Source organism: Candidatus Lokiarchaeota archaeon (assembly GCA_014730275.1).
Classification (GTDB): Archaea; Asgardarchaeota; Thorarchaeia; order Thorarchaeales; family Thorarchaeaceae; genus WJIL01.
Map to the genome: position 1 here is coordinate 1 of WJIL01000071.1, position 57,671 is coordinate 57,671.

At 45.5% G+C, this 57,671-nt stretch carries 53 protein-coding genes (1 of these 53 running past the window's edge); 34 read left to right on the plus strand and 19 right to left on the minus strand.

Going from position 1 to position 57,671, the window contains the following annotated elements; translation table 11 throughout:
- The first annotated feature begins 541 nt into the window (after window positions 1-541).
- Window positions 542-1,243 carry a hypothetical protein gene (locus tag GF309_08320; GenBank protein ID MBD3158775.1) on the plus strand — a complete coding sequence of 234 codons (702 nt, stop codon included), beginning with the start codon at window positions 542-544 and terminating at the stop codon, window positions 1,241-1,243.
- On the opposite strand, the gene GF309_08325 is transcribed toward GF309_08320, so the two are convergent.
- Together GF309_08325 and GF309_08330 are read right to left on the minus strand one after the other, a co-directional pair.
- Window positions 1,240-2,409 carry a D-TA family PLP-dependent enzyme gene (locus GF309_08325; protein MBD3158776.1) on the minus strand — a complete coding sequence of 390 codons (1,170 nt, stop codon included), beginning with the start codon at window positions 2,407-2,409 and terminating at the stop codon, window positions 1,240-1,242. The two genes, GF309_08320 and GF309_08325, sit on opposite strands and share 4 nt — an antisense overlap.
- A 32-nt stretch (window positions 2,410-2,441) precedes the next feature.
- The gene (locus tag GF309_08330) at window positions 2,442-3,884 is read right to left on the minus strand and encodes a radical SAM protein (protein MBD3158777.1); all 1,443 of its coding nucleotides are present in this window, start codon (window positions 3,882-3,884) and stop codon (window positions 2,442-2,444) included.
- Between the two features lie 94 nt (window positions 3,885-3,978).
- On the opposite strand from GF309_08330, the gene GF309_08335 reads away from it, so the two are divergent.
- The 6 genes from GF309_08335 (at window position 3,979) to GF309_08360 (ending at window position 9,249) form a co-directional block, all read left to right on the plus strand.
- A complete protein-coding gene (locus tag GF309_08335) occupies window positions 3,979-4,371 on the plus strand; it encodes a hypothetical protein (GenBank protein ID MBD3158778.1) in 393 nt (130 codons plus the stop codon).
- Window positions 4,372-4,386: 15 nt separating this feature from the next.
- A complete protein-coding gene (locus tag GF309_08340; GenBank protein ID MBD3158779.1) occupies window positions 4,387-4,713 on the plus strand; it encodes a hypothetical protein in 327 nt (108 codons plus the stop codon).
- Window positions 4,697-6,904, plus strand: a complete 2,208-nt coding sequence (locus tag GF309_08345; GenBank protein MBD3158780.1) for a hypothetical protein — start codon at window positions 4,697-4,699, stop codon at window positions 6,902-6,904. Before GF309_08340 ends, GF309_08345 begins: the two co-directional genes overlap by 17 nt.
- 357 nt (window positions 6,905-7,261) lie before the next feature.
- Window positions 7,262-8,071, plus strand: coding sequence for an AAA family ATPase (locus GF309_08350; GenBank protein MBD3158781.1), 810 nt, complete (start codon window positions 7,262-7,264; stop codon window positions 8,069-8,071).
- A 95-nt stretch (window positions 8,072-8,166) separates the two neighbouring features.
- Entirely contained in the window at window positions 8,167-8,679 is a 513-nt protein-coding gene (locus GF309_08355) for a hypothetical protein (GenBank protein ID MBD3158782.1), read from the plus strand.
- 66 nt (window positions 8,680-8,745) lie between these two features.
- The gene (locus GF309_08360; protein ID MBD3158783.1) at window positions 8,746-9,249 is read left to right on the plus strand and encodes a peptide deformylase; all 504 of its coding nucleotides are present in this window, start codon (window positions 8,746-8,748) and stop codon (window positions 9,247-9,249) included.
- A 50-nt stretch (window positions 9,250-9,299) separates the two neighbouring features.
- Here GF309_08360 and GF309_08365 read toward each other — a convergent pair whose 3' ends face one another.
- Window positions 9,300-9,767, minus strand: coding sequence for a hypothetical protein (locus GF309_08365; GenBank protein ID MBD3158784.1), 468 nt, complete (start codon window positions 9,765-9,767; stop codon window positions 9,300-9,302).
- Between the two features lie 175 nt (window positions 9,768-9,942).
- Here GF309_08365 and GF309_08370 point away from each other — a divergent pair, with 175 nt between their 5' ends.
- The 3 genes from GF309_08370 to GF309_08380 all read left to right on the plus strand — a co-directional run bounded on the left by GF309_08370 (window position 9,943) and on the right by GF309_08380 (window position 13,053).
- Entirely contained in the window at window positions 9,943-10,731 is a 789-nt protein-coding gene (locus GF309_08370; protein MBD3158785.1) for a metallophosphoesterase, read from the plus strand.
- Between the two features lie 112 nt (window positions 10,732-10,843).
- On the plus strand, window positions 10,844-11,776 hold the full coding sequence (locus GF309_08375; protein ID MBD3158786.1) for a hypothetical protein: 933 nt from the start codon (window positions 10,844-10,846) through the stop codon (window positions 11,774-11,776).
- A 62-nt stretch (window positions 11,777-11,838) separates the two neighbouring features.
- Window positions 11,839-13,053, plus strand: a complete 1,215-nt coding sequence (locus GF309_08380) for a hypothetical protein (protein MBD3158787.1) — start codon at window positions 11,839-11,841, stop codon at window positions 13,051-13,053.
- Here GF309_08380 and GF309_08385 read toward each other — a convergent pair.
- A complete protein-coding gene (locus GF309_08385; protein ID MBD3158788.1) occupies window positions 13,050-14,066 on the minus strand; it encodes a hypothetical protein in 1,017 nt (338 codons plus the stop codon). The two genes, GF309_08380 and GF309_08385, sit on opposite strands and share 4 nt — an antisense overlap.
- Window positions 14,067-14,167: 101 nt before the next feature.
- Between GF309_08385 and GF309_08390 the strand changes: the two genes are divergently transcribed.
- Window positions 14,168-14,662 (plus strand): hypothetical protein, encoded by a 495-nt coding sequence (locus tag GF309_08390; GenBank protein MBD3158789.1) that lies wholly within the window; start codon window positions 14,168-14,170, stop codon window positions 14,660-14,662.
- Window positions 14,663-14,673: 11 nt separating this feature from the next.
- On the opposite strand, the gene GF309_08395 is transcribed toward GF309_08390, so the two are convergent.
- From GF309_08395 to GF309_08405, 3 genes are all read right to left on the minus strand, one after another.
- Window positions 14,674-14,916, minus strand: a complete 243-nt coding sequence (locus GF309_08395; GenBank protein MBD3158790.1) for a hypothetical protein — start codon at window positions 14,914-14,916, stop codon at window positions 14,674-14,676.
- Between the two features lie 8 nt (window positions 14,917-14,924).
- Complete coding sequence (locus GF309_08400) at window positions 14,925-15,230, minus strand: hypothetical protein (GenBank protein MBD3158791.1); 306 nt, start codon at window positions 15,228-15,230, stop codon at window positions 14,925-14,927.
- A gap of 93 nt (window positions 15,231-15,323) precedes the next feature.
- Window positions 15,324-15,815 carry a hypothetical protein gene (locus tag GF309_08405; GenBank protein MBD3158792.1) on the minus strand — a complete coding sequence of 164 codons (492 nt, stop codon included), beginning with the start codon at window positions 15,813-15,815 and terminating at the stop codon, window positions 15,324-15,326.
- Window positions 15,816-16,113: 298 nt separating this feature from the next.
- Between GF309_08405 and GF309_08410 the strand changes: the two genes are divergently transcribed.
- On the plus strand, window positions 16,114-19,287 hold the full coding sequence (locus GF309_08410) for a S8 family serine peptidase (GenBank protein ID MBD3158793.1): 3,174 nt from the start codon (window positions 16,114-16,116) through the stop codon (window positions 19,285-19,287).
- A 126-nt stretch (window positions 19,288-19,413) separates the two neighbouring features.
- On the plus strand, window positions 19,414-19,779 hold the full coding sequence (locus GF309_08415; protein MBD3158794.1) for a hypothetical protein: 366 nt from the start codon (window positions 19,414-19,416) through the stop codon (window positions 19,777-19,779).
- 129 nt (window positions 19,780-19,908) lie between these two features.
- On the opposite strand, the gene serC is transcribed toward GF309_08415, so the two are convergent.
- Window positions 19,909-20,994, minus strand: a complete 1,086-nt coding sequence (gene serC / locus GF309_08420) for a 3-phosphoserine/phosphohydroxythreonine transaminase (GenBank protein MBD3158795.1) — start codon at window positions 20,992-20,994, stop codon at window positions 19,909-19,911.
- A gap of 269 nt (window positions 20,995-21,263) precedes the next feature.
- Between serC and GF309_08425 the strand changes: the two genes are divergently transcribed.
- The gene (locus GF309_08425; GenBank protein ID MBD3158796.1) at window positions 21,264-21,947 is read left to right on the plus strand and encodes a hypothetical protein; all 684 of its coding nucleotides are present in this window, start codon (window positions 21,264-21,266) and stop codon (window positions 21,945-21,947) included.
- Between the two features lie 181 nt (window positions 21,948-22,128).
- On the plus strand, window positions 22,129-22,560 hold the full coding sequence (locus tag GF309_08430) for a hypothetical protein (protein ID MBD3158797.1): 432 nt from the start codon (window positions 22,129-22,131) through the stop codon (window positions 22,558-22,560).
- 750 nt (window positions 22,561-23,310) lie between these two features.
- On the opposite strand, the gene GF309_08435 is transcribed toward GF309_08430, so the two are convergent.
- The gene (locus GF309_08435; protein MBD3158798.1) at window positions 23,311-24,942 is read right to left on the minus strand and encodes a hypothetical protein; all 1,632 of its coding nucleotides are present in this window, start codon (window positions 24,940-24,942) and stop codon (window positions 23,311-23,313) included.
- Between the two features lie 449 nt (window positions 24,943-25,391).
- Window positions 25,392-27,149: a hypothetical protein gene (locus tag GF309_08440; protein ID MBD3158799.1), complete on the minus strand. Its 1,758-nt coding sequence runs from the start codon at window positions 27,147-27,149 to the stop codon at window positions 25,392-25,394.
- 225 nt (window positions 27,150-27,374) lie between these two features.
- Here GF309_08440 and GF309_08445 point away from each other — a divergent pair, with 225 nt between their 5' ends.
- The 4 genes from GF309_08445 to GF309_08460 all read left to right on the plus strand — a co-directional run bounded on the left by GF309_08445 (window position 27,375) and on the right by GF309_08460 (window position 28,633).
- Window positions 27,375-27,527 carry a hypothetical protein gene (locus GF309_08445; GenBank protein ID MBD3158800.1) on the plus strand — a complete coding sequence of 51 codons (153 nt, stop codon included), beginning with the start codon at window positions 27,375-27,377 and terminating at the stop codon, window positions 27,525-27,527.
- A complete protein-coding gene (locus GF309_08450) occupies window positions 27,520-27,729 on the plus strand; it encodes a hypothetical protein (protein MBD3158801.1) in 210 nt (69 codons plus the stop codon). Before GF309_08445 ends, GF309_08450 begins: the two co-directional genes overlap by 8 nt.
- A gap of 22 nt (window positions 27,730-27,751) precedes the next feature.
- Window positions 27,752-28,165 (plus strand): hypothetical protein, encoded by a 414-nt coding sequence (locus GF309_08455; GenBank protein ID MBD3158802.1) that lies wholly within the window; start codon window positions 27,752-27,754, stop codon window positions 28,163-28,165.
- A gap of 108 nt (window positions 28,166-28,273) precedes the next feature.
- A complete protein-coding gene (locus GF309_08460) occupies window positions 28,274-28,633 on the plus strand; it encodes a hypothetical protein (GenBank protein ID MBD3158803.1) in 360 nt (119 codons plus the stop codon).
- A 155-nt stretch (window positions 28,634-28,788) separates the two neighbouring features.
- On the opposite strand, the gene GF309_08465 is transcribed toward GF309_08460, so the two are convergent.
- Both GF309_08465 and GF309_08470 read right to left on the minus strand, forming a co-directional pair.
- Entirely contained in the window at window positions 28,789-28,983 is a 195-nt protein-coding gene (locus tag GF309_08465) for a hypothetical protein (GenBank protein ID MBD3158804.1), read from the minus strand.
- A 151-nt stretch (window positions 28,984-29,134) separates the two neighbouring features.
- Entirely contained in the window at window positions 29,135-30,475 is a 1,341-nt protein-coding gene (locus GF309_08470) for a DUF1015 family protein (GenBank protein MBD3158805.1), read from the minus strand.
- Between the two features lie 235 nt (window positions 30,476-30,710).
- Here GF309_08470 and GF309_08475 point away from each other — a divergent pair, with 235 nt between their 5' ends.
- From GF309_08475 to GF309_08485, 3 genes are all read left to right on the plus strand, one after another.
- A complete protein-coding gene (locus GF309_08475) occupies window positions 30,711-30,980 on the plus strand; it encodes a hypothetical protein (protein ID MBD3158806.1) in 270 nt (89 codons plus the stop codon).
- 49 nt (window positions 30,981-31,029) lie between these two features.
- Window positions 31,030-31,995, plus strand: a complete 966-nt coding sequence (locus tag GF309_08480; GenBank protein ID MBD3158807.1) for a hypothetical protein — start codon at window positions 31,030-31,032, stop codon at window positions 31,993-31,995.
- Between the two features lie 151 nt (window positions 31,996-32,146).
- On the plus strand, window positions 32,147-32,629 hold the full coding sequence (locus tag GF309_08485; GenBank protein MBD3158808.1) for a hypothetical protein: 483 nt from the start codon (window positions 32,147-32,149) through the stop codon (window positions 32,627-32,629).
- 4 nt (window positions 32,630-32,633) lie between these two features.
- On the opposite strand, the gene GF309_08490 is transcribed toward GF309_08485, so the two are convergent.
- Window positions 32,634-32,792 carry a hypothetical protein gene (locus GF309_08490; GenBank protein MBD3158809.1) on the minus strand — a complete coding sequence of 53 codons (159 nt, stop codon included), beginning with the start codon at window positions 32,790-32,792 and terminating at the stop codon, window positions 32,634-32,636.
- 110 nt (window positions 32,793-32,902) lie between these two features.
- Here GF309_08490 and GF309_08495 point away from each other — a divergent pair, with 110 nt between their 5' ends.
- The 3 genes from GF309_08495 (at window position 32,903) to GF309_08505 (ending at window position 39,206) form a co-directional block, all read left to right on the plus strand.
- Window positions 32,903-34,606, plus strand: a complete 1,704-nt coding sequence (locus GF309_08495) for a hypothetical protein (GenBank protein ID MBD3158810.1) — start codon at window positions 32,903-32,905, stop codon at window positions 34,604-34,606.
- Window positions 34,607-34,733: 127 nt separating this feature from the next.
- Window positions 34,734-37,919, plus strand: coding sequence for a S8 family serine peptidase (locus tag GF309_08500; protein ID MBD3158811.1), 3,186 nt, complete (start codon window positions 34,734-34,736; stop codon window positions 37,917-37,919).
- Between the two features lie 3 nt (window positions 37,920-37,922).
- Window positions 37,923-39,206 (plus strand): SidA/IucD/PvdA family monooxygenase, encoded by a 1,284-nt coding sequence (locus GF309_08505; protein MBD3158812.1) that lies wholly within the window; start codon window positions 37,923-37,925, stop codon window positions 39,204-39,206.
- On the opposite strand, the gene GF309_08510 is transcribed toward GF309_08505, so the two are convergent.
- Entirely contained in the window at window positions 39,196-42,024 is a 2,829-nt protein-coding gene (locus tag GF309_08510; protein MBD3158813.1) for a S8 family serine peptidase, read from the minus strand. The genes GF309_08505 and GF309_08510 overlap by 11 nt on opposite strands.
- A gap of 220 nt (window positions 42,025-42,244) precedes the next feature.
- Here GF309_08510 and GF309_08515 point away from each other — a divergent pair, with 220 nt between their 5' ends.
- The 3 genes from GF309_08515 to GF309_08525 all read left to right on the plus strand — a co-directional run bounded on the left by GF309_08515 (window position 42,245) and on the right by GF309_08525 (window position 48,946).
- The gene (locus GF309_08515; protein ID MBD3158814.1) at window positions 42,245-42,535 is read left to right on the plus strand and encodes a hypothetical protein; all 291 of its coding nucleotides are present in this window, start codon (window positions 42,245-42,247) and stop codon (window positions 42,533-42,535) included.
- Window positions 42,536-42,664: 129 nt separating this feature from the next.
- Entirely contained in the window at window positions 42,665-43,795 is a 1,131-nt protein-coding gene (locus GF309_08520) for a hypothetical protein (protein MBD3158815.1), read from the plus strand.
- A gap of 378 nt (window positions 43,796-44,173) precedes the next feature.
- Window positions 44,174-48,946 carry a S8 family serine peptidase gene (locus tag GF309_08525; protein MBD3158816.1) on the plus strand — a complete coding sequence of 1,591 codons (4,773 nt, stop codon included), beginning with the start codon at window positions 44,174-44,176 and terminating at the stop codon, window positions 48,944-48,946.
- 230 nt (window positions 48,947-49,176) lie between these two features.
- On the opposite strand, the gene GF309_08530 is transcribed toward GF309_08525, so the two are convergent.
- Both GF309_08530 and GF309_08535 read right to left on the minus strand, forming a co-directional pair.
- Complete coding sequence (locus tag GF309_08530; GenBank protein MBD3158817.1) at window positions 49,177-49,701, minus strand: nitroreductase family protein; 525 nt, start codon at window positions 49,699-49,701, stop codon at window positions 49,177-49,179.
- A gap of 1 nt (window position 49,702) precedes the next feature.
- Window positions 49,703-50,677 (minus strand): D-glycerate dehydrogenase, encoded by a 975-nt coding sequence (locus GF309_08535; protein ID MBD3158818.1) that lies wholly within the window; start codon window positions 50,675-50,677, stop codon window positions 49,703-49,705.
- Between the two features lie 269 nt (window positions 50,678-50,946).
- Here GF309_08535 and GF309_08540 point away from each other — a divergent pair, with 269 nt between their 5' ends.
- Together GF309_08540 and GF309_08545 are read left to right on the plus strand one after the other, a co-directional pair.
- Entirely contained in the window at window positions 50,947-51,150 is a 204-nt protein-coding gene (locus GF309_08540; GenBank protein ID MBD3158819.1) for a hypothetical protein, read from the plus strand.
- Between the two features lie 96 nt (window positions 51,151-51,246).
- A complete protein-coding gene (locus GF309_08545; GenBank protein ID MBD3158820.1) occupies window positions 51,247-51,432 on the plus strand; it encodes a hypothetical protein in 186 nt (61 codons plus the stop codon).
- Here the strand turns inward: GF309_08545 and GF309_08550 are convergent.
- Entirely contained in the window at window positions 51,429-52,391 is a 963-nt protein-coding gene (locus GF309_08550) for a hypothetical protein (GenBank protein MBD3158821.1), read from the minus strand. The genes GF309_08545 and GF309_08550 overlap by 4 nt on opposite strands.
- A 76-nt stretch (window positions 52,392-52,467) precedes the next feature.
- Here GF309_08550 and GF309_08555 point away from each other — a divergent pair, with 76 nt between their 5' ends.
- A complete protein-coding gene (locus GF309_08555) occupies window positions 52,468-52,806 on the plus strand; it encodes a hypothetical protein (GenBank protein ID MBD3158822.1) in 339 nt (112 codons plus the stop codon).
- Here GF309_08555 and GF309_08560 read toward each other — a convergent pair.
- The gene (locus tag GF309_08560; protein ID MBD3158823.1) at window positions 52,803-53,726 is read right to left on the minus strand and encodes an NAD-dependent protein deacylase; all 924 of its coding nucleotides are present in this window, start codon (window positions 53,724-53,726) and stop codon (window positions 52,803-52,805) included. The genes GF309_08555 and GF309_08560 overlap by 4 nt on opposite strands.
- Before the next feature lie 45 nt (window positions 53,727-53,771).
- On the opposite strand from GF309_08560, the gene grpE reads away from it, so the two are divergent.
- From grpE to dnaJ, 3 genes are read left to right on the plus strand one after another with little or no spacing between them, the layout of a single operon-like run.
- Window positions 53,772-54,380, plus strand: coding sequence for a nucleotide exchange factor GrpE (grpE, locus tag GF309_08565; GenBank protein MBD3158824.1), 609 nt, complete (start codon window positions 53,772-53,774; stop codon window positions 54,378-54,380).
- 5 nt (window positions 54,381-54,385) lie between these two features.
- Window positions 54,386-56,275, plus strand: a complete 1,890-nt coding sequence (dnaK, locus tag GF309_08570) for a molecular chaperone DnaK (protein MBD3158825.1) — start codon at window positions 54,386-54,388, stop codon at window positions 56,273-56,275.
- Between the two features lie 18 nt (window positions 56,276-56,293).
- Window positions 56,294-57,328 (plus strand): molecular chaperone DnaJ, encoded by a 1,035-nt coding sequence (dnaJ, locus tag GF309_08575; GenBank protein MBD3158826.1) that lies wholly within the window; start codon window positions 56,294-56,296, stop codon window positions 57,326-57,328.
- Here dnaJ and GF309_08580 read toward each other — a convergent pair.
- Window positions 57,325-57,671, minus strand: the 3' portion of a protein-coding gene (locus GF309_08580; GenBank protein ID MBD3158827.1) for a hypothetical protein. Its footprint extends 316 nt past the window's final position; the window shows 347 of its 663 coding nt (coding positions 317-663); the start codon falls outside the window, past its right edge; it ends in the stop codon at window positions 57,325-57,327. The genes dnaJ and GF309_08580 overlap by 4 nt on opposite strands.

Below are 57,671 nucleotides of genomic sequence, written 5' to 3' on the forward strand. Positions count from 1 at the left end.
AAGTAGCACTCATAGTAACATTTTTCGCCTCGAAGGCATACCCCAGTTGTGAATATAATATCACTGAGCTTGGCATCGTTAAAAGCAAAGTTCAACTGCTTCAGGAAATTCCGAGACAAATCGCTAATTTCGACCCTAAGCAAATAGATGTCTTCACTCGCCACTGGAAATACTTTCAGTACCCGATCTTTGTGATGCAGCACTGATAATGCGGCCTTCTCCCCTATGTCTGCGATAAACTTGGCTGGAAACTGTACCGGCTTGTCCTTATCAAAACGTAAGATTGCTGCTGAAGTTGCTCCCTCGCGGTCTATACCCAAAGTTATCTTCACTTCCTTTTTGCTGTATGTTCGGTGTACGTGCGGCTCCACTTAAATGATTCTATGATTTCGTAGTGGAATAGGGCATTTAAGTTGATATTTAGTACTGATACTTCATCAATAATACTTTTCGCTGACTCATTTTTCAGCTCTTCCAAGCTCCCATAATGTATAATTGTGGTTTCTGACATGGTTGATTTCGGTTAATGATGAATCCACGCGTGACTCAACTTATTGGTATGGTGCTCGTAATCTTGTCTGCTGCTATGACCATAGTGGTTTGGAACGCAACTCTAGCCATAGAGGGTGTTTTTACTACAGTACTAGCTTCTGGATTGATTGTCTGGGGTATCCTGGCATTCCCGGAACTGGCAATTGGTCTGTGGCTTATTGCAAAAGGGTCACGAAGTGCAAAGGTTGGGAAGATTCAGGATAGATTGGCTAGTCTTGTTCGGACCGAGGGAAGAATCAGCGTGGATGAAGCTGCTCGCAGTCTTGAGTCCAATCGTCTGACTGTGGTTGAAGCTGCTGAAGAAATGGCAAAGAAGAAACTTCCATTAGTCTATCTGGACGTCAGTTCAAACGAGATTGTTGACCCTCGTTCAGTAGAACTCGAAGAAAGCATTCTCCACCTTCTTCACGCAAGGCGGAGAATGTCATTTGCTGAAATTTCTGAAGTCACAGAAGCAAATAGGGAACAGGTAGTTCAAGCATTGAACGAATTATCAAAATCTGGAAACTTCAGGGGTACCGTGGACACGGGTTCCAATGTTGTCTACACCCAAGAAGCTGTTACGGAACTACCTCGAGCACTTACATTCTGTACACACTGTGGGGGTAAACTGCCAGAACCAGTCCTTCCTGGAGAAGAGGAGGAATGTCCTTACTGTGGGCGAATGAATGTCAATCGGCTTGATGTTTAACATTCATGTGCTTCAGAATGAAATGGGCTATCACTCAGACGTTCACGGTGAATCTTCCATTTCTGGGTGATTTCGCCTTTTTCCGACACATGATAGTGATTGAACAAGTTTGCTACAAGACAGGAGTGATTTGGAACGATTCTGATTTTGGAACCCGGTTCTAGACTCTGCAGTGCTGAGCCTTTCTGAAGGCGAATTTTGCCATGCTCTTGGGATAAGCTTTGTATTGATGCTTTGTCATCTAACTCACTCTTTTCATAGCTTTCAATGACTTTCCCATATCCACATTCAGGAGCTACATGAACAGGACCCTGGTCCTTTGAGAGGGCCGTGGCCCCCGCGTCAACAACCACTCTTCCCTCGTAGACCCCGATTATGGTGGACATTACGCTAAGGGCGATATCGTTAATGTCGCAAGAGCCCAATATGGCTTGGGTGTAATCGAAGAAAACGTAATTTCCCGGACGTATTTCTGTAATGCCGTCTTTGATTTCCCGCGTCTGAGTCATTGTTGGCGTTGAACCAATGCTCACAGTTTTTGGTTTAAGATAATGTCTAGCTTTTCCAAGATCGCGCGCAAATCGAATCATGACATCCTGTTCTTTCTTCGCGATTCTCTGAATCTCTGAAGCGGACATGGCGCCATATGAGTGACCTCCATGGGTCAGAATTCCTTCGAATACTAGATTATCTGCATTGTCGATGCTTTCTGCAACTCTAATACTCTCTGGACGCGATGGATCAACACCACAGCGGTGATATCCACAATCGACCTTCAAAAGCACCTTCAGAGTTATCTTTTCTTCTCTGGCCGCTTTTTGTAACCTTTTTACAGTTTGAGGATGATCAACAAGAAGATTCAGCGAAACTTTCTTCGCGAGTTTGATTGATTCTTTCTCTTTTCCTAGAACAAATGGTTTGGCGAGTGTCAAATCATCAAAGCCAGCTTCAGCAAATGCTAGTGCCTCACCCAGCGTTGCTACTGTGATTCCGTTACATCCGTACTTCTTCTGTATCCTCGCAATCTCGGAACATTTGTGAGTTTTCACATGTGGGCGCAAATTGACCCCATTCTTAGTAGCGAATTCTGCCATACTCGCGATATTCCGTTCTACTCGCTCCAAATCAACTACTGCTGCTGGTGTTAGAACATCATGAATATGCATGGATTTTGTTCTCCATTCGACTTGTTCATAGTTCAAGTGATTCCGTGCTGATCCCCTTTGATTCGTCGTCTCAGTTTCAATCTCATCTCGTCAATCTTCTTTGAAACTCTGTTCTTCTCGGGCCAGAAAGGCTTGATTTCATCAAACCCCATAACATCGAAATATAGTGGACATGCCCCATAACAATACTGGAAATACTCACAAGACTTGCAGCCCTCTGGGGCAAATTCTTTTTCCCTCCAGAATTTTGCGGCTCTACTGTACCAGACTTCTTCAAAGCCATCATGAAGCAAATCACCCACCGGTTCACTGAAGCTCGAACAAGGCAGGAGATTGCCTTCTGCATCAACCGAGAGCAACCCCTCACAACATGCACAATGCTTGGCGCCCAGACCATGAGCGATGGGGTTGAAAAGGCATACGGGGGTTGGGGCATACCAGACAAACTCAATACCCTTCTTCTTGGCTCTCTTCTGTACCTTCTCTACTATTTCCCCGATTTCCGAGAAAGTTATTTGCAGTTCATCACGGAGCTTGGCAGCTGAGCCAGTATAAATGACCATGTTCATCGAAAAATAGGTGAGGCCCAATTCTTCAGCATGGAAATCCACCAGATTTTCTAAATCATGGACATTGAGCTTACAAATGGTTGTGTTGCAATGCGTATAGATGTCCGTCTCTCTTAGATTCCTAATTCCCTGCACTGTTTCCTCAAATGCTCCTGGAACCCCAACGATAGAGTCGTGAACTTCCGCATTCGACCCTTCTATGGATACCTGTGCGCTATGAAGTCCCGCTTCAACCAACTGTTCAACATACTGGCTGTCGCCGCATTTCCGCCCGTTCGTGATTAGATTCACTCTAAGTCCTTTCTTACGAGCATGTTGAATCAGTTCGAAAAGATCTGGTCTGAGTGTTGGTTCTCCCCCTGTAAATGAAAGACTTGGAACCTTTGCATCATCTACAATGATATCGATGACACGTTTGATTTCTTCAGTACTCATTTCGCCTGATTCCCGATAAGGAGAATATGCATAACAGAACTTGCACTTGTTGTTACAGCGGTATGTGACGGCTATTTCACTAAGCACGGGGAATTTGGTCTCACCGTGCCCAAAGGGGACAATTTTCGCTGTACTGTATGTGTAAATGTTCTGGTTACCGCTTACCATTTCTCGAAGGTCGGTCACAAAATCTGCTAAATCGTTCAATACTTGCTGCCTTTCTGCACTCACATTCTTGATGAAGTAGTCTACAACGAATTTTGGGTCTTTTCCATCTAGGAGCATTTTCAGCATCTTCACGCCTGTCTGATTCAAATTCATTACCTTGTTGGGGCGTAGAATGAGAAGTTGGTCTTCTTCACGGACGTAGAAGTATTCACTAACCTCACTCATGAATTTCGGAACCCATTGTAGATCCTCAAGCGTGTAAGCATATCCTTGACTGGTCATCAATGAGATACCCTGGAGCATCGACTTAAGAGTATTGGAGAAGACAAAGGCGATACGGCCGAAAACGCTATCTAGCTATTTTCCACCAGAGTGGTGAGGAAGATAGGTGTTTGATATGAGCAAAAAGACGACCTTGCCCTATGGCGAAGTGAAGGATAACAAGTTGATTATGGAATTCTCAGCATTTGATATGGATTTGCCTGTTATTGCGGCTGGAATCAGGGAGAGATCGGATGTGCTGCGAGAAATCGGCGTTATTTTTTCAGGCTTTGGAACCGAAGTCCCAGAGGAGCTTTCTAGACAGTCTCCAGCCAAAATCAGAGCCTTCTTTGAATACGTAGGTCAGGGTAATGACGTACAGACTATTCTGAAGCGAGCATATCACCTTGTCTGGGGAGGGATGATTCAGGAGTTTCCTGATTTGGTGGATTGGGCTGAAGCAAAAGCAGACTTGTCGAGTCTGACATTTGCACAAGCGGAAATCCTGCGAGCTAGAAGAAGGGAATGAGAGAGGCACAAAAGGATGCCTTCTGTCGAGATATCGTCAGTCATTTACGATCTGCTTGCAAACAGTATTGAACGGTCAGATGTATTTGAAGATGTGGACTCAACTGTGGAACAGGTGCTAAAGGGTTTTCTAGCAAAGCGAGACCTGTTCGGGCGTATGCATGCTCCATTTTCAACAATACTGATGAATTGTGTGGATGATTTGGTGGCTCTTCGGAAGCTGCTTGAGGGAGTGGATTGGCAAAGTAGAAGCAAACCAATCGAGGAAGCCACTGCCCGCCTGAAAGAAGCGGAAGACACCCTGCGTGAACAAGCCATAGAGTTGAATGAGGAGTACAAGTAAGGAGGATAGACACGCTTTGAGAATGAGTTCCAAGTGCCTAGTTTTTGTTGTTCTTTTGACAGTCATCTTGTCACCGGCAGTTAGTACAGCTGGAAAACCAGCACAGGATACTGAAGTCAACATTGATGAAATATTGGTTGACGTTTTCGTGCTTCCAAATGGCCGAATCAACGTCACCTATTTTATGACCTTTTCTGTGATAAGCGGTTCCATTGGTGGTTTCGATTTTTATGGCATTGAGGAATCCAATTATTATGACCAAGGGCGGGCGTATATCGAATATCAAGGGGAAACATACCCACTCGTTGTTACCCCGGTCTCAGAAGGATACAAGCTTGATTGGACACCACGAACACAAGAAGGTGAGTCTGTTACCGTTGTGTTCGGTTACGTGAGTACTGAACGGGTGATCGAACAAACCACCGCTACCCTTGAACTCGAGGGATCAGGGGAAGAAGTAACGTCTGACTTTGGAGTATTTAATTGGGCACCTGTTCAATGGAGCCTTCCAGTTGATTATGAGAATGTACGGGTAATCTATCCGATTACCATGAATTCTTCGTGGATTGAAACTGGGGGTGGCATTACACCGGACGGAGCAGATTATGCTGGTTATGTGGAAGATTACAGGCAACAGATTGAAGCTTCTGGTGGTGCCGCAAGGGATTTCGACGAGGTAAATCTCCTCGCTTATCCATCTGATTCCTCCCCCCCGCACCGAAATTTCAGTGTCAGTCTGGAGTCTTCTGGTTTATTAGCTCAGGATCATTTTCGAGTATTCCACTATACAAACTGGAGCTTCTATGCACCATACTTGATGCCTGGTCAACTTGGAATTAATGTGGAACAGAATATCAATGTGGAAGGCGGACAGAATTTCGAGCTCCCAATAGATATATACAATATTGGCGATCAAGCATTGCAAGGTGTAACAGTTACCATATCTCTGTCAGAGAACCTCACTTTGGTTGATGGCGCGGGTTCAGAGTATATTGGCAGCTTGGTAGGTGGAGAGAGCGTACATCTGGTTTATACAATCAATGCGGAGAATGTACCTGCTATTCTAACAGTAACATTCCAAATTACCGCAACGAATCTCAATGAGACGGATTGGGTAACCAGTACCGCCAATATCTATGTACAAGAGTCTGTGCCCCCTCTAATCGACCCTGATATAGCAGCAGTAATTGGAATATTTGGCGGTGGCTCGCTAGTTCTATTTGGTTTGGCTTTTTACGGATACAAGACAGCTACCGCTAGCTATGGTGCGAAATGGGATGCTGACGAAACAACAACGGTCGCCTATGAATCACCTGAGATTACCATTGAGACTTTTGGTGAACCCGGAACTGTAGCTGAACTGGATCCTATCGAGTCGGCTTTCTTCGTGAACAGACGACGTCAAGAACTCGTCACTATGATTATGATGTCATGCGTACGGAAAGGTGTCATCAGGATTATCTCAGATGAGCCGTTGAGACTCAGCAGAACTGGCATCAAGTTCGAAGACCTGACCTACTATGAGAAAATGTTCGTCGAGGCTATCGAGGACAATGAGCTGGACCCCGAAAAAGTAGATGCTATGATAGACGAGTTAGCTGACAGGGTGCAGAAGAAATCGTGGGATGCGGATTTTGAAGCAACAAAAGAAGCCCATGAAGAGCGAGTGAACGGTGCATGGGAGGAATTGGAATCACAGCCTACTGTGTCTGGACGGACGGATTATTATTTCGATGGCACCTATAGAGATCATGGTTGGTCATGGTACTGGATATATATGAACAAGCGCCATGATGATCTTCCTGATGCTGTCTCTCCAACTCCAGGTGATACTACTACACCTCAAATACCTGCATGGTTCCGTGATGTTTCTGATGCAACAGGACACACCATAACTCAGATTGCCGAGGGTGCAGCAGCAATCGCTGAGACGACCGGAGAGATTATGACCAATGTCACTGAGACAATTGGAGATATCATGAAGAATGTTGGTTCTATCATTACAGAGCCTCTGAGACCGATTGTGGAAGGTACCAGTCGCTGTGTGTCACACGATGCTTGCCACTCTGCGTGCGTATCCCATGATGCGTGTCATTCAGCTTGCCATTCAGCATGTCATAGTGCATGTGTCTGCCACTCCGCCTGTCATAGTGCTTGTCACTCAGCTTGTGTATCCGGTGGGTTCAGATAGGGGTAGCACGGAACGCGAAACACCTTTGGGGGAATCCACTGAATAGCGAAAATCTTTCGGCAAAGATTGATGAGATGCTCGGCATCCTTAGAAAACCAATAAACCGTTGCATTCCCTATTCGTTGATACATGGCCATTCGGGGCTGCGTATTCGTCCTTCAGATTGTAAGAGAGGAATCTAATTGGATTGTTAACTCGCAGTCTATCCGACTAAAGGATTTTTCATGTTCCTGCTTATCGTGTGTTCAGCACTGATTCGCTCGTGCTATCAACTAATGACTCGATTGCTTGAAAGGATATTACACTGAAACACTGATATGCCGGGTTCTACATCGTGCCAATGTCCAGTGAATCGACATGAAATCACTAGCATTGCATAGCTACAAGGGTGGAACCGGAAGGACGACAATTAGCGCCAATATAGCTGCTCTTCTTGCGAAGGATGGCAATAATGTAGCTATTCTTGACATGGATTTCTGGTCACCAACGATTCATACAATATTCCGAACAAAATCCAAGTCAGCATTTGTCCACGAGTATCTGTCTGGAGAAATTGACTACCACGAGCTGTTTACAGATTTAACATCAGCTTTTGACCTACCTGGAAGACTATTAGTAGGAGTTGGGGACTCACGAATAGATGTGATTCGACAGAATCTAGAGCATGATCGAGAGTGGTATCAGAATGCCTTGGCACGTCTTCTGTATCTTAAAGAGAAACTAAGCGATGAAGGAATTGATTACTTCATCATGGATTGCTCTCCAGGCATTCATTCATGCACCGTAAACGCCATTGTGGCCTGTGATTTGACATTGGTCTTATGTAGAGTAAACAACTTCGACATCGATGGAACTATTCAGCTCCGAGAAGGACTCTATAACCGTCTTGATAAAGAAACCACATTGCTCTTCAATATGGTTCCTTCACAGATGATGCAAAAATCACGCCTGTCTCAAGTGGAGGAAACAATTGAGGAGTCTTGTGGTCAAGATTCTGTGATTTCGGGATATCTGCAGTACTATCCTGAAATTCCTCTTGGAATGGGAGTTGAGATTCATGCTCTGACCCAGCCTAGTCTTGGATTTGTAACAGATTTGAAAATGGTGGTGAGTAGACTCTCCATAGTGGCCAACTATGCTACAAGTGCAATTGGTGAACAGATTTGATTCGAGCGGTCTTCATTTTGACCGAGGGCGGTATATTGCTTTACTCCAAAACTTTCGATTCAAGCGAAACTGACCCTTTTATGGTGAGTAGCTTCATGTCTGCAATATCAAGTTTCAGCAGAGAAGCAGTTGGTAATCAGCTTCAAGGAATCGAGGCTGATGACCGCTATATATTTCATTTCACTCAGAATCCTGTTACCGTCGTAGTACTGGCTGATCACAGAAGAGAAATTCCTGGCAGAACTCTTGAACAGATTGCACTGAGTTTCATCAGCAAATTCGCTGGAGATATTAGAAATGGAGATTACAACTCTGATCAATTCAGTGAGTTTGATGAAGCGCTTGAAGATATGCTTCCTAGAAAACTAACGATACATGATTCGCCTTCGAAAATTGACCCACTTGACGGTTTGAGCATTGTCGAATCACCAACTGAATTGCAAAACGTGGCAAAACTTGTTTTGCGAGAAAACGAGATATCTCCAGAACAGGTGGCAAAGACACTTCGTGTCGACTTAGTTACCGCCACAGAACAACTAGATAAGTTGGTTGAATTAGGAAAAATCCAGGTTCGAAATTCGGCTGATGGAACAGTCTATCATATTTAATCGGCCTACACGAATAACTAGATTTGTATATGATTACTATTTCGTTTTGACTGGGATTCTACAACCATGCCAGCAAGAAGGATTCTACTACTGGGCAATCCAAAACTGTATGCACAGTCCGACCCCGTATCTAGGGAAGAACTCGGCGAAGTGAACGCGATTGTAGAAGACCTTCATGATACACTAATGGAGTTTAGAAATGAATGGGGGGCAGGTAGGGCAATTGCAGCACCACAAATTGGTGAATTCAAACGTACTGTCTACGTTAACATAGATGAACCTGTTGTATTGTTTAACCCGAAGATTGTGGATCGAAGCAAGGAAATGATTGAGCTATGGGATGACTGCATGTCATTTCCACATCTGCTGGTGAAAGTCAAGCGACATCGCAGAATCACGGTTGAGTATCGTGATACAGATTGGAAGCGAATCAGAGCGGAATACACAGATGATGAATCTGAGCTGCTCCAACATGAAATCGATCATCTAAACGGACTTCTTGCAACCCAGAGAGCATTAGATTCCAAGTCTTTCGCTTTACGATCTCAACGGGACCTCTTACAACAATGATTTACATGTCGTTGCTTTCGTCAGATACTCCAAGGCAGTCTCTCATACTGCTACAAAGCATTATCATCAAAGATGCTTCTCAGAATTAGCTGTGCTTCTTCATGTCTTTCTCTGTCGATAGGGATTTTAAGCGGATTCTTGATATCGAAGCTATTAGTTATGATTTCAACTCTCGCGTTGAAGAAACCCAAATGCGCTTCTACGCTATCAATTTCACCATACTTTATTGAAAGCGACAATGGATGCATGGCCAAAATTTCCTCTGGGCTTTTGCCTTCAAATTGAGAACGACGCTCCCGTTTCTTCCGAATATACTCCTGGAGAGCAGGCGTCTCATAACCTATTGTCCCTTGGGGCATGTCGGTTTCTCCACACCAAACCACCCCACATATGAGGCGAAGATCAGTTATGAAAAGATCGTATTCAGGAATCTGTTTCTCTATCCGTTTCATTCTTGCTACTTGGGTATATTCGTTTGAATTGCTCTCACTATTCTCATTGCTCTCTCTTCGATACAAATTGGGAAACTTCCGCGAGTTTCGAAATATCGCAATGATGGTTTCCAATAGCCTTTAGCCTCAATATATTGCTTAATTATTATTAATATATAAGGAGGATGTGGATGTAATACAGTTTTTCGCAATATGAGATTGCGCACATTGCTTTCCAAAATCTATTTGTCATTACCTTTCGATGTATAATGCGAGTGATGGCAAAGAGGAGATGGACAAGATGAGCAAGACTTCCATATTTCATTTGAGCGATATTCACATCGGAGAACAGGGTGTCAACGTTGGCGAGTTTCAGCGTGCAGTTGATGAGGTAAGAGAACTTGCTTCTGAGACAGAATCACCTTTGGTGCTTATCACAGGTGATTTGACTTCCGGTGGCCTACGGGAAGAGTATGAAAGCTTCGCTGCTGTAGTCGATAGTGTAGATGTACCAATGGTTATAGTTCCTGGTAACCACGATGAACGAAACTACGGGGCCGCTCAGTTTGAGAAAATCTTCGGAGAGCGTTTCAAAACCTACCAGGACGAGAATATTGCCCTTTACGCCGCAGATAGTGCAGAACCGGACAATGATGCAGGTCATGTAGGGCGCGCGAAGTATAGAGAAATCCGGGAATTCTTTAGTGAGAGCGAGGGAAAAGTCAGAATATTTGCTCTACATCACCATCTTGTTCCAGTGCCTCACACCGGTCGAGAGCACAATGTTGTTGAAGACGCCGGTGATTTGTTGGGATTGCTTGACGAATCCAAATGCAACCTTGTCCTGAATGGTCACCGACATGTTCCCTGGATGTGGAGGCTCAATGATGTTGTTCATTATACTACGGGAACACTGCTTTCACGCAGAATTCGAGGGGCTAACACACAGGTCTATACCGTGGTTGAAGTGAGCCCTGAAGAAGCAAGATTCACCCTCCGCGAACGGGAAGGTGCATCCAAGAGTTTCGCCAGCTGCGAGCTTCGTAAATGATGCGCAACTGATTCAGTTAGACCATCTAAATCGCAATAAAGCCTATAGGCGGGGTATATCAACTTGACCTATAACGTGTTTGAACCAGTAAACCCTCGTTGGCGGAATATGTATGATACTCGAGGCAATCTTGCTATCTCCACATAACACAGAACAGCTTCGACTCCGCCATTCCACTTTCTCTGTTGATTCCGATATGATTCTTGATTTGGTTGATCGAGCGGCCTCCGAAGAAAGCTACTCTGTAGATCCTGAACTGGGACCTCTCAGGGTGCCAACTTTCACCGAAACGTGTCAAGATGACATAACGCGGACTTTTGCAATTGCACTTGATGAAAACACAGCAATTGCTCTTGCCGGAGATGAAGGAGAATCGGAAGGGAAATTGAGAGTTCGTGCCGGTCTTATTCTAAAGGAGATTCAATCGCGATATGATGAATTCCGATATGATTCCCTTTCTGGAATTGAAAAGAGAGATCTTATCTCCGCGGTTAACGAATACATATTCGAACATACGAGAATAGTTCTATTTGGAGCAAGCGAGACCGGTAAGACATCAATCTTCCAGTTTGCTAGCACCGGTTCAGTTGTAACCAATTACTCCAAGACCACTAAGACCAACGTTGTCCCTAAACTCAATGAATACCGCCAGATTCTTGAGAAGCGCGTAACCGGTCCTCAGGATGAGTGGTTTCAAATCGCAAACCACTTGCTAATGCTGTATGATTTGCCGGGGGGTAAGCAATACAGGAACAGTTGGAAATCTTATCTTTCCCGCGCAGATGTTGCAGCCCTTGTTGTGAAAAGCACGGAGGACGGAATAGTCGAAGGAAAGAAACTCCTTACAGAATTCGAAAATATATTACCAGACCATGTGATTGCAATAGCAAATTTTCAAGATCTCGAAGATGCTATTCCTCCTCCCATTGTTGCAAGATTCTTGGGCGTCGAAACCCATGGTATGGTTGCAATTGATGTGGATCGTCACGATATTTTGCGTGATATGCTGAAAACAAGCGCTGTAACCGATTATCAGAGATATTAGTTTGCCATTATCCCAAGCGATGGAACTATATTCTGCCCCTGTTCTCCAAAAACCGAAAGAAAATGGGCATTGGTGAAAGTTTCCTAGAACTATGCGGCAGAGTAGGCAATCTTACAAAACAGAAAACAGGAATCAGTATAGTCGATGCTTATTTCGGTCCTGAGGAATTAAGACCTGAGCTGCAGGATACTCAACCTGTCGATGAACTGATTGCTGAATTGAATAAACTGAATGACGTCATAAATGACGAAATCACCGATAATATACGGCGAGATTTTCTTGTGGGGGAGATTGCTTCACTACGTACTGTGGTCGATTGGCTTACGGGTGGGGATATTCCCTATTCCAAACTTGTTAGTGAACTGTTTCATATTGATATCCAACATTTCTCGGAGCGGGACATAGATGAAGCTCAGGCCAATCTAGATCGTTTACTTCCGGGGGATGAGAGCCAGACACTAAAGGAACGGGTCTATCTCTATGAAGAAAAGGGAAAAGTGAGTGGAGCTGAATTACGGCAACTCATAGAGGGGGAACTCCAAGAAAAGGCTACTGAGGTTGGCAACCTATTCAAGGAAAGGGTATTCTCTCTAATGGGTGATGATGTAACTGACAATGGCGTCACCTACAAACCTGTCAAGGATGAGCCTTGGAGCGGCTACAATTACTATCAGGGTGATTTCAAGTCGATAAATGCCTTCAATACTGATAGATCCTTCAATAGACACAATCTCCTAGGCGTTATTTACCATGAATATGAACACCATGTGTCGGGCCTTTGGAGAGAGAAAGCATTCCATGAGAAGGGCTGGACGGAGCTGAGTATTGTACCTCTCCATACCGGTCGTTGCGTTATTTCTGAAGGTACTGCAGATACTGCCCGAGAGTTCCTTGAAATCAAGGAATCCGAAACGGAAGAGTTGGTTCGTGCCCTCTACAAGCTACGAAGGATGACTAGCATCAATGCAGCAGTTATGCTCAACGAAAAAGGAACTCCGAAAGATGAAGTAATCGAGTATTTGATTGAAAGAGGTCTACGCAAACCAAAGTCGGCGAAGGGCTCGATTCAGTTCATTCATCCTGAGAAAGAAGATGGCACGCCAAACATATGGGCGCCCTATGTTTTCACCTATTACTTCGGCAGAAATAATTTCGTTTTCCCGACTTTCCAACGGGCAAAAGAGGAAGACGAGATGAAGCGCTTCTTCAGGACCCTTTATCTCAATCCCTTCTCTGGATCTAGTGTTACGTGGAAAGAAGCTTACAATTGGCTCTAAACCTGAAGTTTCCCGTCTTTCATTACGGTCAATTCAGTTCCATCGATCAGCGTAATAACCACCGTGGGCTCATCGACAAGGAAATCCTGATGTGTGCCGGAGTTGTTTGCTGTCTCCCCAGGGTAGTCCATGTTGTTACCAAAGGCTACATGGATGGCGTTTCCTAGTTTCTCGGATTCAAGAAATTCCTCAACAAGTCTGGCCTTTGGATTCAATCCAAATGCGAATTCGCCGACATGCTTAGCCATTTCATCAGTATCTTGGGTTTCCCGTACAATCTGGAGAGCTTCTTCATCGTCACAGTCGAGATTCTGTACTTCTCCGTTTTCAAACTCAATGGTGAAAGTACTGTCAATCGGCCCAATGCCCCCGATAGCAAGATCCGATACAAGCTTGCCTTCTCCTTGTGTTTCGACAGGCCCGACTAACACCTCGCCTGTCGGCAGGTTCATCCACTTCATATCGAGCCAGTTTAGCTTGGTATCGGTAAACCACTTACGACCCTTAACACTCAGGGTGAAATCTGAGCCGGAAGGTGAGGTGACATGAACAGAAACCGAATCCTGTATCTTGGCCAGCAGTGATTCCGCTTCGCTCTGCATCTTTGCATGCTCTTTAGTTGTAAGGGCAAGTGCACCTTTGGTTAACATGTCCATAGTGATACCTGGACAATGACCGAGTCTGGATCTACGCTTTCTCGTCTCAAGCTTGATGATTTGAATCCTGAATGGTGTTTCCTGCGCTGGTCCCCGAAGCGTATTGATGTAGATGTCTGGAGGATTGGGGGAGTTGGCGATTTCCACTAGGTGAGGTGGAACTGATTTGCGGTAGACACCTTCTTCGGTTTCCAAAACCAGTAACCTTGTCCATAGGCCGAGCTCAAGACCCCCTTGCGCGAAAGTCTCTCCTACCTCACTTCTTACATCATCTGTTACTACAAGCAAGGACTCGCCAGGTTTTCCTTCTAACACGGCTTGTATGGCATTGGCAGCAGCTTGTTTCGCATCCATCATGTTACACTCTTCTAAAACATCACATGCATGGCTTAAAACATTGAAGTATCATGGCAATTACGATGCCAAGCTATTTACGAGGAGAATGTATATTCTGAAGTATGGTTGAAGGAAGAAAATTGATTGATGTCCTGCATTGCGAAGAAGGTCGCATATTCTGTAGAGCAAAGAAGGTCATGCTTGCAGTGGACGGAAGTGACGCTTCTGCGCGAGCGGCTACTGTGGCTTTCGAGGTCTGCGAACTAACAGGTTCCAAGCTCTTAGTTATTCACGTTGTGCCAACTCCTTCCGTTGACCAGGTTGCCATTATGTCCGAATTGAGTCGGGAAGAAATCATGAGAAAATATCGCAATAACGGAATGAGTCTCATTGAGGGATATGAGAAAGAGGCTGAGGAATACGATCTTGAAGTAGAGGGTATCCTCGATGAAGGACTTCCTTCTTCTCGAATTATTCGGCAGGCAAAAGACAGAGATGTCGATCTCATTGTCATGGGTTCACTGGGTAGAGGCGGAGGTCAGAAGAAAACCGGCATAGGTAGCTCTACCGAACGAGTTATCGAAGGTTCCGACTGTCCGGTTCTTGTTACTAAGTGAGTGCTTGAGAATCACTCCATCTTTCGAGCCATACTCATCATATTCCGTACTGAGAGTGCTTCTTCGGCAGACTTAACGTAGGCTTCAGCTACTTCTGTTGCTGCCTCGGACGGCACACCAAATTCCTCAAGCTTCCTCCGAAGTACGTCTTTGCCTTTCTTTACTCTTCTCTTTGCTCTCCAGATAGCAAGACTGGTTTTGGCGAGTAGCTTTCCACTCCCCAAGATGGCCCGCAGGGCTGTCCGAGCGGACATTTTTCTGCTTACTCCTCGATTTCCGCTGAGATATCGATTTCTTCCCCTTGTTGAGCCATATCCATTATTTTGCCAAAGTCAAGAGCTGAAGCGTATTGCTTGGTCATCTTGAGCGCAACTTCGTCTGGCAGACCTTGTTCTTTCAATTTCGCGTAGAAGCCACCTATGGCTTCAGCCATCTTCGCTGCTGCTTCAGGACTGTAAACACTATTCACTAGGCCCGATATCAGTTTGGGTATCGATTCATTCAGTGCTGAAAAAATCTCTCGGATTTCTTCTGCTTCTTCTTTTGGAGTTTGCTTATCTTCCTTCATTGTATTTCACATGCCCTAATAGTGTGGTCACTTCATAATAGCATTCTGAGTAAAAGTGAACAGATTTTATGCACATACTACCCAAATATAGCCTTACTTATTCGTGCCGGCCAAATCATAGTATGTTGCCCGATCATCATCAGTATCAACAGTAATCAGTATCCCTCTGTCAAGTAGGTTCTTCACCCGCTGCCGAACTATTCGTCTTGAAGCAGTTCCTCTCTGTCTGCGGACTCCGGCAGTGATCTGACTGATATTCAAAGGCCCTCGTTCATCAAGTGTTTTTATCATTGCCCAAGCTATATCGTCTTTCTTCAAATCGCCATATCTGGATTCTAACCGTTCAGCTCGTGTGAATTTGCTCATCAGGCTTACCATACTGTCGTAAAATTCGAAACCTTCTCTGATGACCTGTGCTGATTCTGAAACCTCTTCTATTCGAGGGTCTATGCTTTCAATCAACGATTCGACGCGTTCAAGCCGTCGGGATATCTGGTCAAGCCGGTCTTGTATCTCTTCGATGCCAGGCTTCTGTTCTGATACATCGGTATCATTTTCGGACTTGCCGGTGCTATCCTTTTTCAATAAGAACCACGATTCTCTTGAGGTTGACTACGGTGATAAATATTGGTGATGAATACTTCAAGACGAGAGTTACGAAAAATCGTTCTTTGACTGCCCAGTGAATGCTTTAATATGATAAACTCCCAGTATCCTATGTTCAGTTTGTTCTATTTATTGTCAGGGCAAATCACTGAATCATATCACGCTAAAAGAGGTCAACAGCTTGAAAAAATTCGTCATTTGCACGCTTCTGATATTTGTGTTAGCACTATCGACTGCTAGTTCTGATGTGCGTTCACCTAATGCTCTTAAGAATTCGATGCCGCGCGATCAAGCTCGACAGAAACTCGATTTGGATTACCTAACGGATGAGTATGGAGCGAAGATACCTATTGTTGCTCGGATTGAAAGAGAAATCGATAGTGACACGATTGCGTTTATGGACCAAGCTGGAGTAGTATTCGGTTTGGTTTCACCTGAGAAAAGCAGCATAGGGAATCACTTTCTTCTCGAAGGTCCCGCGGGAGGCTTTGAAAAGTGCTTGGAGCATGGCATCATTTCAGACTGGAGTCTCCAAACCTCACCTGAACAGCTTCATGCTACAAGGGATGTTTCCATGTCGGAAATAAACGCAACCAATGCCTGGAATCAGCTAGATCGTCTTGACAGGAATGTGACCGGCGAGGATATTCTCATAGCAGATTTGGATTCGGGTGTTGATTGGACGCATCCTGATTTATGGTTTGCAGATGGTGGTACTTTTGATTGGAAAGAGAGTGGTCCTGCTAACGCTGTATTTGACAATGGTACGGATTATGTCGATTTGGATGGGGACGATAACCCTGACACAGGAGAGGAACTCTATGCAATCGACCTTGATCGGGATGGCAGCTACAATTGCTCTACTGACTGGCTATGGGCTGATAATGTTACTCAGGATGGTATTCCTCAGATAGGGGAACCCTACTTCGTTGTCAATGATACAAACGGTGATGACCAGCTTCAGCTGGGCGAGCCACTTACTATGCTGGCTACTCCGAAAACCAAGTACATTGTTGAGGAAGATGGATTTGATAATCTCCAAGTATGGATGAGAGGAAAGAATCTCACACAGAGTACTCACGAGGATACAGATGGCCATGGCACAGCTGTTTCGGGTATTCTACTAGGGGGTCAAATTGGTTTTAGAAAATACGTGGGCGCCGCACCTAGCGCAGAACTGATGATGATTAAAGTACTCGGTTCTGGTGGCACAAGCCTTACAGTTGAGAAGGCGCTCATGTATGCTCGCAATCAAGGCGCTGATGTCATTCTCACTGAGTTTGGATCATGGACCTATCATTACCTGGATGGTTCTTCTCCGGCTGCAGGCTTGATAGATGATCTTGTCGACGACGGTGTACCTGTGATTTCACCAAGTGGAAATCTGGGTGACAAAGAGAAGCATGCAAATGCTACAGTTGCACCCGATACGCCCTATGATATAGACTTCCATATTCCTACGCCAGCAGCTGATCCTTATCTAGAGGGTGATATCGAGGATGTCTACATCACTGTTCTTAGCGTAAATGATACCGATTTCAGTACCTGTAACTTCAGTCTGGTCATCGATTTCACGAGCTGGTCCGGTCCTGCCAGCCATACCATCTATCTCCATCCTGGAGCTGGGAAGGACAATTGGAATGGCGAAGCGCCTGTAGCCTTTGGTGGATCGACTCTAATCGTTGAGTCTTACATATCTGTTTCAAGCCGTTCTACAAAGATGCTCGCAATTCACATTTTCACTTCAGGTGGTGGTTCACTTCCAACCACCGCGGTAGGCGGACCATATCATCAGCTCAATATCACGGCTCCTACAATTACTACTTTTCATGCCTATATTTCCGACGACAAAACCTCGTGGACTGGTGGGGCTATTTGGACAAGTGATGTGTTTGATTACTATCACATAACTTGGCCATCAACTGCTGATTCGGCTGTAAGTGTTGCTAGCTATCATTCCCGAGATCTCTTGGGTGGAACAATTGGCGACATAGCAGATTTCTCATCGAGAGGTCCCCGAATCGATGAGGTTCAAAAACAGGCTGTGGCAGCACCGGGAGGATATGACATAATTAGTGATTACTCAAATGCTTCCACATGGTATGGATGGTACAACGATTATGGGAGCCTTCCGTTCGATAACAGATTCGCCAGCTATCAGCTCTTCAGTGGTACAAGTGCTTCAGGCCCGCACGTAGCTGGGTGCGCCGCTTTGATGTTACAGATTTCACCCTCTCTTGGTTCTGAGGTTGGTGACTACATCAAATCGACGGCAAGAAACGATTCATTTACTGGCGCGGTACCCAATCCGACGTGGGGATATGGGAAGCTCGATGTGCTTGCGGCCGTACTGAGCATAGACGTTGAAGCGCCAGTGATTCACTCATTTGAGAGGAATCCGCTTTCTGTTGAGTACTATCAAAGTGTGACAGTAGAAGCAAATGTGAGTGATAATTCGGATTTTGTGAATGTGTACTTGAAATACAATGCCACAGGCTGGGTTGAAAACAAGACCGTATTGATGACTGAACAGCCCAGCGGCAATTACACTGTGGAAATCGGTCCTTTCAATTATTCCCAGTCGATTTACTACAGCGTTTTCGCTAATGACACGGGAGGTAATGGAAATGAAACCAGCTGGGTGATGTTTTCAGTCGGTGACACTGTAAAACCAGATATGGTGAATCCTTGGAGAAATGCGACTTCACCTGGGGCCAATCGAGATGTAGCTATTTCCATTGACGTTCTAGAGCCTGCAGGTGCTGCTGGAGTAGACACTGTTCTGCTCAACTATACTACGAATGATTGGTCTAACTTCACTGTGTTGACTATGCAGGGGACTCAGGATACATATTCTGTGGTGATACCTGGACAGTCGCTAGATACTTCTGTAGAGTACTTCTTCTGGGCAAATGATACTGAAGGTAATACTAACTACACCTCTATCTACAACTATACAACGATTTCTCCTGAAAGCAACCCACCGACTATTGGTACTCCAAATCGAACGCCAGAAAGTCCCAACAGTCAAGAAAATGTCACCATTACCGTATTTGTTTCTGATGATACTGAAGTAGACACCGTTATCCTCTCCTATAATGATGGCACGGATTGGCACAACACCACTATGACCAAAGAGGATTCAACATACACTGGCGTGATTCCTGGATTACCAGGAGGAACAGAAGTATCATACAGAATCTTCGCGAGCGATGTACTTGGTAACTGGGAGATTTCTAGTATTTACACCTACACGGTTGAGAGCGAGACAACTACCACAACGACGACTACCACAACTACAACCTCGCCTACGAGTACACCCACCACGACTACAACGACTCCTACAACACCAGGACTGACACCCGATTATCTGCGACTGGCCATAATGATTTCTCTCATTGTTGTTATGGTCATAGTATGGATTGCATACCAAAGGTACAGGTCCAAATAGGAGATTTGAAAAACGACAGGTTGTTGTCATATCATGATACAAGATGTTTTGTGCCTAGAGCCTTCACTTAATAACGGGGCGCAATCTTTATCGACAATAGAGACAATCAGCGAGTGAATGATTCCTATGACCGAGCAGCTCGGAAGCTTCGATGTACCCTTGCCCGATAGCCTAGCGGGCATTAACAAATCAGCAGACTCTATGCCAATTGAAGTATTGTTAGAAGATGGCAACACTGTAGTGTCTATTGATTGCAGTTGCTGTTCAGAGCTGCTATCTAGCCGTCTACCCGGCGGAGTGTTGATTCCTATTGCCTCTGCTCTCAAAACCTTCTTCGAACGTAGCGGTATGCGTAATCTCGACGTAGAAGTTAGGGGCAATATCATGAGACGGATTTATGAAGGTGAAATGGAGGCTTCTATGGTTGAAACTATGGCTTCGAGAGTGAAGCATTCAGTTAAGGAATTTGCAAGGAAACGGAATAATACTTGACTGCACTCATCCAATGTAGGTTTGCTCATTCTTCATAATCAGAATCACAATAGATGTGTTAATCTCTATCAGATTGAGATAGCAAAAAATGAAAAACAAGCGGGGAATGAATCCCCGCTCCGCTTTATACTACTGGTTTTCTTCTTGAAATTCCTTGAGGAAGTCACAGAGAGTCTCTACTCCTTCAATGCTCATCGCATTGTAAATCGAAGCTCTCATTCCGCCTATTGATCTGTGACCGCTGAGTCCTATCAGACCGCGTTCCTCGCCTTCTTTGATGCACTTCTTCTCGAGCTCTTCAGTTGGCAAGTTGAACGTGACGTTCATGATGCTTCTGTCTTCTTTCACAATGTGTCCTTTGTAGAAACCATTGGACTCATCAATCACATCATAGAGCATACCGGCCTTCTTTCGGTTCCTCTTCTCAAGTGCTTCAACACCCCCGAGTTCGTCGTAGTATTCAAGCACAAGCTTGCACATGTATATGGGGAATACAGGCGGTGTGTTGAACAACGAGTCTCGGTTGACGTGGGTTTTCCACTTCTGCAAAGTGGGTGTATCTTCCGGAACTCGATCAAGTAGATGCTCCCTGACCGCAACCATGGTGACACCGGCTGGTCCAAGATTCTTCTGAGCTCCAGCAAAGATGACGCCGAAATAGTCTGGGTCAATCTCTCTTGCCATAATGTCCGATGACATATCGCAGACAACGGGAACACCTTCAGGTACTTCGGGCCAGTTGAAAATTTGGCTACCGTTCACTGTGTTGTTGCTGGTCATATACGCAAAGGCCGCATCATCATCGAAGTCTATGTCTTTCGGGATGTATTCGTAGTCGTCCTCTTCAGACGAAGCAACCACATTCACATCGCCATACAATTTGGCTTCTTTGATGAACTTCGCTGACCATCTTCCGGCGTGAAGAACGTCTATGGGTTTGCCTGGTATCTGCAGGTTCAGTGGGGCCATCCAGAATTGTGTCGATGCCCCGCCCTGAAGCCAGAGAACTTTGAAGTCATCAGGCAGGTCCATTAGATCGCTAACTAGTTCCATTGCTCGGTAATGAATCTCTTCGTATTGATCGGACCTATGAGATATCTCCATAACGGACATACCATTTCCATCATAGTTCAGCAATTTTTCCTTTGCTTTCTTGAGTACTGGCAGAGGAAGCGTTGCCGGTCCGGGATAGAAGTTGTATACTCGCTCAACCATGTTTTACCACAACCATTTGTTCTGTTGCAACTCTCCGGAGCTTCAGCTATGAAACCACCTACACTTCGAAGGTTGACATGATGCCGCTGTTCGCCCCCGGTAATAAGCTGTTCGATATGCTTAGGATTTGACGAAAAAGTCGAGAATCTGTATGGCTGCATCAAAACCGTGGACCTACTCCTCACCCTAACAACAGAATAGCCCGACCAGAAACCAACGGCCTGAGATTTATAATAACCCCCCTCCTAGTCCGAATAGTGGTAATCTCAGTGAAGACACGTATTCGTATCTTGGCGATTATTAGCTTGGCCATGTTTATCAGCATGGGCGTCATATCGGTTCTGTTTCCCGTCTCAGAACTGCAATTTGGAAGCTCTATGGACACAATTGCCTATGAGACGGTGGCGATTCGAGATTCAAGCGGGAACCTCTCAACAACCAATGATGATATCTATACTCTAGGGATGGGGGATTTCAATCTATCAATCGCAAGTATCAATATTTCAATTGACGACGATGTTGAGTCTATTCGTGTAAAGTCCGTCTTGCACAGGGAAGTGATGTATGAATCTGACCAGCTTTTGAATATTTCATTTTCAGAAGAATTGAGCATATACTATGAGAATGATAGCATCACGAAGCAGTTGCCTGAAGGCTCCATGCTTTTGGAGAGCGAAGTCACAACATCATCAACTAAGCCCCTAGAACTTACTCTTGACAAATCCACTATTGACAACTTTACTATATCGAACATAAGCATTCAGAATGAGTTTGCATTTCGCGTTGCAGCTTCTGCGGACTATACCATCAATTACGTAGTTTACATGGAAGTTATCCAGGTTCTAAAGGAGTCTCCGCCGATGTACGTATCTTTTCTGCAAATCCTGTTACCGGTGGTCGGCATATTCTCAGCCGCGATGCTTCTCATTGATCTGGAGCGATCAGAAACATAAATGGTAGAGTGGGCTGGTTGCCTCAACTCGTCTACCTTTTCACTCTATTTCTCTGAGGACTTGAGTATGTTTATCGTAAAGCCGATGTGCTGAGAATTTCAAGAAAAGTAACTTGCGATAGAAGATGATACTCCGCCAAAGAATACAAGAACCCAAAGTGTATGCTATGGGGTTGGTTGTAATGGGCATATTTTCACCGCAAGCTGACCTGATTTATGATATCAATCTACTAGTGCAGAGTGTTCTAGTCGCCCTGCTTGTGCTTGGCTGGATAAACAGCAAATCATACAAAACACACGGTACTATTATGGCAACAGCAACCCTGATTCAGATTATTACAATTGTCACAATTATGGTTCCATCATTGGTGCTGAACTTGGGTGCTCTGGTCCCCTTCGAGGGCAAACCGGGTCAAATCATCACAATTGTTCACAGCACCGTGGGCACTATAGCAGTGATACTAGGTTGCATGCTCAGTTTGAAATTTCTTAAGGCATTAAGAAACACAGAGCCTCTGTCTTGCGGTGTGAAGGAGACGATGTATGCCACTCTATCTCTGTGGTTGCTTTCATTTCTCGGCGGTTTCGTATTCTACATCTACTACTATCTATAGTGGGATTGCCGTTTTCAAAAACAAAGAACAGAGCCGGGTTTCGAATCAAATTGCTGCAAAACCCAGCTCTATTTTTGAACCACATTCGTTTAGGGAGTCTGATTCTATGACTTGAGGACGATGATTAGGAAGATAATGCCTAGGCTTCTGGAATTGGATGTGCAACCCGAAGCATATCGAGGGAATTACATGGAATGCCCCAACCTCGGAATCCAAGATGAGGATCAAGAGCTAGTGCCTACATTTGCAGTTCTTTCTTTTTCGAACTGCTTCTCCACGGGATTTTGCATTGAGAGCACCAACTAAAGTAGCACCGACAGCTGCGCCAAACAGCGATTACATGGATACAGACAGAGGATGACATCTGTATGGAATAGGTGGATACAACGAAGCAATAGAAGATCTGCAAAAGCTATTTAAATTGATGATATGCGCCTATTAGCTTACAGAAGGGGGCTTCTCCCAGATGACAATACTTAGATGAAGGCAAGAGGCCCTATTTCACTTTAACTGGGACTTATTGTGCTCCGGGGTATCTTTGACGTTCAATAGTGAAACGAATTTGAGGAAGAAGAGATTCTGCCTGTTTGGGGACAGCCTCTTCGAGATGGGACTCTACAGGCATACTATTGCGGCAATATATCCCGAACTAATGTTGACCGGCTTGAGACCTTTGACAATCTCATAGCCGGTGACCTGCTATTCATTGTGGCTGATTTTGGATTTGTCCGGAGTAGTACATCGAGGAGATTAGTACTCGGTAACAACCCACTCTAATCTATCTCGCCAACTGCTACAAGCATAATGAGGGCTCGTCCAATCGATGTAGTTCCATCCATATTGATCGTCCGCATAGACATCTGTCTTGTATCCAGTGTAATCATCCATAGCTTGAGTGTGGCCGAATTCATGCATTATTATCCATACTCTCTTGTCTTCAAGCGACTCACCTGGCATGAATTCTTCAGATGTTTCATCACCAATAACAAATCTCTGGTAATTGAACTGTGCCCACCCCCAAGCACCTGCCACGTAGTGTCCAAATAGTCCCCACGCCCATCGGTCTTGTCCCATATGGTCAAAATGATTATTGTAAAGTGCATCAACTTCTGAATAGTGGAGAGTATTGTCATATGGAATATTCGTCTCATCAACATGAAACGATATTCTTCGATAGTCATGTACTTGATAATATGATTCTACCCTATCAAATACAATCCCGGGTTGCTGATGATTGCTCATCGAATCACACTCTATGTCCAGATAATGATATGACACGTACAGCTGCTTGAGTGACTTGGGATAGTAACCATACCAAAAATCGCCTGGCTCTAACAGGAGTTTGAGCTCCGTTATGATTGGTGAACCTATATCCAAGAGATCTACAGTGAAGGAACCAGGTGACAATACACGTGTGACGTACATACCGCCGACGTAAATGTATATATACCGGTCGAATGGATCATGACAGTTCTCAGTTTCGATATGCAGTTTTGTATCTGGGCCCATTGCAACATCGAATACTAACTCCGAAGAATGCTCCTTTCTAAATTGCTGGTAGTCGGTTCGATCATATTGATTATAACCTTCCCCGTCCGGTTGTGTCATACGCCAGTGTTTCAAGTACCAGCCCTTGTCAACATGACCACCAAAGTTGATTTCGAGGATGATGTAGTACGATCCAGATGCCCACCCATTCGGAACATCGACCTCTGCAGAATAATAATCATCGTTCCTCTCGATAGTGTGCTCTTTTAGACAGTGCCTTCCAAGATATAGCCGGAAATAACGTGCGTAAGTATCTGCACCCCGTTCCACACGGAAATGGAAAGTCGTGTCGTCAGTAACGGACGCTTGGTATATTATTCTTGAATACGAAGCTTTCGGAAACCAGTTACCCTCAAGACAACGAGCAACGGGTGGTGCTTCAACGTGCCTGTTATCTGTATCATATTCCCAAGTCCAACTATGACCGGAGAAGTAGCTCGTGGCGGTTGATTGTGTCAGCGAATCGTAGCTTTCCAGACTAGTCCCGTTTTCGTAGCTCTTGGCTGGAACCATTGGAGGCGCTGCCATTGAGGGGGCAGACTCAGGATAGAAATCCACAGTGGAATTGTGAATGGCAATCTCATTCTCTGAAAAGATATCTGTTTTCCAAGTTGTATTCATGAACAATTGAGTCGCAGCGTCATTTGGAGCATCAGTCCTTGATGACGAAATGGTTTTCTCGGGTAATTTGGCGTGCTGTATGCCTTCCGACTTGTTCGAACTATGAAAGCCTTGTAAACTACTAGCTTGAACGACGGTAAAAGGCGTTGTTGCGAAAATCAAAAGCACAAGAAATGACATTGCTGCAATATGAATAGATAATACTTTCTTCAAATCTTCCTACCCCAACATTATATTTAATCCATTCCTAATAAACTTTGCTGCGGATTATATCATATTGTTGCTTGTATTACGTCGGTTTTCTAGTCCCCTCCTTAAAAGAACGGGACATGAATAAGTTGAACCCGCCTTGTATCTATTCTTTCATTGATATCGCCTTTTCTAGCGATATTTTGAGTGCCCACTTCTAGAGCTTTTGATTATTGCCACGAGAAGGCAAATAGAAATCCAAAAGATGGTATATTGCTTTCACTTCCAGAACATTCTCATGATATGAACACTCTGTGAAAAATGTGAAATAGGATATTGTGCTGTTAGCACTTAGTAACCCCAAAGCATTATCTCCCTATTGGATACTCTATTGCAAGGCTTGTTGCGTTTGGTAGCCTATGAACATGATTGAATATGAAATAGAGACTCATTTGATTACAGCAACCCTATCATCACGCATTTTTTGCTCGAATTAACACAACAATGAATAATCCCACTACAACGACAGCGCTAATGAATACATGAAGAAATGCATTTTGCCCATTTGGATACCAGTCAATACTTGACGCATCTCCTCCAACCAGATATGGTCCCCAGCCCCCATAGTTGCTCCAGTAGTTGCCACCAGTTGTAGAGTTGTACCAGGTATTCTCTATCCCGTAGTCTACTGCGAGTGGGATTCTATCGGCGGTGAAGCTATTTCCGTAGATGAAGTTGTTTGTACAAGACGGTAAGAGGGTAATACACGATTGCATGATTTCCCGGAACTGGTTTTGCGCTATGGTGGATGAGTTGCAGTTGACCATATGGACGCCATAAGAGAATCCGGATATGTTGTTGCGACAAATGGAAACCTCATTCATGCCATGGATAGCTACACCAGATCTATAGTAGGGTACTGGCGTAAGTTTCGGAATGAACGGATCAATTTTATTGCTGCCTCCACCAGCCCAATTCGACTTTGTTTCGAGGTTTTGTAGGCTCATTTGGTTGTTCGTGAGATTCCTATCCAAATGCATTGAATTGTTGAGAGCAGAAAGCCCAGTGGAGTAATATGCCCAGATGCCGCTTGCACGCAAAACGCCTGGCACCAAGTCGAGATCATTCATTGATATTGTACAATCGGATCCGTTAACAAGAGAGAAGCCCTGATTGCAGGCTGAGAATTGGTTCTCACTGGCTGTGAACGATTCAGACGTAGTCACCTCAACAGCAACACCGCAGGACTGCGTTGCAGTATTCTTGACGCTGCAATTATCTGATTCGTGAATCCACACTCCCGAATGTGAATACGAAATGACACTATCTATCACACTGCACCCCGGTGAGAACGCGAGCAGAGCAGCGGTTGATACATTTTTGAAATCACCATCTCTCAGGGTAATGCTTTCTGAATCAACTATGATTATCTGAGAATAATTGCTGCACGCCAACACTCGCTTATGATTCTCACGGAGATAGAGAATCTTGCGCCCTCCAACCTCATTTCCTTCAATTTCATGCTCGAAATACCGCAGAGGATTCTCGTCAAATCTAGCAAATTCTATTCCCCCGCTTGTCATTTTATTGTTGATAATGCCACAGGCCGTTGTTTGAGAGACGTAAATCGCGGACTGGGTACAATTCAATAGCGTGTTTTCGCATACTTGTGATGAAGCTGTTTCTTGGAGACCGATTCCGTAAAACGAATCACTAATGTCGCTGTTGCGAACAACGCATGACGTAGAATTTTCCAGAAGGATTCCACATCCTGAGAGCGTAATCGAACTATTCATAACTCTGCAATATTCCGAATTATGCAGGGCAATACCAACAGAGGTATTACTCGTGGAGCAATTCACTATCTTCCCGTTGCTAACATTGTCTAGAACAACAATTGCTTCTTGAGAAGATACAGAGAAGAAGTAATTCAATAGATACATATCGTGAAAACCATCTCCAACAAAACTACAGTTTCTAAGAATGAAATGGTAGCTAGTATTCTCAAATACCAGTGCAGGGACCACGCTGGTTATGTTGAACCCGTCAATCATGTAGGGGTTCTCTTCGGTCCCGTTTCCACTCGATGACCATAATTCGAAATCAGACTTTGAAGAGATAATGATTGCATCTTCAGTTTCTATGTAGGACGTATTTGAGCCAACCGAAAAAGACCCGTTCCTTACGGATACTGTGGCTCTTGTCCGTATATGTATATTCAGCAGTGTCACCGAAACTAGTACCAATAAAAGGCAAACCCTAGTTCTCAATTTCCTCCCTAATTCACTTTTGGTTTCATCTAAATATAAACTCTGTGGCCGGATTCCTTAGCAATGTTTTACGCGCATGAAAAGTGAAGATTAACAAAACAAGCATAAATTCCTTTTCAAGTTTATACACCCAAGTACATCGAGGATGATGGAACGTGCCCCCACTGGGAACGAGACGACCAGTTCATGATAGACTTCCCAGAAGTGGCCGAGCAGTATCTTAGAGATATAGAAACGGATGGGGAGATCTGTGCTCACTGTCTCTGGTATGCAGTTGACATGACAGGGGAGACCATATGCCTCTATGAAGATGATGAGGGAGATGATAACCGTGACTGATACTGACGAGTATGTAGACCTATTGGGCAGGTTCTATAGAGGGCATCTTCAGGAAATGCTATCTATAGATGAATTGATAGAAGCTTTCAACGCGTTTCTAGAGGAACACCTAGACAGTGATATCGAACCTGTCACCCGGGTCAATATGTACAGTATCCTTCCGGCCTACAGCAAACGTCTACGCAACTCGACACCTTGTTAAGGTATGACGAGAGACCATGATTATGCCTCGTGACAAGAAAGGGAGTAAGGTGTACAAGCGCAGCATCATTCTGGATCGTACAGTCAAGGGTAGGAAGTATTTCAAGAGCTCCATCCCCCCCGCTCTTGTGCGAGAGGTTCAGGATGGTGCCGCTGATTTTGTTCCCTTTGTTGGACTTGTAACGGAAGACGATATCCTGTTCTTTGAGGAGATGCCAACTCAGACGTTGCGCTGCCCCTTCTGCGATGTTGAGATTGACCCCCATGAAGTGGATGAGTGTTCCTGTGGTGCGGGGGTATCGCTTGAAGAGACACCCGATGCTGTGGGTGTTCCCAACTACGAACCGGTCTCAGGGCTTGTGTATCCGCTGTTACCTGATGATGTGGTTGATAGGATACAAGGTACGGGACTCGTTACTGTCTACTTTTCTCGGTGAGTTCGCTGATTTTCGATTTTGCGAAAGGTATCGGACCCATGGTTCCATATATGGCAATATTCGGCTGAATAATGGCGAGCTTAAATACTAACCCCGACACAAGACAGCATGAGGCACAGAATAGCTAACGCGGTACTTACAAAGAAGCAGAACGATATCGAGTATAACGGCTTTTGGAAACCAGCCAACACGAAGCCCGACGGAGAGTATGTCCTTGTCTGGGTTTCGGACTGGCTCAAGCAGGATTGGGGGTTCTACTGTTACATCTCACTTGATGCGTACAGGCAGGACCTTGATGGGATTCACGGCGTGATTGAAGAGCTCAACTTTCGTGGAACCGATGTATACGTTGAGATGGTTGACCATTCGCCCGGGTTGAAGGAGTTCTACAGCAAGGAATACAGCAGAAGCAAGATTTCACACTATCATATCCTTAAGCCGGAAACATGGGCGGGTGCTGCAAGATGAGATTACACGAGATTGGTAGGAGATGAATGTATGGCGGAAAAACTGACAGATGAACAACGAGATGAACCAAAGCACAATATCAAAGAAGCCTTGGGCTACAACGATTTCGTATCGGATGAAATCATCGCTATTGGTAAGAGCGAGGGGATCAGTGATTAGATTGACAATCTAGTTTCCAAATCGATGATACATATAGAACGTATCTCCAAACACCTGAGAAGAATCAGGACATTGGTCATCAAAACAGCATAAGCAACCGATAGGGATATCTGTGGTTGGTATCCTTGCCCTTCTATTTTTCTGATTTGATTTGGATGATGTGCCTCATCATGCCACTTTGATTGACCCATGGTCGCATACCCCGATTGCTACCCACAGCTCCATAACTTGAGCTTTGTGCAGACTGAAGTTAAACAAGGTACATCCTTAGTCCGGGTTGGAGGAGTTTAGTTGTGTTCATATCCTCAAACCCGGGATGTATCCAGGTAGTGGACGAGATTGTTAATCTGGCAACTCAAGTACATTAATAGTAAAGCCAGAATAGCATTTTGGCGCGAAAAACGTGCTCTTACTCGGCATACATTCGAAGTTCTTTGATACAGCCTCAACTTCCTCGACTTTCGTGGGGTTCATGAAGAAGACGGCTTGATACTCGTTGTTGACTGCTTCAATGGATTCCTCTACGGCGTCACCGATATCTTTGATGTACTCCACATATCCACCACCCGAAATCGAACTCTCTGCCAGCTTGTCCTTGCCTATTCCGAGCAACCTGTCGAGGATGAGAGCATGGAGAATACTCACATCGAGCTTTCTCAGTTCTTCTGACTTATCTGTCAGCATTTCGTCCATCACATCTTCATCTTTGAGAGTCAGAGTATAGAAGTTGCCATCGTCCATATAGAGACCGAACGCGTGTTTGCCTTTCTCAAATTGCTTTTCCATCAATTCAAACATCCTTTCCTTGTCGGGGGAGACATGCACATCGAAGTAGACCTTGAGCTTATCCAGAAGCTTGCTCTTCGAGAACCCCTCAACATTCTGAACGAGCCTGTGAGTTGGTAACACGACGAGGCCGGGGTTATCTATGTTGACAAACGTGAGCATTCGGTACTTCGCTGCTTCGAGGTCTGGATTCTCCCGCATAAGCGCGAGAGCTGTTTTGTACCGGTGGTGCCCGTCTGCGATGATGACGTACTTGTCGTCCATGTGTTTTTGAATCGCATCTTTGGATTCATTATTGCTGATTTTCCAGATTCTGTGTCGTACACCTTCGTTGTCCGTTATGTCAATGACGGCGTTGTTATCCATTGCGCCTTCTAGAACACTATCGACATTGCCTTCGTGATCTGGATAGATAACAAAGATTTGGCCAAACTGGGCCATGCACTGCCTGCTGAGGTTGAGCCGATCCTGGATGTCCTTTGGCATGGTCTCCTCATGTTGCAACACCCCGGCGAATGACCCTTCTTCTGGCTCTTCTGTGGCGAAATCCTCAAGCCGGAGAAGACCGATGAAACCAAATCTGAACATTTCCTTCCCGTGGACTTCAAAATTCTGGCCATACACGTAGAAGGATTCTTCATCTTCCTGTTTCAAGATATCCTTCTCAATCCACCTATGAAGAATATCTCGTGCCCTAGTATACTGGTTATCCGATTCCGTGTCGTTTTTTCTTGGTTTGTTCTTGATAACCCAGGCGATATTGTATTCCGACTTGTTCTGAAGCTTGTCGACTTTTTCACCTTCGATAACATCATACGGAGGGGAAACCACATTGGAAAGATCCTCGACTTTTTCTTTGTTGTATCTGTGCGCTTTGAAAGGAACCACTTTGACCATAATCTACCGCATCCTAGTACGTATCTTGCTGTTTGACTTCAATCCAAGGGATGGCTATCTTAAGCTTTTCTTAGTATTCATTGAATAACATGCGATGCTTTGATTCATGAATCAAGCTGAAATTCTCAGCGTAGTGATAGAACCCGCCTGATTTCTATTCCCAAACGTCAAACTTAAATGCTAAAAATATAGCACACGTAAAGCCAAACTAATCCGGGGAGATGTGACAAGTACTTTGAAGTTCTGTGACAAGTGTGGGGCCTTAATGCTGCCTGTTCGCGAAAATGAGAATAAGAAAACGAAGCTATTCAGATGCCGTGAGTGTGGTCATGAACAACGCGTTCGGAAAGCGCCTGAATATCGGATAGAACACCGGATAGAGCATGGTCCTCGGGAGAAGATTGTTGTTGTTGAAGAAGACCGAACGATTAAGCGGGAGATGACCGAGGACGAAAAGCGGGAACGCCGGAAGCAAATCTACGAGCATTTCGATGCAGAAAGTTGAGGCCCGCCTAGGATAACTTTATGTTTCGCACCTTAATATTGCAAATGTGATGCAAAGGGACTGTGTAGGACCGGCCACTTTTTCTTTGGTGGCAATCTTTTGCAGGCACATCGGCTATGAACCTGGAGGTGCTTACTTGACAAGAATAGAATTGCATCGTGATTGTACTGATTTTGTGCTGTCTGAAGGGAGCGTTGCTGACAAACTCAGACTATTTGTTGCTGGGTTTGAAATGCCCGACGGAATGCTCGAGGATCTCTTTGGGGAAATCAATGACATCCAGAATCCTGATGGTGGTATTCCCTTTGAACTTTGGAACGAAAACCCGAGTTCAGTAAAACAAACTGCTGAGTTGCTTTCCCTTATTTGTAAATCCGGGAAGGCTCCCGACGTTCTCAAGAATGCAATGGCCGGGTTTCTGGTTTCTCGCCAAAAGAAGGATGGTGGATTCGGAGAGGCACTCAATCTAGACACCTTGATTGAAGATCGCTGGGGCAACAGCAGCGGGCGAGAATGGTACCCAGTAGGCGTCAGCATTACTTGGTTGACTGGAAAAGCACTTGAGGCCCTCTGTTGTATCGATTATGAAGAAGAACACCGCCTTCGAAAAGCAAGAGATTTTCTCATATATAATCAGAATGAGGACGGTCATTGGCCCAACTACAAAGAATCAAAGACCTCTGATCCTCTTGGCACTGGCAATATCTTGCCAGCTTTGAGGGCTGTTGGAGTTCATGAAGACCACGATGCCCTACAAGATGGCAAAGCGGCACTTCTTCATCATCTCAAAACCTCAATAGAAGAAGAAAACGTTTGTGACATGGTGGATATTGTCTCTGTAGGGAAACCTGAGACAAAAAGTGAGAAAGCACTGCTCAAAGATGCACTAGAACTCATAGCGGAAAAACAGCGTGAAAATGGTTGCTGGGCATACATCGGACTCAACAAAAGCGACCCAGAGCTGAGTTCTCTTCTCGCTTATGCATTCAAAGTAGTTGCAGATCGCTACTTGTGAGGCCTTATCGGGTTCGCTATATGCTCTGTGAACCTGCTTAAACTCTCACTTCAACCGAACAAAAAGCGCCACCGTTTCCCACAAACACAACACTTTACATGGGCTTCGCAATTAAGAAAATTGCTGGTACATCGGAGCGTGCGATTCAAGCTTGAATCTGAAAGTCAGAAGAAATGGAGAAATCATTGAGTTACGAAAGGTCGAGTTGGAGCCACTTTCTCCACCACTATACCAATGCACGATAGGCTACAATTCACTCCGCCGTTTGGGTTTTTCCATATCGTTCATTCGACCCAAGAAAAAGGCTTCTGGCAAGTTTGAAAGAATCAAGTACAGCTTCATTGAAAGAGGTCATATGACCAAGCAACTTGAGAAAGACCTTGATCCCGATATGAAACGTGGGATCCTCAACCAGTTGCCCCGTGGAGATTTCAATATCCACTTACTTCTTACACAAGTTCCCCGGCGTGGAGTCAATATTCGTTTAGATAAGTTCACCTACGAGTTTACCAGCTGTATTCTGATGCGGAAAAACCAGGTCCTTGATGTTGTGATGGACACCGATACGACTCGACAGATTATGATGCCAACCTACGAAGAGGGCTCCGGAGGCGGCGCTGAATCAGCTGTATAAGAACCTACAGTTCTCGTGTGAAGGGTGTGGATTCTTCCTCAAGAGCTTGAAGCTCTTCTCTCTTCTTTTTCGTTTTGTAAGCTTCCAGTCCTGCCTTGCCAACGAGGATAATCATCGGCAGGAAATACCAAATGAATAATAGCGTTAGGTCCAATTGTAGCATCGTCAACAAATTTCAGGAATATTTTGCTGGTTTAAGCGTATTGCCTAAGGCATCGGCCGCATCCTTTATTTCGGCTAGCAACTGATACTGGTTTGTTGTGGAGATTCACCTTGACCCCCAGATTCAGAGGAGTTCCCAAGAAAGTAGCTCAATTTGGTGAGGACCAATTCAATGAAACCGGAGCCCAGCGGGTTGATGTTCTTCGCGTTAAAGCATCAACCATGCGAAAGCACTTCAAGCAATTGAGAGGAATAACCTACTTGGTAGGTGTTGTCAGTCTGGATAGAGTTCGGGTATATTTCTTTGATTCTCAAGGTCGATTGCTTGTTGGCGAGAATCTGGATCCCTCTGATTACGAAAAGGTGCAAAAACAGTCTCGCTTACTCACGAGTTATGAGAAGCCAACTCCACCAACTGAAGAAGAGTTGCGGATGGAGGCCACGGAAGAAACACGAACCATACTCTCAAAGGCAATACGGAAGGTGTCACGCGAGCTTGCCCAGAGTGAGCCTGAATTTCCCGAGCTGTATGTTACAGCAGAGGAAACTTCCGATGAGTCACAGAATTTCGGTATGACCTTTGAAGAAGACGGAGCTCTCATTTTTGAGGAGTCAGCTGTTCGAACTGAATGGGCTGAAGGTGTATGTCTGAGAGCAGCTTTTCTCCTTCTTGTAGATTCTACAAAACGTGATATACCATTCGTGCAGTGTATCGGAAATGGAATCGCCTTCTCACATATTGGTACAAAGAAAAAAGAAAGCTGGTTTGCGAAGTGGATGAAAATCTCCAAAGATTCCCGCTTCCTGCCTTTGCTCAATCATTTGGTTCGACATACTCAGGCTTATTCTACAGGAGGCTTTGAGACAATACTTGAAATGATACGGAATGCGCCACAAGATGTAACCCTGAAACTGTGGCTTGAAGGTCTTGAAACTATCCACGACTACATTGAGGTCCCGTTGGAGACCGGCGACTATCACGTTATGCGTAGGTTCTGCCAGCGCATTGGTGATATTTCCGCGCTACGGAAACGAAAGGATGTTCTGCCAAAGGTTCATTTAGGAGCCCGAGCGATTTGTAATCCAAAACCACTTGACTTGCCCCTCAGTATGATTGATGGGGAAGAAGACTCTGAGTCTGATTGCTGGTTATCTGTTCAGTACATACATGGAAACCGGGTGAAAAGCCTCACTGCAGGAGCATTTGAAGCTAAGCCGGTTGATTCCGTTACATACGTTCTCAACCTCGATGATTTGACCCCGAAGCCCGGTGGGATTCAACCGAGGATGAAAGACATTGTCAGATGGGCGCTTAATCGACTTGGTCTTCAAAGCGGTTGGGATGGCACATTCAAGAAAAGCATCGTATTTGAGGACAAGGAGCTGGGAACTACGGAGTCTGCTGTTCTCGAACGACTGATGACTGGCGATGAAAAAATCCTTTCAAACACCCTCCTAGGTTCGCCTGAAACTGTGAGAACACTGGTAGAAACTGGATGTATGATCTTGCTTCCTTCGTTTAACCATTTAGGAATCAGACCGAATTACTTGCTGAAAGGAAATCCACAGGAAATCCAGAATCTTGTAGAATCGTGTGCCCTTGAGGCGACCGTTTTCGTTTCTGAGGGAATGGCGTATTCGATTGTTTCTTGCCCTGCAGCTTATGGAAGAGAAATGGTATCACGTAGTATCGATTTGGAAAAAAGTGAGATTTACCCTCTTGCAGGTGTGAGCTCGAATCAACGCATCCTTCGTGATGAGACAATCTATAGAACTGATGCTAACTGGTTTTCGTGGGCATTTACCGATTTTTGACCATAATGAGACATTTAACCATTCCAAGCCACCGATATATGATAAAGATACGAAGATGTACCGTCTTGTGAAAAAGCATATCAAGCTGCTACAACTCTCATGAGAACATTCCTACCGAGGACTCAGTATGTACAAAGCCTACGCTATTATCCTTCTTGTATTATGCCCAACTGTACCGTTGATAGTAACTCCAGAAGCCGGGATTGCTAGCGTCAGATTTGAGTCAGATACCGGACCCTATCTTGAGTCATTTCTTCGACATAATCTGAAATCCCATCAAGGGAGTATTGGAGCTGGAGTGGCATCTCAGCGAGCTGTGCTACAATTCAAGGATTCCCTAACTCCTCGTGAAACTGCTTTTGCTGAGGGTCTTGGTATACAATTCAGAAGAAGGAATCAACAGCCTATTCGCGTGGGAAGTACATACCTTTGTGATGTTCCAACTATCGATGCTCTTGAACGCCTTTCTACTATTGGACTCAAGAGAGCTACTTCAGGCGAGAAGAAGTTCTATCCATCTCTCGAAACCTCTGTACCCGCCATGAACACACCATCGGTGTGGAACAATTTGGAAAAAGAAGGTACGCGGATAGATGGTTCTGGTGTTACAGTAGCTGTTATCGATACAGGTGCAAGCTGGTTGCATCCTACTTTCTGGCGAGCAACAAAGAATAACATTAATGTCATTGAAAATAATGGTGAATTCTACGCTGATCTCGATGATGATAGTATTGCTGATAATAACGAGGGCCCATTGAAACAAACTGAGGAACAGTCTACAGGGACCATTGAAGTCAGCAATGAGTATCTATTCATCGATGTTGGTGATGATGACCAATTTTCCTATGGCGCTGGAGATCGATGGGTGGGCGGCATCGATGCAAACGATGATGGTATTCTCACCTTGCCCACAGAAAACGTTGCGCTTCTCGGAGAATCAAAAGTAAAGATGTTCTATGACCAAGGTGAGAATGAGGTCTTTGTTCGGGGCGTCAATCTGACTTCCAGTGTATTACATGGTGGAGATGATAATGGACACGGAACTCACGTAGCCTCAACAATAGCAGGCGGACAGATCGGGCTAACCTCGATGGTCGGTGTCGCACCAGGGGTTGACCTCATAGTCATCAAAAGCCCCCTGACATCAGCATCTATTATCGATGGCATTCACTTTGCTACTGCTCATGACGCAGATGTCATCAATATGTCATTTTCAAGTTACCTTGGTTTCCTTGATGGAACAGATTTGGAGGACCTGGCTGCAACTGATGCCTTTCTTCAAAACGACACGTTGTGCGTCGCAGCAGCAGGTAACCTCGGGGGCCGTTCGAAACATAGTAGGTTTAGTGTTCCTGCTGGCGATGATGCCGGAACTACCCTCTCTGTATCGAATCCACCGGATTACTCATTTTTGAATGTGATTTGGTATAGTTCTAATCAAGATGAGTCGGTCACTCTGTCACCCCCTGATGGAGGCGAAGATGTAACTCTTGGGCCTATCGGGGAAATGGTGGGATCAGCCTATTCTGTGACAACCAGTGATATTAACGCATATGCCTTTGTAGATGTGAGTTCGCGAGGCTTCAATCGGTTGATTATCCAGGTCTCAGAGAGTGAACACAATTGGACTTCAGGAGTATGGACTGTTACTGTTGAAAATCCGAGTGGAGAAGAAATTACTGTAGACGCTTATGCGTGGGACAATGCTTGGTCCGGCGGCTCGCTTCGCTTCACATCAAGGATTGATAATTCACACACTATCAGTTGTCCAGCAACAGCAGATTTCGCGGTGGCAGTGTCTTCTTACAGCGAGGCGAGGGAAAGTATTAGTCCAACCTCGAGCAATGGCCCTCGAATAGATGGCAACATTAAACCAGAACTCTCAGCACCTGGTGCATCAGTTGAAGCAGCTTCTAGATTCACCAGTATCTCTACTTCTCTCTGGATCTCACGAACGGGCACAAGTATGGCGACCCCACATGTTGCTGGCGCACTTGCACTGAGCTATCAAAGCTCACAGTCCAATAGTGCATGGGATGATTTGAGTGCGTTATTCGAAGGGGCCGGTGGTTTTGACGCTCACAATTCACTTCCGACTAATGATGCAGGTTTTGGCCTTTGCGACTCCCTTCATACAGTTCGTCATGTTCTTGATGTACCCCTAGAAAACGGAACGTCACTATCGGATTGGGTAGGAATTCCTCCCTTGGTTGATGGCCACGAAAACATCACTCTGGATGGTAAGCTGGACATACTATCATTTTCTGCATATCATGATGAGAATCAGGTTGGTGCTGCCATAACAGTACGGAACGCCCCCTCTTGGGAGTCTTTCAATCTTTCATTGGAATTAAACCTGGACAACAATGAAGGTACAGGATATCTGGGAACTGATTCTGTGGTTAACATGACTATGGGTTCTCTCCAGCTCTATCGCTGGAACGAGGGTTGGGTTGAAGCAGCCGAGAATGAAGCTGAATGGTGGAATAGCTCGGCTACGATTTTCATCAGAGTGAATGCAGATTCAGTAGCTGATAGATTCTCGATTAACACCTATACGTACAACAGTACTGATTCGACCGTGGATTTCTTACAGGACATGACCCTAGAGAATATGTGGCGACCGCTGTTCAAAAACATCGAATTTGGTGCCACTGCGGGAACTTATTCTTTGAACATCTCGATTAAAGACAGAGATACCCAATCAGATAGTATCAATCTAGGTTGGCGTCTAGTATTTGGCCAAGACTCCATCCTGCAAACAGATACCGCAAGTGGTTCGAAGAACTATTTCCTTACATTCAATTCCACATCGTGGGATACTACCTATGTTGTAAGCGTTCTGCTGAATGTCAGCGATGGACATGACACACTTCATCTCAATTCTCTGATGTTGGAACGAACAGCTTCTGGTGTTCTAGAGATTTCAAGTGCTTCACTTGATAGCAATACTGCACGTGTTGGTCCATTCGTTCAAGACATGATTACGGGCAGAATCGTGGTTGAGGGATACCTGAAGGCCAGTGAGGTTGGAATTTCCTTTGCGGGTGGGACAAGCAACCCCTTGAATTTCTCGCTCACTGGTACTGACGGCGTCTATGAAATCCGTGTAAGACCATCTGGTTTGTCACCAGGTGAATATAGTGTCTATGCATATGCAATTAGTAGAACGGGGCAACGTATAGAAGAAAGATTTGCCACACTAGATGTCATTCAAGACTATACCATATTGATTATAGGTGCTGTTGCTGTCGGAGGGATGCTTGCAATCCTTATGCTTGTGAGTAGATACTTCAGGAAGGATGGTGAATAGCGTATGAAGCTAGTTGTTATTGGAATGGGCCCTGGCGGGGCATCAGTCGCATCAACAGTCAGTACCTTTGATCGTGAAGCTGATGTGGAAATCATTACTCAGGAGACAGAACCAGCTCACCGGAAGCCAGGTGCTTCTTTGGCTTTTGAGACACCGAATACCGATGAACTTGCCATTGAGGATTGGTCCTTGGAAAAGCTGAATGAACAAGGTGTTCGAGTACGACTGGGGACCCGTGTGGGGAATGTAAATCTGGATGACAAAGCATTGACCATTCGCGGACCTGATGGAACTACTTCAGAAGTAGAATTTGATAAGCTGGTTTTGGCTACGGGCGGTCTTCCCAACATACCCGATATCCCGGGAGCTGATTTGGAAGGAACCTATACGATTCAAAGCAGAGATGATGCTGCAGCTTTAGGTGAACGCCTATCATCTCTAAGTAAGATAGCCATAATTGGTGCCGGCTTCAGTGGTTTGGAAATTGCAGATCATCTTCATAAGATTGGCAAAGAAGTACATCTGATTGTTCGTTCACGCTTTATGCGACGTCTACTCGAGCCCAGTATGAGTTTAGAGCTTGAATCAAGAATACCGGCTGATATGATTCTTCACAAGGGCAAGGCTCCAACTGCCATAACTGGATCGAAAGAGGTTGAAGGTGTAGAGATTGGCGATGAGGTTGTGCATTGTGATGCAGTTCTTTTCATGACTGGCGTCATACCTAATGTCTTATTGGCGGAGGAAATGGGTTTGGACATCGGACCGAGTGGTGCTATTGTCGTAGATGAACATATGGAGACTTCAGCTGAAGATGTCTATGCAGTAGGCGATTGTGCGGAAATGTCCGACTTCTTGACAGGTGAACCTGTTGTAATGCCCATTGGGAGTACAGCAGCGCGAGCCGGTAAGCAGGCAGGCCTGGCTATCGTCGGACGAGACAAGACATTCAAAGACGTCAATCTACGTCTGCAATATGATCGTATTCTCGATACAGACATTGTTTGTGTAGGCCACTCCTCAGAAACTGCGCGTCGCATGGACATCAAGACCGATGTGACTTTTCTAGACGACGATGCGGAATTCGCAAAGATTGCCCTTGTTACGGACAAGGACGGTATCCTCATTGGAGGACAAGTAATTGCGCCTCGTCTCGGTTCTAGATGGGCATATCAGATACTGGAGCGTGTAGATGAACGAGCGAATCTCAAGGAATCGCCCCTGCTCCCCCCTCAACATGATCGGATGGAAGGTCTGCTAGAAGACCAATATGGTCCTATTCGATAAGGGGACCTTCATCCTCTTCTACCTCTATTTCCCAGCCCGAATCTAGTTTATCCCGCACATTGAATTTGACGGCAGCTACATACACTAAGCCAACAAGAACAATGGCGATGAAGAGGATAGTAACAATGGTCGTAAGTTTTTGTTCGGGACTGCTTATGGGAACCAAGAAAATTTTCTTTGCGATTCTAGTATTTCCGCTTGCATCTGTTGCGGTTACTGATACTTCATAGAAACCACCATTGGTTACGTTCAGGGAGGCAACGAATTTGTAACCTAACTCTTCGCTCACTTCAGGTTCGAGAACCTCATCATTAGGGCCAGAGATTCTCATTGTGACATCTTCCAAGTCATTATCAAATACATAGGTCACTATGTTTGTGATTTCGCCCACTTGATCCACATCAAACTCAATGTCGAAGACCCTTGGTCTTTCAGGAATCAATGATCCTGCTATGTTCCGAAGGAGCCTCAGATTGTCTGCTCCTCCACGAATAGCATCGTAGAGAATATTATCATAAAGCGTGGAACCATCTGACATTGCAATAACACGTCCATCACCATACTCTGCCTTAGCGATGAGTGCATGTTCTTTGTCAGAACTATACCAGAAGAGACCTTGGGCACCAGCCACCGATGAGTTAATCGACAGAGTGCTTCCCGATAGGACATACAGATTCTCCACGCCCTCTGTCAGAGTGTCATTCTCTACAACTCCTCCATAATCCTCTCCATAGAATTCACCTGTTTGGTCATCTGGCCCCCTTCCAATTTCAAACTCCTCGCATTGGATTCCATAGGGTTCGAGTATCATATTGTAGTAGTCAATACCGAAGCTAGCGCTTCCTGTTTGGCTATCGTAGAACTCTGAAAGAATAAAGAGCGTACCTCCGTTCTCAACGAATTCGTGGATTGCTTCAATTTCTCTCTCAGCGTAGGGCGTTTCTGTATCCATTATCATGAAGGTTTCAGTTGTTGATAGAATTCCTGTATCAATAGTACTGCTTCCCGAATCACTTGGAAACTCAGATAGTAGAATCCCTTGGTTCTTCAGATACTCGGTGAAGTATCTGTAGTATGATGGATCATCAGCATCTTCTGCTGAATGATGGGCCATATCAACCATCAATTTCCCGCCGTAACTTGTGATGGAGAAGTCCAGTTCGATTGAAGTTATGTTATTGCTTGGTGTCGCAAGGACAAGCTCTCCTGAATAATCTCCTATCGAACTCAATGGCAAGTCCTTAGGTATGCTTAGAGATATACCAAAATAGGAGTAACCTTCCTGAACGTTTACTGATTCAGGTACTCGAACGAATTGGCTTGCGTTACCATAGGTTTGGATATTGAGGTTTCCTCTGTCATCCGTTGACAACACAGACACATTCTGTCCTTCTCTATCTTCTCCAACTATGAGGACTTTCTTGCTACCCGGCAGGGTTGGATAGCTTCTTGGTGTCATCAACGTGAATGTGTCGATAGAATCAAGCAAGATGTCCGATCTGGTTACGTTGGCTAGCCCCCATCCTTGTTCCATAGGGTCTTGGTCAAAATCAGTTGCGCCGGCCATGATTGCTGTTTTTGATTCGATAGGTCGTAAATACGGATACTTGCTCATTAATAGTGCAACGAGCCCAGCTATCTGGGGTGTTGATGCAGAGGTTCCAGAGAATTGGGTGTAGTGGGAACCATATTGGCTATAGTTGTAAATTGGGTACTCAAAAGAGCCAGCACTATCAGCCCTTCCAGACATTACATTCAGGCCAGGGGCTATGATATCTGGCTTCGCAAAAATTCCGTTTGGTTCAGCATACTGTCTGTTTACTGGACCTCTGCTGCTGAAAGCTACAACACCAGTTCCATCAGCAGAAGAGCCTACTGTAATAGCTTCTTCGAGGACTCCTGGAGAATTGATTGTGTATGCTGCGGGGCCGGTGTTACCCGCTGCGATCACTACAGTCACTCCTTCCTGAATAGCAGACTCTACAGCTAGCATGGACGGGTCTTCATTGGATATGTCAGCCATGGGCCCTCCCAAACTCAGTGAGATGACATCTGAGCCACTATTTACGGCAAATTCTATGCCCTGAGCGATGACTGAATCCTCACCAGCGCCATCTGCATCTAATACCTTGACGATGAGAAGCTTGGCTCCTGGGGCCATTCCTGTGTAGTTTCCCCCATTCATTTCTCCTGTGCCAGCAACGAGCCAAGAACACGCAGTACCATGTCCATTATCGTCATAGGCATCTACACCATCTGATGGTTCCATATCATCTTGATTGGAATCACTTACGAAGTCCTTGAATCCAACAAGCTGGTCCTCCAAATCTGGGTGATCTCCCTGGGCACCGCTATCTAGAACCGCTACCTTGATTCCTGTTCCATTGAATCCGTTTTCTATCAATGAATCGGTATCCAGAATCTCATCAGGATGGGTATAACCAAGATTTCCATCGTTATTAACCGCAATCTTCTCATTGCCTAACGTAACTTGGAGTTTGGAATCGAAATCCACCCGATCTATTAATGGGAAGCTCGCTAATTCCTTGATGGCACTCTTTTCTGCGTACAAGGACACAACCGGAATAAGTGAGAAGACATGTCTAATCACAATCTTCTCTAAGTCCGATTCATGCAAGAACTCACTCATTTCACGCTGAGAATACCCCTCTGGAAACTTCACCACAATGGGGATTTTCTCTTCGTTAGGAACCGAGTTCATTTTTTGGAGTAGTTCTGGTTCAATTTTGGGATGCTTTTCTGAAAAGTCAGCCTGAACTTCGTAAGACTGGGCCGGGACCATAGGCAGAAAAAGCAAGACTAGTATTCCAATCGCTAGAACAGTTAATTTAGGCCTAGGTGGTTGCTGCTTCAACTCAATCGAATCCTATCGCATGGAGTGAGTTCAATCATCTTATGAGTTTATTCTTGGAGGTGGTTTACTGATTGGAGTCCAGATGTTACTCGGAAAGTACGAGAGAGAAATCCAATAGCATTTTCGTGGATTTCTACTTGAAGAGAACACAAGGTGTTCAATCATGAGTAATAATAAGAAATGGAAATACAAGCGGCGTTTGCAGCTCAAGCATTTCTACGACGATGAATCCGGGAAGACGAGAAGAACCTGGATGGAGATACAATATCAGCCTCCTAAGAAAAGTCAGGAAGGCTGGGTAAATGATGGCAAAGTTAGAATCTCCCTTGGCGAAGATCGAGATGTGAAAGGTGCTTTCTTGCTTTCAATCGAGGAAGTGTGCCGACTTTTCAACTCCTTGAAAATGATCGCCGCAGAACATGAAGAGGAAAAGGCGAAACTCTGGGATCAGTAGCCATAGACTTCAATGTCTATTCCTCTTTGAGGTGGATTTCCCCCTCATATACTATGGCAGAGACCTGTCAATAAAACATATTTAACATGCGGATTACATAGGTATCTTGCTCAAAGAGGAGGTCCAACATTGGTCATCCCAGACTCGTATATGATACTACAGCCGACAATTGATTTCGTTTTTCCTGCTAGTGATTTGATAGCCGTCTTACCATACGTGTTCCCGTTGATTTTTCTAGGCACTCTTTTGCTTCTATATCAACGATATCTCCCTAGAGACGACATGAAGCGAAACTTACTCGTTCTTGTAGGTTTAGGAAGCTTCTTGGTCTCGATTCTTGCGATTCTCTATGCAGGATTCGGTTCAGTATGGTGGGGGCCAAGTGAATTGACATTTGGTTCTTGGTGGCCGTTGATACGCCGCTTGCAGCTAGTCACCGATATCGTGTTCGGTTCGGTGGTTATAGGCGTCGTTTATGTAGCAGCAGTAAGCGTGGTTCTTGGCTTGCTTTCTACTAGGATGGTTTCACCACCTGATTTAGACGCTGCAAAAATACAGCAGCAGACGAGTGAGATGAGAAAAGCATACACAAAAATGGAAGAAAGCTTCTCAGAGATTGAAGCTGAGAATAAACGCCTGAACGAGTTTCTTGGTGAACGTGAAGAAAAACTTCAGGACTTGCAGAATCAGGTTGAATCTCTACAAGCTGAGCTTGAAAATCGAGAAGAGACCCTCGCTGAGATGGAAGAGCAACTAGAGGCTGCAGCTGAGGTTGAAGTTGAACCCGAATATGATGTGGAAGAGATAATCCAAGAAGAGGTTAAGGAGAAGGAAGAAAAAATCCAAGCTCTTGAGGAACAGATTGAGAAGCTCAAAGAGGAACAGCCTGAGGGTGAAAAGACCATTCCCAAGGATGTTATGGAGAAGCTAAGTAGTATCCAACAAGAACTCAAGGAACGGGATCAGCGCCTTGATGAAATCGGTCGGCGTTCAGAAACAGCTTCTGAAGTGGCTGATAGTATAATATCTGACTTGGCTGAGCTTATTTCGAAAATTGAAGATAGCGCTCTTGAAACGCCCGCTAAGAAAGCACTGATCAAACTGCTTGAGGACATTGGAAGATCTATGAGCCGAATATCAGAAGAGGCGGAATCTGCTGAGAAAAAAGAAGGCAACGTAGAGATGATAGGGGCTGTTATGATGGTACACGAAATGGTTGATCGCATCAAACGAATGACTCGAAAAGAGTCATCTGCTTAATTGCGGGACATCAACTGATTTCCGCTAAGGCTACGAGTGCTGGGATAGCCATCTGGGAATCGACCTTTGCAACCTCCTCTTTGGGCTCTTGTGTTTCTGTAAGCTTACATACCCCCTCTGCCCCCCTTTGACTCCTTTCTGAAAAGATAAAACGTATATCCAATTACTCGTAAGGCTTAATAGGGGAGTGATATCTAAATCAGATAATCACAAACGTTGTGGAGAACGCGGAAGAGGAGATGTGCTTGTGAGCCCTCATACCAATTCATGCTCGCAGGTACTAGAGGTTTAGACCCAGAGAGTGTGCTATCTCACATTTGATGGCCAACTCTGTGGAATTATGTTTTCCACATAACTTTAGTGAGGATTGATTAAGAGATGAAGAAAAAGAATATTGCTCTCGTTCTGTTTCTTGTCGCAGCCATGAGCATATCGATGTTTTATGCTCCATCGGCTCCCGCGGCACAGACCGAGGTCAACACTCCTCCCGAATTCTCGCCTGAAGAGGTTGACGAAATTAACGACTTCTACGATGTCGTTAATCAGCCTAACTTCAGGCCAGAAGTCGATCCTCTACTTGCGTCTTGGCGTGAAACCCAAGAGCTTGATAGTAGAGTGGTCGAATTTAATGGGAAACCGAGTGTTTTGATTTTCGGTACTCCCGCGATGGACATGGACAGTATTGAAGAGATCGCAGAGGTCAGCTGGAGTGCTGATCTGCGGGTATTCAGTGTTGTGAAGGCATACTTGCCTACTACCGCTGCACTGAGTCACCTTGTCAAAATCGATGGTGTTACAACCGTCAAGGCTGACGAGGCCGCCATGTCACTAGGTAACGATTTGCAAAAGAACCTAGTGAAGTCAGAGGCACCACCTGCAGAAGTCTCCCCTGACATGTTCGAAATCCGCGAAGTTGTGGGTGCAACTGGTACCACCGCTAGTGGTTTCACTGGTGATGGTGTTGTTGTAGGCCACTTGGACACTGGTGCGGACTTCGGTCAACCTGATCTGCAAGACGCGTATCATGAGGATTCATACGATCCGACTGGTTACGGTTTGACGTTGAGTAACTATCATGCAAACTCAACCAACGTTGCTAACGTAACCGAGTGGCTTGCTGGTGGTAACCTGCTTACCTACGAGAAGGGTGGCAAGTACTACCTGAATGTCGCTGGTTGGGACCCTGTTGTGAACAACAACGGCGGTGGCCGACACCTGATGGGGCTTCTACCTCCATATGGTAATGGCTATCCATACGGGTCCGTAGTTGGTTTCATTGGATTGTATGAGTGGGCATATGGCCTAGAAGGACAAGGCATTTCAGAATTCATTGCAAATGAAATCTGGAAGGACTGGGAGATTCCTGATCCTGCAAATGTGCAGGGCAACTACAGCTTTGGTTGGGTCTTCCAGCAGAGACAGAGTCCTTACACAAAGGCTTTCGCTCCGACCCTTGTATTCAATTCTACAGCTGATGACAACTATCATCTTGTCGTTGACTGGGAAGGTGCAGAAGGTTGGACAGCCATGTGGAACGGCGCCATATACTACGAGTCCCTGAACCTTGATACCTATGCAGACAGGGCTCAGATCAAAGCCCTATTTGACTGGAGTTTCGTCGATGACTTTGAAGAAGAGACCTACCATGAAGGCAATCTGATTGTTGCCACCGATTATACTGGTGACGGCATTGATGATTTCAGCCTAGGTTCTCTCTGTTGGACACTGGATCCCGGCTTCTTTGCCGACGAGCCCATGTTCAAGTACTTCAGGTCAGACGGTGACGCATTCGCGCTATACTTCGATGCTGGTACACACGGTACCGCAACAGCCGGACACGTGGCTGCTCAAGGTACTTATGAGTACTACAACACCGACAACGGTACATCCTTCACGATGACAGGTATCGCACCTGACGCGAAGGTATTGTCCGTCAAGGCGATTACTTCAGCATCTGAGTTCGGTTCATACTTGTGGTCCTGCGGCTTTGACTACAATGCTACAACTGGAAAGTTCTACTATTCTGGGCATCACCAGGCAGACTTGGTTACCAACTCTTGGGGTTGGATCACTGAACCATTCAGTGAATTCGACTATCTATCCATGAGCTGGACTATTCTATCTGTACCAGACTACCTTGCTACTGGTTACCCCGGCGTTCTTCACGTATTTTCTGCGGGTAACGAAGGCTCTGGTTTCATGACAGGTGGTCCACCAGGATGCTCAGCGGGCGTATTGTCAGTTGGTGCATCAACAACCAGTCACTGGCTTGACTATCTCTATGGTCCTGACCAGGACCTCCAAGGCATCGCGAGCTTTACAAGCAAAGGTCCGGCAACTTCTGGCTACAACAAGCCTGATGTCGTTGCACCTGGTCTTGCTGGGTACTCGATTATGCCATGGTACGGTCAGTACTTCTATCCGTACTTCTATTGGGGTCCATACTGGTCTGGCACTGTACCTGATTACACACTATTCAGTGGTACAAGTCAGGCGGCACCTGTTGCTGCTGGTGTAACTGCTCTCGTGATTGAGGCGCTAGGCGATAATACGCCTGGTTTAGTAAAGACAATCATTCAGAGCACTGCTGATGATATGGGTTACGATCCAGCTACTCAGGGCTTTGGTCAAATCAACGCTGAAGCTGCCTGCGATTTCGTTGTGAACAATGCAGGTTGGCACACATGGAATTACGACTCCTTCAACAACTTGGCCGCGATTCTTGATGGACCGTGGTACAAGTGGGGTGTACTACCTCAGAGCTATTATGGTGGAGTCACAGTTGACAATGAGAACGAAACCCATCCAAGAGACATGCCTGATGGTGGACTCTACTTTGGTCAGCTTATGCCAGGAGAGAGCGCAACTATTGGTATGAATCTCTACGATGACTTGGGTACCATGGTCACGAGTCCTGCTGTTTCTACACAGGGCAAATACATGCGCGAGGCTGGTACATTCACCTTCACCAACGAGACATTCGTATACATGGACACTGTCGTTGATGGTGAAATGATGTACGGATATTACAACCTACGTGATCAGCTTGGGGACACTGACTACAATACGGTCATGAGCTCTAGCTACATGACAGTTAGTGTGGCCTTTGATGGTACCGAGGTTGCCGGTGCAGAACCATGGATGTTCTTGTATGATTGGTATGACCACAACAATGATGGTATGCCTAACCTGTTCAATGCCTCCTATGCTAACGTCACGGAGCTAACACGGGTTACAAGTGCAAGCGATCCCAGCAACACCAATATGATGCCAGCTGCAGTTCCAACTGGTACGCTGGGTGATACAACTGATGGTAATGCAACACTGGTGATACACGATCCAGTGTTTGACGCCGATCCAACAGCAGCGGGTCACAACTTCACTTGTTCAGTGACCTACTGGGAAGAAGTCAACACCGGTATGATTACTGCTGTTGATGACACAACAGACACCAACACGTTCAATGTCACTCTTACCGCGCCTGCTGATGCCGAGCCTGGTATCCACCAGGGTTACTTCGAGATTGATGGCGGCGCTCTGAGGGTACCTTGGAGCTACATGGTTGTCAAGAACATCACAGCAGCTGAAGGCGATGTCAACGTAATTACCGACGGTTGGGGCGCTGAGCTCGAGCCATACGATCAAGCAATGTACGGTTGCATGGGCTCTGACCCAGACGACTGGGACTTCAGGACTTATGCTATCCACAACCCGAACGAAAATGCTACCCACCTTGGGTTCAGAACCGTTTGGGGTGCTACAGGCAACGCAATGCACATGTCTGTCTACGATTCTAATGGTACACTGCTTGCTGAGAACGGCGCTGAGTTTGCTACGAGCACAGCAGTCATCGCTGACATCAGTGACTATGGCGAAGGCATGTTCTACCTCATGGTGCACCCGACAGCTCTGAACGGCACAGTTTACATGCCGGTCAACTACACGATGCACGTGATGTGGTACGAGGAGCTGACCACACAGGATCTCCAGCTCACCTGGACATCCAATGATCAGACAACACCACAGACCCTAGAGGATGGCGATGTGGCTACAGGCGATCACGTTGTGGTGAACGCGACCTACCCAGAGTTCAACTTGCCTAACCTGCCAGAGTACGAGGTTACATCCATCATGTCAGAGTTCCTTTCAGGACTCTACGAGACTAGGACTGGAGACCTTGTCATTCCAACATCCGGGTACGATCCATTCTCAGGCGCCATCGAGCTTGATGAATTCGCTTGGGAGATTGTGGACGGTATCAAGGAAGGCGACACCGTGAAAATCACAGGTGATTTCACCAATGGTGACTGTGACTTTATGGTGTGGCAGTACGGCACAGACAACTCCACCTGGACCTACGGCAACAACTTGATGGCAGACGATATGGCCACTGGTGACGTACCTGAGAAGGGCCAGTTCACAGCCGACTTTACCGGAGCTATTGCTATCGGTATCTTCGACTATGATGGTCAGCCTGGACAATACGAAGTCACAGTCGATACACTGGCTGGTGACTCCGCAACTAATCCGGCTGGAGCAATGGTGACATACGACACCTACTACCTAGTCAAGAACGGTACATTCCAGGTCAGAATCTCAGCTACAACCGGTACTAACATCAATCTAGAAGTGATGAACGACGGCATTACTTTCAACAACTTCTTTGCCCCTGACATCACCGATGTAAGCGTGACCGGTAGCGGCGCTGAGAAGCTTATCGAGTGGACTCCATACGATCTTAATGCGGGCGACGAGCACGAGTTTGAGGTACTCGTCTCTGCAGATGGAGGCACGACCTATCAGCTGCTAGCCAAGGAGCTGACTGTGACCAACTACACTTGGGACTCAACTGGATTCGAGGAACTCGACACTTACAAGATTCAAGTTCGTGTCGTTGACAACGATCCATCGATCAATCGTACGATCTACGAGTTACCAGGAGGTAACTGGCCAGGCCTCACAGGTAGAGGCTTCTCCGATACCTTCTCGGCTGGTACGGTGACAGTCACTGAGCCTACTGAGACAACAACCACTACAACCCCGCCTGGTCCTGGACCAGTACCTATCGATCCACTCATTCTCGGTTTGGTTGCTGGTATCGGTGCTGGCGTCGTAGTTGTGCTGATTCTCTTCTTAGTGAAGAGAAGGTAGTCTTACAGTTTAAAACGGGGACTTCGGTCCCCTATTCTTACTTTTTTTTTTGGCTTCTTCTCGACATCTACGTTATCCATCATCAGAGAATCAACTTCTCGATTTTACAGGTCAACATGTTATACGGACCTGGAATTTGGACTTTCAATGCATTGTGCTCTGTGTGGAGCTTAGAATGTGTTGAATTACAAAATGAGCTTTAACACTTGGGGGAGGGTGGGTTTCTGCGTCTAATCGACTTCAATCACGACTTCGGAAAGCGGTTTTCTACCTGTTTTGGTTTGTGGAGTCCCTTTGCCAAGTGGAATAATCGAAACGGGCCTGAACTCCTGAGATAGATCAAGAACTTCAGAAACCGTGTTCTCGTCGAATGCACCTACCCAGCATCCGGCATATCCTTTGAAGTGCGCGGCGAGCAAAACACCATATGTGAGAGCAGCCGTATCTTGAATCGAATACAACTCTCTACCGCGTTGCCCATATCTTTGAGCTGATTCTGAGGGTACGGCACATATTACTAAGGTTACAGGAGCTTGGCTAACAAAGCGCTGTCCATAGGCTGCTTCTGCCAGTTTTCTCTTCTTCGTATTGCCCTTTACAACAATAATTCTCCATGGTTGCCTATTACCTGCCGAAGGGGATTGTAGACCGGCTTTAAGAATCTCGTTGAGAATCTCCTTTGGTATGTCTTCATCAGAGAAGTTTCTCACTGAAGATCGTGACTTCAGCAGCTCAATGGCCTCGTTATCACTCATGTCATAACACCTCTGGGTTCACTAGATTAGGAGGTTTTTCCCCCTTTAATCCCTTGCTCAAATTCTCCGCACATATCTCTGCCATTTTCGATCTTGTAGCAAGTGTTGCACTTCCTACATGTGGGGCTAGAACAACGTTATTGAGCTGGAGTAGAGGATTGTCGTGTTTAATAGGTTCGTTGTGAAAAACATCTAGTCCAGCTGCGAAGAGATGTCTATTCTTCAAGGCATTGAAGAGAGCCGCTTCATCGACTACCTCCCCCCTTGAAGTGTTAATCAGAATTGCCCCCTCCTTCATCATGGCAAATTCCCTTTTGCCTATCATTCCTTTCGTTTCAGAGGTCAATGGAACATGCAGAGATATGATATCAGACTTCTCTAGAATCATATCTAGTTCTACTTTTTGTGTATCAAGTTCTTGTCTGATAGTCTCTGTACGTTCCGTTTCTGATCTGGTATGAAATAGTACATCCATAGAGAATCCTTTTGCTCTTCGTGCTACAGCAGTTCCAATCCTGCCAAGTCCGATGATGCCAAGGGTAGCACCTGTAATGTCCTTTCCGAGAAGCATCTTGGGTCCCCATGCAACTTTCCATTTTCTTTCTCTGACATATGCATCAGCTTCGACAACTCTCCTGGCTGCTGCCATAATGAGTGCCCAGGTAAAATCTGCAGTTGCATCGGTAAGAACCCCTGGTGTATTTGTAACCATGATTCCTTTGCTAGTAGCTGTTTTCACATCTATGTTGTCATATCCTACGGCATATTGCACTATGATTGACAACTCATCGAGTTCATTCAGTACTGCGGAATCTATTGGATCTGACAATAGCGTAACCAAACCATGACATCCCTGTGCCTTTTCGATAATCTCCTTCTTCGTTGGGGGGTGATCTGGTTTCCATACATCTGTTACGAATTCTTTTTTGATGCGTTCTAGCCCTGCGTCCGGAATCTCTCGTGTAACAAATACCATCTTGTTCAAGATATTTCTTGCCTCCTTAGTGATATGAAGCAATAGCCTTGCCCACACTGGGCTTTCTCATTCTTCCACGCCTAGGAGTTCTGATAAGTCCTCGGCCCGGTACAATATTTAGTGCGTTCATGTATTTGCTTATATGCAAAAAGAGAGTAAAGTAGAAATAGAAGAAAGTTTCCAAAATATGATGGAGAGAAAAAGCTGTGTCACTTGAGCTCCCCAAGAGTGCTATAGTCGTCCTTAATAAGTTGAGTAAAGAGGGCCCGATGACTCCTAAGGACATAAGCAAAGAGGTCGACCTGGCTCCGAGGACAGTTAGTTTTGCGTTGCGAAAACTGATGGGGAGAAAGCTTTGTCGTAAGATTCCGAACTTGCAGGATATGCGACAGCCATTGTATCTTGCCGACACCGATCGAGCAAAAGAGATACGGACAAAGTTCAATCATGTGTTCAGGCAGTTCTTACAATAGTTTTGTTCTACTGTAACTCGATGATACCCTCCCTTTGAGCAGGTCATAACTACATTTAACAAGCAGTACTAAGGCCATTTGCTATGAGTGAGCATAATGGCGCATGAAGGAATGAGTATTGCCTTAGTAGTTCTGGGGTTATTGCTGTTGATCATCTACTACTTTGGTCCACGAACTGAGGTTCGCGAAGTGAAACGACAAGAGGGCTTCATTATGTTGATACCTTCAGCCATAATTCTCTTTGTAATAGCGGCCATAGTTTTCAGCGGTATCATAGGCTAATTGAATTCTCTATCTACTAACCAGCACATGATTGCAGCCGCCATGAAATCAGCTGTTGTTCCAGGGTTGATTTCATCTGGAATATTCTTCTCTAAATAGGTGGTAGCTTCATCTAGCCTTTGATCCAAATCATACTTGAGTAGTGTCTTCTTTGCGTTTTCCTGTACCAGTTCGGCCATTTTCTTGCCATTCCTTCTCAAGATATGCCCATCCAGTTTCTGCGAGAGCAGCCAAATGAACACCTTGACGACAGCTTCCTCGATTGAATCGATTTCCTCCGCCTTCTTCAGAAGCTGGGGATATAGCCTCTCCAAGACCAATGGATATGCTTCACTTATCTCTCTGCATAACGGATCAACTGGTGCCGAAATCTCGAATAACTCAGTAAGCGTCAGATGATCTTCTCGAATATTGTTCTCAATATGGGGACTAGTTATGTCATACCTATCATGGATGATTTTCCAGCCCCTACCTTTCTTGTTCTCGTGGTTCTCAAGATCAAGTATCTGAAAGGCCTGTGAGAAGGTTAGGGCATCATTTACGGTTGTTTCTTCAACAAGATTACGGACATGCCGTTTTACCAGTTTGGGTTCCATAATTCGTTTTTCAAATATGGTTGCACCGATTGCTACGGTAAGGGGAATCAACAACAGAACACTTCCAAAAATCGTATTTCGACCAACAAATCCTCCGAGGATCTCCTTTTCAGAGGACAGAATGAGTTCTCCTAGATTTGCTTCATCATACCTCAGATTACCTTCCGCTATTGATATTCCTACCTGTGCACCCCGGAAGAATCCCTTTCCTGCCTGAGCGGCACTAGAAAGGAAATGGCGGTACTGGGTATCGGAAAAACTTTGGATTCTATTAACATTGCCAGGTTTGGGTGCACTTGCCTCAATCAGCAACGCAAGCTGGCCACAAGAGCTGAGTCTCCAAGCCACATTCGTCTTCTTCATGAATTACCACCCTGTTCTCTGTTTTAGACCAAAAAGACTTATTCATGTCTTTCCTCACCCCAACAGGGTTGAATGTATGGAAAACATCTCAGCTAGGTTAACATTTTCGCAGGTTGGAATATTTGTTTCTGCTATTGTATATTTGGCTGTTAGGGGTGGCTTGGTCATGCTTACAATCAACGGTCCATTATGGATTGTTCAGGGCGGCTGGCTTGCGATAGCCTTGCCGATTATTCCTGTAATCGTGATGGGCTTTACTGCATGTTGCGTATCGTATGCCTATTCGTATGTCGGTCTTTGGATGATGGATAATGACTTATACTTGCTAGGAATAGTCACTATATTCCTTTCAGTCATTATAGCCCCTGGGATTTTCGCTGCATACTCATGGTTCGGCTTCGAAATCATAATCTAAACGATTCGAGGCATTATGTCCGCAGCTCTACCCTCAAGCAGGATATCTGCTACCCCTTTGCGGTTGTTGCCATTCAGATTAACAAGTATGATTCTTGCATCCGACTTCTTGGCCAGATGCGGCAAATAGGCAGCGGGATAGACTTGTAAACTGGTTCCAATAACAAGCATGAGATCCGTCTTTCGACAGATACCTATTGCTTCTGACATGGCGTCCTGAGGTAGGGGTTCTCCAAAGAGTATGGCTTCGGATTTGAGGATACCATCGCATTCATCACACTTGGGTGGTATTTCGCCTTCCACTACTCGTCGCTGTATCTTCTCGCCCACATATTTTTTCCCGCACTCAAGGCAATAGGCTCTAAGATAATTCCCATGGAGTTCGACTACTTTCTGATTGCCCGCCTGTTGGTGTAGGTTATCGATATTCTGAGTAATAATTCCCAGAAGCTTGCTTCTCTCCTCCAACTTGGCTAGGGCCCTGTGAGCTTCGTTCGGATGGGCATCAAGAATAACCTCAGCTAGCTCTTGCCCCATCTCCCAGAACTTACTTGGATCCCTCATGAAACTGTCATAGGTGGCATATTCATTTGGATTATATTTTTCCCATAAACCCCCTTCTGAACGGAAATCCGGTATTCCTGAATCTACGCTGATTCCCGCTCCAGTCAGTGCTGAGATATTTTCCGCTTCTTCAACCCATTTCCTAGCCTTGGAAATTGCCTCATCTAATGACATAGCCTTTGTATTCGTATCAGCCCAAATGTTACTTTCGGTTTTTTCACTTTCTTCACTCTTTGATGGGCTTTTCGAAAAGTTTTTCTTGGTTAGAACGCGACTGGCGGCGAGAGTCACCAATGGGGATGCGGCCCGAGCGGTCGTTTTGCAGCCGATGTAGATTATCGGCTTGCTTCTGTGCATGTTTGCCAATCAGAGTCAATCTTGAATAATCAGGGTGACCGAACAATGCAGGATGAAGAGGAAACTGTGATGGATAGCTCAGATACACCTGAAAACGACGCTGAGCCAGAAGCATTTGAGCTGACACCTGAAAATGAGCTCGAAAGAAAACTCACAGAGCACAAGGAGAAGACGGATGATTTGACAGATAGACTTCAGCGTCTCCAAGCAGAATTCGAGAACTATAAGAAACGAATGAACAAGAGAATCGACGACATACGAGGAGTCGCTGGTGAATCTATTCTCCTCAAGCTCTTGGAAGTATATGATAACGTTGAAAGAGCTCTTGAAGTTGATTTTGAAGAGAATCCCGAAGCTGCCGAGGAAGGAGTTGCAGCTATACGCAAACAACTTGGGAAGCTATTTACACATGAAGGGGTTCGTCCCATTGAATGTGATGGGAAACAATTCGACCCTTACTACCAACATGCAGTTCAAAAGGTACATAATCCGGATAAACCTGATGGTGTCGTCCTAGAAGAATACCAGAAAGGCTACATGTTGAAGAACAAGGTGTTGCGTCCTGCACTTGTTTGCGTCAACAGACACAAGATTGATGAAGAGGATTCATCGGACAATAATGATGATAGCAAAAATGATGATACTGGTGAGTGATTAGAGTGACCGTAGTTGGCATAGATTTAGGCACTACAAATAGTGGAATAGCCTATATGGAAGGAGGAAAGCCCCAGATTATTCCCAATGCGGAGGGCAAAAGGCTTACTCCCTCTGTTGTAGGCATTACAGAAAAAGGCGAGATTATTGTGGGAGAATTGGCCAAAAGGCAGGCAATTTCAATGCCTGGTAGGACTATCAGATCAATCAAGCGACATATGGGTGAAGATTACACCGTTGAGATTGACGACAAGCAATACACCCCTCAAGAAATCTCCGCCATGATACTTAGAAAACTGAAGAGTGATGCAGAGGACTACCTTGATGAGGAAATTGAACAAGCCGTTATCACGGTACCTGCGTACTTCAATGATAGCCAGCGACAGGCAACAAAGGATGCAGGTCGTATTGCTGGCCTAGACGTTCTTAGGATCGTGAATGAACCCACCGCATCAACCCTCGCTTACGGGCTTGGCAAGAAGGAAGAGATGAAGGTATTAGTCTACGATCTTGGTGGAGGAACATTCGACGTTTCCATACTCGATATAGCTGAAGATGTTTACGAGGTTATGTCCACAGCCGGAGACACCAAGCTAGGTGGCGATGATTGGGATCAGCGTATCATGGACTGGATTGTGGAGGAATTCAAGAAAGAGCATGGTGTCGATCTCTCAGATAGTTTGGAGGCCATGCAGAGGATAAAAGAAGCAGCCGAACAGGCGAAAATTGAACTCTCCACAGTAAAGGAGACGAACATCAATCTGCCTTACATTACTGCTGATGAGAGTGGCCCGAAGCATATCGATTTGGATCTTACAAGAGCAAAATTCGAACAAATGACAGATGACCTAGTTCAGAAAACAATGGGTCCTCTCCGTCGTGCGTTGTCTGATGCTAAGTTAGAGCCTGAAGAGGTGGACAAAATCCTCCTTGTGGGTGGCGCTACCCGCATGCCCATGATTCAACAAAGTGTACGCGGCATCTTCGGAAAGGAAGGTGAGAAAAGCATCAATCCAGACGAAGTTGTGGCACTAGGCGCTGCTGTTCAAGCAGGAGTGCTTTCTGGTGAAACGAAAGATATCTTATTACTGGATGTAACCCCTCTAACACTGGCTATTGAAACACTAGGTGGCAAAGCTACGCCTCTCATCCCCCGGAACACCACTATTCCAACCAAGAAGAGCAAGGTATTCACTACCGCGGCGGATGGTCAGACAGCTGTTGATATTCACGTTGTGCAGGGTGAGCGACCTCTGGCGAAAGATAATATGAGCCTTGGCAAGTTCCAGCTTGTGGGTATACCCCCTGCCCCAAGAGGGACTCCACAGATTGAAGTTACATTTGACATTGATGCGGATGGTATAGTGAATGTGAAGGCTGAGGATAAGGCTACGGGCAATGAACAGTCCATTACAATAAAGGCTACAACGAACCTCTCTGAAGAAGAAATCGAGGAGATGGTCGAAGAAGCTGAGGAGTACGCTGAGGAAGACAAGAAGCGTGAAGCCATTATTGACGCGAAAAATACAGCTGATCAGATGATATACCAGGGTCAGAAACTCGTAAAGGATTTCGAAGACAAAGTGCCTGACGACTTGAAAGAGAAGCTCGAAAAAGAATCAGCGACACTTAAGCAAGCCATCGAGGAAGAGGATCTTGAAAAGATGAAATCTGGTACCGAGAAAGTGAAAGAGATTATCTACGAAATCTCACAGAAGGCTTATGGTGGCGCGGGGCCAGGCGCTCAAGGTTTCGACCCGAGTCAAATGGGTGCCGCAGGCTTTGATCCCAGCCAGATGGGAGCTCAAGGTGCACCTGGGGCTGAGGCATCATCGAGTGAGGAAGACATTGACGACGAAGATGTTGTTGATGTAGACTTTGAAGATCTCGACTAGGCTCTAAACGTTTGGTGAATGGGCTTGGCTGAAGATGACTACTACGACATCTTAGGTGTCGACAGAAACGCTACCCAAGACGAGATAAAGCGAGCCTACCGTAGGCTTGCCAAGAAGTACCATCCGGACCGGAATCCTGACAACAAGCAAGCTGAAGAGAAGCTTAAGGAGATAAACAAAGCCTATGAGGTTCTAAAAGACCCGGAAAAGAGAGCCAACTACGATCGATTCGGAACCGCTGAAACTGATGGTATCAGAATGGATGGCCTTGGAGATCTTTTCAGACAATTCTTTGGTGGTTTTGGTGGTTTTGGAAGAAGTCGTAGAAGTGGCCCACCACCAGGCGAAGACCTACGTATACGAATCAATTTGACATTCGAAGAGGCCTTTTTCGGAACTAAAAAGAAAATTGCTTTTCAACGGAAAGTCAAGTGTGATGAATGCGGAGGAACAGGAGCGGCTGAGGGGACTTCCCCCAGGACATGTTCTCAGTGCCATGGGCGCGGCCAAGTTATGCGTTCAATGGGTGGTTTCATGCGGGTTTCGCAAACGTGTCCACGTTGTCATGGTTCCGGAGAGATAATTGACACGCCTTGTTCCGAATGTGATGGATCCGGCCTAAAGACTGAAAGAAAGGAAATTGAGATACCTATCCCAGCAGGCGTGGAAGACGGAATGGGTCAGAGAATAAGGGGGGCAGGTAACGCGGGGGCGCGAGGTGGCGCCTATGGCGATTTGATTATCATGTTTTCTGTTGATTCACATGATCAATTTGTCCGCCGTGGCCTTCATGTGTATACTGAGATGGATATCCCGTTCTCAGTAGCAGTACTTGGTGGTGAGATTGAAATCCCAACAATGTATGGGACGAGCAAAATGGATATCCCATCTGGTACAGAGGGCGGGAAGCTCTTCAGAATGCGTGGGAAGGGCGTTCATGCTGATGATGGAAGAGAAGGGGATCAATTAGTCCGGGTTCACATCGACATCCCTGAGAATCTAAGCGATCAACAACGCGAATACCTAGAGAAATTCGGGAAACTCTTTGATTAGAAATCTCTTGGCTTGCATAGACAGCATCGCATTTTCAAATCGGGAAATGCACTCGTATTGGCGGGCTGTATTACCCACGCTGTATCTGCTCCTCTACCAGTACCTCCGATGCAGATTACGTCTTCATCTACACGCGCTAGTCCCGCATCAGCAGCCATCAGTGCTATTTCTGCACAAACTTTGGTTCCTTGTCCGAACGTACGAAAAGCAACAGCCATCAGTTCAGTTGCAGTCCAAGTGCCAAGCTGTTTCCTAAAACTTCTGGCAATTCCTGCTAGAGCATGGGTGGTTGTGAGGATTTCAGCCCCGTTTTCTTCTATCTTTTCCCTATTTGAAGGCTTGA

Excerpts from the sequence above, each read along its gene's own strand:
- GF309_08325 (MBD3158776.1), bottom strand. The coding sequence starts at position 2,409 with ATGCATATTCATGATGTTCTAACACCAGCAGCAGTAGTTGATTTGGAG.
- GF309_08330 (MBD3158777.1), bottom strand. The coding sequence starts at position 3,884 with ATGCTCCAGGGTATCTCATTGATGACCAGTCAAGGATATGCTTACACG.
- GF309_08335 (MBD3158778.1), top strand. The coding sequence starts at position 3,979 with ATGAGCAAAAAGACGACCTTGCCCTATGGCGAAGTGAAGGATAACAAG.
- GF309_08340 (MBD3158779.1), top strand. The coding sequence starts at position 4,387 with ATGCCTTCTGTCGAGATATCGTCAGTCATTTACGATCTGCTTGCAAAC.
- GF309_08345 (MBD3158780.1), top strand. The coding sequence starts at position 4,697 with ATGAGGAGTACAAGTAAGGAGGATAGACACGCTTTGAGAATGAGTTCC.
- GF309_08350 (MBD3158781.1), top strand. The coding sequence starts at position 7,262 with ATGAAATCACTAGCATTGCATAGCTACAAGGGTGGAACCGGAAGGACG.
- GF309_08355 (MBD3158782.1), top strand. The coding sequence starts at position 8,167 with ATGTCTGCAATATCAAGTTTCAGCAGAGAAGCAGTTGGTAATCAGCTT.
- GF309_08360 (MBD3158783.1), top strand. The coding sequence starts at position 8,746 with ATGCCAGCAAGAAGGATTCTACTACTGGGCAATCCAAAACTGTATGCA.
- GF309_08370 (MBD3158785.1), top strand. The coding sequence starts at position 9,943 with ATGTATAATGCGAGTGATGGCAAAGAGGAGATGGACAAGATGAGCAAG.
- GF309_08375 (MBD3158786.1), top strand. The coding sequence starts at position 10,844 with ATGATACTCGAGGCAATCTTGCTATCTCCACATAACACAGAACAGCTT.
- GF309_08380 (MBD3158787.1), top strand. The coding sequence starts at position 11,839 with ATGGGCATTGGTGAAAGTTTCCTAGAACTATGCGGCAGAGTAGGCAAT.
- GF309_08385 (MBD3158788.1), bottom strand. The coding sequence starts at position 14,066 with ATGATGGATGCGAAACAAGCTGCTGCCAATGCCATACAAGCCGTGTTA.
- GF309_08390 (MBD3158789.1), top strand. The coding sequence starts at position 14,168 with ATGGTTGAAGGAAGAAAATTGATTGATGTCCTGCATTGCGAAGAAGGT.
- GF309_08395 (MBD3158790.1), bottom strand. The coding sequence starts at position 14,916 with ATGTCCGCTCGGACAGCCCTGCGGGCCATCTTGGGGAGTGGAAAGCTA.
- GF309_08400 (MBD3158791.1), bottom strand. The coding sequence starts at position 15,230 with ATGAAGGAAGATAAGCAAACTCCAAAAGAAGAAGCAGAAGAAATCCGA.
- GF309_08410 (MBD3158793.1), top strand. The coding sequence starts at position 16,114 with ATGCCGCGCGATCAAGCTCGACAGAAACTCGATTTGGATTACCTAACG.
- GF309_08415 (MBD3158794.1), top strand. The coding sequence starts at position 19,414 with ATGACCGAGCAGCTCGGAAGCTTCGATGTACCCTTGCCCGATAGCCTA.
- serC (MBD3158795.1), bottom strand. The coding sequence starts at position 20,994 with ATGGTTGAGCGAGTATACAACTTCTATCCCGGACCGGCAACGCTTCCT.
- GF309_08430 (MBD3158797.1), top strand. The coding sequence starts at position 22,129 with ATGGGCATATTTTCACCGCAAGCTGACCTGATTTATGATATCAATCTA.
- GF309_08445 (MBD3158800.1), top strand. The coding sequence starts at position 27,375 with ATGATAGACTTCCCAGAAGTGGCCGAGCAGTATCTTAGAGATATAGAA.
- GF309_08455 (MBD3158802.1), top strand. The coding sequence starts at position 27,752 with ATGCCTCGTGACAAGAAAGGGAGTAAGGTGTACAAGCGCAGCATCATT.
- GF309_08460 (MBD3158803.1), top strand. The coding sequence starts at position 28,274 with ATGAGGCACAGAATAGCTAACGCGGTACTTACAAAGAAGCAGAACGAT.
- GF309_08465 (MBD3158804.1), bottom strand. The coding sequence starts at position 28,983 with ATGGGTCAATCAAAGTGGCATGATGAGGCACATCATCCAAATCAAATC.
- GF309_08470 (MBD3158805.1), bottom strand. The coding sequence starts at position 30,475 with ATGGTCAAAGTGGTTCCTTTCAAAGCGCACAGATACAACAAAGAAAAA.
- GF309_08480 (MBD3158807.1), top strand. The coding sequence starts at position 31,030 with ATGCAAAGGGACTGTGTAGGACCGGCCACTTTTTCTTTGGTGGCAATC.
- GF309_08490 (MBD3158809.1), bottom strand. The coding sequence starts at position 32,792 with ATGCTACAATTGGACCTAACGCTATTATTCATTTGGTATTTCCTGCCG.
- GF309_08500 (MBD3158811.1), top strand. The coding sequence starts at position 34,734 with ATGTACAAAGCCTACGCTATTATCCTTCTTGTATTATGCCCAACTGTA.
- GF309_08505 (MBD3158812.1), top strand. The coding sequence starts at position 37,923 with ATGAAGCTAGTTGTTATTGGAATGGGCCCTGGCGGGGCATCAGTCGCA.
- GF309_08515 (MBD3158814.1), top strand. The coding sequence starts at position 42,245 with ATGAGTAATAATAAGAAATGGAAATACAAGCGGCGTTTGCAGCTCAAG.
- GF309_08525 (MBD3158816.1), top strand. The coding sequence starts at position 44,174 with ATGAAGAAAAAGAATATTGCTCTCGTTCTGTTTCTTGTCGCAGCCATG.
- GF309_08530 (MBD3158817.1), bottom strand. The coding sequence starts at position 49,701 with ATGAGTGATAACGAGGCCATTGAGCTGCTGAAGTCACGATCTTCAGTG.
- GF309_08535 (MBD3158818.1), bottom strand. The coding sequence starts at position 50,677 with ATGGTATTTGTTACACGAGAGATTCCGGACGCAGGGCTAGAACGCATC.
- GF309_08540 (MBD3158819.1), top strand. The coding sequence starts at position 50,947 with ATGACTCCTAAGGACATAAGCAAAGAGGTCGACCTGGCTCCGAGGACA.
- GF309_08545 (MBD3158820.1), top strand. The coding sequence starts at position 51,247 with ATGGCGCATGAAGGAATGAGTATTGCCTTAGTAGTTCTGGGGTTATTG.
- GF309_08550 (MBD3158821.1), bottom strand. The coding sequence starts at position 52,391 with ATGAAGAAGACGAATGTGGCTTGGAGACTCAGCTCTTGTGGCCAGCTT.
- GF309_08555 (MBD3158822.1), top strand. The coding sequence starts at position 52,468 with ATGGAAAACATCTCAGCTAGGTTAACATTTTCGCAGGTTGGAATATTT.
- GF309_08560 (MBD3158823.1), bottom strand. The coding sequence starts at position 53,726 with ATGCACAGAAGCAAGCCGATAATCTACATCGGCTGCAAAACGACCGCT.
- grpE (MBD3158824.1), top strand. The coding sequence starts at position 53,772 with ATGCAGGATGAAGAGGAAACTGTGATGGATAGCTCAGATACACCTGAA.
- dnaJ (MBD3158826.1), top strand. The coding sequence starts at position 56,294 with ATGGGCTTGGCTGAAGATGACTACTACGACATCTTAGGTGTCGACAGA.